The sequence below is a fragment of the Thalassospira sp. MCCC 1A02491 genome (genome assembly GCF_001613785.1).
Taxonomy (GTDB): Bacteria; Pseudomonadota; Alphaproteobacteria; order Rhodospirillales; family Thalassospiraceae; genus Thalassospira; species Thalassospira povalilytica.
In genome coordinates, this window is record NZ_LPVX01000023.1 from 57,009 (window position 1) to 114,679 (window position 57,671).

Here is a 57,671-nt window from a genome sequence, read left to right on the forward strand (position 1 = left end):
TTGATGTGATCAAGGGCTACTGGCGTGACAGAAATCGGTGACGGTAAAGCCATGGTATTCTCCCAAATTCCGGAAAACGTGGCGGTTGGGACGCTGCTTATTCAGCAGCGTCAGCCGCACCGTTTTTGGATTTGTAGTCGCTGATGGCTGCCTTGATGGCATCTTCAGCGAGGATTGAGCAGTGAACCTTGACCGGCGGAAGCGCCAGTTCTTCGGCAATCTGCGAGTTTTTGATCGAACCGGCTTCATCAAGCGACTTGCCCTTGACCCATTCGGTGATCAGCGAGCTCGACGCAATCGCCGAACCGCAACCAAAGGTCTTGAACTTTGCGTCTTCGATGATGCCTTCCGGGGTGACCTTGATCTGCAGCTTCATGACGTCGCCGCAAGCCGGTGCACCAACAAGGCCGGTACCAACAGACAGTTCGTTCTTGTCCATGGAACCAACGTTGCGCGGGTTTTCGTAATGGTCGATCAGCTTTTCACTATAAGCCATGATTTCTCTCCAATCTTCTTGTGGTCTCTCGCGAGACAATGACGTTTATTCAGGCGCTTCTTAGTGCTCAGCCCATTCGATCGACTTGAGGTCGATACCTTCCTGGGCCATTTCCCAAAGCGGGCTCATCTCGCGGAGACGCTCGACCGCAGTGCAGATCGCATCAACAGCGGTATCGAGTTCTTCCTTGGTGGTGTAACGGCCGATGCCGATACGAAGCGAGGTATGTGCAAGTTCTTCGTCAACGCCAAGCGCACGCAGAACATAGGACGGCTCAAGCGATGCAGAGGTACATGCCGAACCCGACGAAACCGCAATGTTCTTGATGTCCATCAGAAGGCTTTCGCCTTCGACATAGGCAAAGGAAACATTGAGGTTGCCACAAACGCGTTCTTTTTCGTCGCCATTCAGATAAATGTCGGCAAGACGATCACGGAAACGCTGCAAGGTGTAATCACGCAGTTCAGCGATACGGGCGTTTTCTTCGGCCATTTCGTTGGACAGAATGTCACATGCCTTGCCAAGACCCACGATCAGCGGGGTCGGAAGCGTACCCGAACGCATGCCGCGTTCCTGACCACCACCTGTGATCTGGGCGATAACGCGAACGCGCGGACGACGGCGGACGAACAGCGCGCCGATGCCTTTCGGGCCATAGATCTTGTGACCGGAAATCGACATCAGATCGATATTCATGTCTTCAACATCAAGATCGATCTTGCCAACGGCCTGTGCGCAATCGGTGTGGAAGAACACTTTGCGTTCACGGCAGATGGTACCGATTTCTTTCAGCGGCTGAATGACACCGATTTCGTTGTTCACGCCCATGACGGAAACAAGTGCGGTTTCATCGGTGATCGCAGCCTTGAGTTCTTCAAGGTCGATCAGGCCGTTTTCCTTAACGCCAAGATAGGTCACTTTGTAACCTTCCTGCTCAAGGTGACGGGCACTGTCGAGCACGCATTTATGCTCGGTCACGACCGTGATCAGATGCGGCTTTTTCTTGCCATAGAACTTCATCACACCTTTGAGTGCGAGGTTGTTCGATTCAGTCGCACCAGAGGTAAAGATGATTTCCTTGGCCGATGCGCCAATGATCTTGGCAACCTGGGCACGGGCGACTTCAACGGCATCTTCGGCTTCCCAGCCAAAGCTGTGGTTGCGGGAATGCGGGTTACCGAACTTCTCGGTGAAATACGGCAGCATCGCTTCGACGACACGCGGGTCGGTCGGCGTCGTGGCCTGGTAGTCCAGATAGATCGGCTTTGCTTTAAGCTCGTTCATATTTAAGGCTTCCTCACTCACTCTCTTGTCAGGCAGCGTGACGCGCTTTCTTACGCGCTGCATTGCCCCTCATCCGGCTCCAAACACGGATAAATGTATCAATATCTTCGTCGGTGGTTTCCAGTCCCAGACTGACCCTGATGGCCGATCCGGCATCGGAAACCCCCATTTCCTTAAGCACGTGGCTTTCACGTACCTTGCCTGACGAGCAGGCTGATCCCGAACTGATGGCCACACCTGCCAGATCCAGCGCCATAACCTGGGTTTCCCCCGGCATTCCCGGCAAGATCAGGCAACTTGTATTCACCAGTCGCTCCGTTCCCTTACCAGCGATCAGAAGCTCAGGCGCCTCTGATGCCAATTCCGTTTCAAGGCGGTCGCGCAAGGCCGCGACATTCGCCATATTCGCCAACTGGGCCCCTGCCCGTTCGGCCGCGGCACCAAAGCCCGCAATGCCCAGAACGTTTTCGGTGCCGCCACGGCGGTATTTTTCCTGTCCACCGCCCCGGATCTGCGGCACCAGCATTACGCCGGGCGCGATCGCCAAAGCGCCAATTCCTTTGGGTCCGCCGATCTTATGGGCCGAAACCGACACCATATCAACCAGCAAGCGCCCCATATCCACCGGCAGACGGCCCAATGCCTGAATGGCATCACAATGGACCTTTGCCCCGTATTCACGCGCCAGCAGCGCCACTTTGGCCACCGGCTGGATCACGCCGGTTTCATTATTGGCCAGCATGACCGATACCAGAACCTTCTGCCCGGCAGCCGATGCTTCCTTCAGCATCGCTTCAAGCGCATCAAGGTCCACCACACCATTGCCATCAACCGGAATGCGTTTTGCATCCACGCGTCCCTCTATGACAGAGGGATGTTCGATGGCACTGGTAAAGACGGTGACGTCTTCAAGTCCGTTCAGCGCCAGGTTGTTGGCCTCGGTCCCGCCGCTGGTGAAAATGATCCGTTCGGAATCACCGCCCACCAGATCCGCGATGGTGCGCCGGGCATGATCGACGATCTTGCGCGCGGCACGTCCGCTGGCATGAACCGATGACGGATTACCTGCAACATCCATCGCAGCGATCATGGCCTGCCGTGCCTCGGGGCACAGCGGCGCGCTTGCGTTGTAGTCGAGATAAACCTGGTCGGCCATCAGTTTGTAATCATCCTTATTCGCATCTGCTCTCGATATAGAGGAGCATTTACTGTGCCGCAACCTGTGACGGCTCTTCTATTTGAGTTGTTTTGCCCGGGAAGACCCGAAGCGATCCGCTGACATTGCGATCCACAACATCTGCAAGGCTTACCGATGCAAGATACAGATAAATCTGGTTGCCCAGTTCTTCCCACAATTCATGGGTCTGACAGCGGCCCTTGTTGGCCTTGCAGCCCTTGGGCGATCCGGACTTGCAACGGGTTGCGCGGATCGGTTCGTCAACGGCCAGAATGACATCGGCCACACGGGTTTCATCGGCCGTTCTGGCCAAAAGATAACCACCACCCGGGCCGCGCACGGAACGGACAAGCCCGCCTTTGCGCAATTTGCCAAACAGCTGTTCAAGATAGGACAGCGAAATTTCCTGACGGTCCGCAATATCGGCAAGTGCGACCGGTCGGTCCTTGCTGCTTTCAGCGAGATCGACCATCGCCATAACGGCATAGCGGCCTTTGGTACTCAGCTTCACGGTGCGTCCTCCTGCCTTGCTGCCTGGGTTCGGGGTTACCCGGACCTGACAGCGGGCTTTTCTTTCGACTTTGCGCGATAGGCGCCAATTATTCCGACGATGCGACGATGCGCGGTTTTTCCGGCGTCACATCACCACCCGATGTTCCCGCTGCGCCGGTTTTTTCGGCTTCGAGTGCCGTTACCTGATTGCGCAGCGACTGTACCTCGCGGCCAAGCTCTTCAAGGGCGCGCGCCACCGGATCGGGCAGATCACCAAGCGGCGTACCATAGGCACAGAAACGATCATCGGCCTCGCGGCGAACGATCTTGGCGGGGATACCCACCACAGTTGCCCCTTCGGGCACTTCGGAAAGCACAACAGCATTGCCGCCGACACGGGCATTCTTGCGCACGGTGAATGGTCCAAGGATCTGTGCCCCGGACCCGACAATCACACCATCTTCAAGTGTCGGATGGCGTTTCAGGCCGCGCTGCCCGTCGCTATTCACACTGGGCGACGTCCCGCCAAGGGTTACCCCCTGATACAGGGTTACGTCATCCCCGATCTCGGCGGTTTCGCCAATCACGACACCCATGCCGTGATCAATGAAGAACCGCTTGCCGATGGTCGCACCCGGATGGATTTCAATCCCGGTCAGCCAGCGCATGATCTGCGAAAGAAAACGCGCCGTGATGCGGAAACCGCGCTGCCAAAGCCAGTGTGTGCCACGATATCCCATGATCGCATGAAACGCCGGATAACAGAGCGCGATCTCCCAGCGGGAGCGTGCCGCGGGGTCGCGGGCAATCATCGCGTCAATTTCCTGACGAATTAGCTTGAACATGGGGCGGTCCACTGTGTAATTAGTACCTTCGATTCCCGGCAGCCACGCCTACGCCCGGCCTCGCGACACTCGCAAGATCGGGTTTTGTCGGCACCATCGGGTTAGCCGGAATATAGGATAACCGAGTAACTTGGTCAAGTATTTGCCCAAAGCAATTTATGCGCAAAGACGAAAAAACTTACAAAAAGACTCGGATATTTTTGTTACACACTTCATTCCATTCGTGGACAGGAGCAGTCTGATCCATGCCTGAGGTCATTTTTAACGGCCCCGAAGGTCGCCTTGAAGGTCGCTATCACCATAACGGCGCTGACGATTCGCCCATCGCACTTATCCTGCATCCGAACCCGCAGCAGGGTGGCACAATGAATAACAAATTGTGCTTTAACATGTTCAACATGTTCAAGGATCGCGGATATTCCGTCATGCGGTTCAACTTCCGCGGCGTCGGACGTTCGCAGGGCGTTTACGATCAGGGCATCGGTGAACTCTCGGATGCGGCATCTGCGCTTGACTGGATGCAGACCTATAATGCCAATGCGCGCGCAACCTGGGTTGCCGGCTATTCGTTCGGTTCGTGGATCGGCATGCAGCTTTTGATGCGCCGCCCGGAAATTGACGGCTTTATTTCGGTGGCAGCCCCGGCAAGTGAATATGACTTCACCTTCCTGGCCCCCTGCCCGTCATCGGGCATCCTGATCCACGGATCACAGGATACCAACATTCCGGTTGCCTCGGTCAACAAGCTTGCCGACAAGCTCAATGCCCAGAAAGGCATCGAAGTCGACATGTGCACGATTGACGGTGCCGATCACTATTTTGCCAAACAGCAAGATGACGTGATCAAGCATTCGATCGCCTATCTCGACAAGCGCGGCGCATAACTGCCCGCCAGCATGTCTGACGATCACGAAATCAAGGCCGCCTGATCAGGCGGCCTTTTTCGTTGGATAAAGCTTCCCGCCACAGCACGGCGCAGGCACCCCGGTCGTCCCCGGAAAACTGAGCGGCAAGCCGCGCAAGTGACGCACGGCAAGATAGCCAAAGCATTCCGCCTCGACCGCATCACCATCCCACTCAAGCTCGTCGACCGAACGCACCGGCACGCCAAGACGACTTGCAAGCGTTTCCATCACATATTGATTATGCCGTCCGCCCCCACAGACAAACCAGCTTTTGGGCGCGACTGGCAAATGATTCACCCCCGCGACGATGGCCGCAACCGTGCAATTGGCAAGCGTTGCCGCACCGTCAGAAACATTCAGCCTTGCCTCGGCCACCAGACCGTCAATGCGCGCAGCCATGTCTTCGCGGTCCAGTGACTTTGGCGGCACACGGTCGAAATACGGGTCTTCAAGGAACTTGATTTCGACCATCGGGTCCGCCGTTCCGGACGCCGCCGTCGCGCCATTCAGATCAACCGGATTGCCGGTATGGCGCAACATCCAGTCATCAAGACGCGCATTGCCCGGCCCGCAATCAAAGGCCAGAAGATCCGCCCCATCCGCACCATCGCCAATCCAGGTGACATTGGACACGCCACCGATATTAAGCACCGCCACCGGCGTTTCAACCCCGGCACTTTTCATCAGAGCGGCATGATAGATCGGCGCAAGGGGCGCGCCTTCACCCCCCGCGGCAACATCGGCCAGACGGAAATCGGCGACCACCGGAATGCCGGTTTTCTCCGCCAGCATATGCGGCGTTCCGATCTGACGGGTCAGCCCCGATGCCGGTTCATGAAACACGGTCTGCCCGTGAAAGCCGATAATCCCGATATCGCCGGGCAACATACCCGCCTTGGCCAACAACATGTTAACGGCATCAACATGAACCTGCGTCAAATCATCTGCCACGACATGTTCGGAATTGGTGGCACTGCGATTGCCGAAACATTCACGCATCCGTTCGCGCAGTTCCGGCGCATAGGGCACAAAAACAGACTGATGGAGACGACGCACATCAATGCCATCGGTTTCAATCAGAGCCGCATCGACACCATCAAGTGACGTGCCGCTCATCATTCCGATTGCCGTGATCCAGTCTTGCGTCATGTCGTGCTCCGCATGGTATTTCCGGGTTGTTTGCGCAGGTTAACGCCAAATTCTGGTGAAATCGTTACCCGGATTGCAGATCTGCGCGCCGATGCGTTGCCCAGCGCATGTTTTCTGTGCTAGATCATCGCCTCCGCACTTTGGGCGGGTCGAATTTTCTATCACAACCAACATAGCGCAAAAACCATGACTGAACTGAAGTCTGATTTTCTCCGCGTCATGCATGACCGCGGTTACATCCACCAATGTACTGATCTTGAAGGCCTTGATGCCTATGCATCGGAAAATACGGTGGTGTGCTATGTGGGTTATGACTGCACCGCAGACAGCCTTCATGTCGGATCGCTTGTATCAATCATGATGCTGCGCTGGTTGCAAAAAACCGGTCACAAGCCGATTGTCCTGATGGGGGCCGGCACCACGCGCGTTGGCGATCCGACCGGCCGTGATGATGCGCGCCCGGTTCTGACCGACGAAGTCATCGCCACCAACATGGCGGGCATCAAGAAAGTCTTCCAGCAGTTCCTGACGTTTGGCGATGGCCCGACCGATGCGGTCATGGTCAACAATGCCGACTGGCTCGACAAGCTGAACTATATCGAATTCCTGCGTGATTTCGGTCGCCATTTCTCGGTCAACCGAATGCTGAGCTTTGACTCGGTCAAGCTGCGTCTGGAACGTGAACAGTCGCTGAGCTTCCTTGAATTCAACTATATGATCCTTCAGGCCTATGACTTTGTCGAACTGAACCGCAACTATGGCTGCATGTTGCAGATGGGTGGTTCGGATCAGTGGGGCAATATCGTCAATGGTGTTGAACTGGGGCGTCGCGTTGACGAGAAATCGCTGTTTGGTCTGACGACCCCGCTGATGACCACCGCATCGGGTGCGAAGATGGGCAAAACCGCGGCGGGTGCCGTATGGCTGAACGAAGAACGCCTGTCATCCTATGACTATTACCAGTTCTGGCGGAACACCGAAGATGCCGACGTCATCAAGTTCATGCGCCTGTTCACCGAGATGTCGCTTGAACAGATCGACGAATACGCAAAACTTGAAGGCTCGGAAATCAACGAAGCCAAGAAAGTTCTGGCATTCGAGGCCGTCAAACTTTGCCGCGGCGAAGAAGCAGCCCTTGCCGCTGCTGAAACCGCACGCAAAACCTTTGAAGAAGGTGTTCTGGCCGACGATCTTCCGACCGTGGAAGTCGCCAAGGCCGATCTTGATGCCGGCATCCCGGCCTTCGATCTGTTCCGTCGTGCCGATCTTGCCAAATCCGGTGGTGATGCACGCCGTCTGATCAAGGGCGGCGGTGCAAAGATCAATGACGAAAAAGTCAGTGACGAAAATGCCAACATCACCGCAGATGCAGTGAATGCCGATGGCGTGATCAAGGTGTCTGCTGGCAAGAAACGCCATGTCCTGATCAAGCCGGTCTGATCACAGATATCCGGTCAAAATTTTAAAAAGCCCCGTGCAATTTGCGCGGGGCTTTTTCTATGTGTTAGCGCTAACATAATCCCGTTTGCGGACCGATCAACTTGATTGGTCCGGGCCTTAGCCGGTCTGGACCTTAGCCGGGCTCGGCACCGGTGATCAGGTTGCGAAGCACGCCGGGCACAAATGTCGAAAGCGGATTGACCGTCACATCAGGTTCGCCAAGGTCGCCTTCGATGGTGTAGGTCGGCGCAAAGATGCCCCCGCCTTCTTCCCCCACCAGAAGATCGCCAAGGATCGGGATCACGCCAAGGGCCGAATTGATGGCATAGATCGGCACAATCGACCCGGCCAGACGAATTTCGGATTTTGCCAGATCAATCGATCCGTTCGCGGTAACACCAACCGCGGTGCCGTTGGCTGCGACCTTTGACAAGGTCAGCACATCATTCACATAGGTGAAATCGCCATTCAGTTCGGTGAAGGAAATGCCGTTTCCTTGCAAAACGTCACTGAGCCCCGAAAGAGAAGCTGCCCCCAGGACACGTGCGGCAATCGGTGCGTTGACGACACGGAAATCGCCGATCTTGACCGATCCGGTAAAGGGCTGGGCAAAGTCGCTTTCATCGACCGTGCCTTCGACCGTCATGTTCCCGCCCAGAAGGTTTTCATACATATCAAGCGCCCGCAGGAATTTGCCAGCATCTTCGGCCGTCAGACTGACCTTGCGGGTGGAAAAATCATCGCGGCTGACCTGTGCAAATATGGTGGCCCGGTCCGCCAGTGAACCATTCAAAACCAGCCGGTCCCATTCCTGTCCGACAACATGGATCGATCCTTTGACATCGCCAAACAGTTCGCCATTGGCCATCACCATCTGTTCGATATCGAGGAAGATCTCGGTCGTTCCGCCTTCGCGGCTGGCGCGTTGTCCGATGCCGCCACTGTTTGGTGCCTTGGCATCCTTTGGCTTGCCGGTATCTTCGGCGTCATCCGACAGGATCCAGGGGGTTGCGATCAGCTGACGGGCGGTGATTTCGATTTCGCGATTTTCATTATTCTGCCGGAAGGTGACCTTACCATCATTGAGCAGCGGCTCCGCCCCTTTAAGCAGGAAGCCGCCACCGGTCAGATTGACAATGACATTGCGTTTTTCCGACGGTTTGGTGTCGCTGCCTTCTGCGGGTTCAGGCGATGTTTCATCCTCGACAAACGGTCGCAAGTCAAACTGCGCCCCGCGCAAGTCCACCAGCATCCTGTCATCATTGGCAAGCCTGATCGTTCCCGAAAGACCGGTATTTTCACGAAAACGGGTATTGTCGATTTCAAAGGACCATTGATCGGCAATCGGGTTTTCACCGCGCCATTTGCCGGTGCCGGACGCCACCAGTGCCGGTGCCATCACCGCAAAGGATTTAAGCGTGCCACCACCTTCATAACGCACAGCCACATCAAAGCTTGCCTTGGCTTCGGCACCGGGTTGTTTGGTGTAGTTGACCCGTTCCATCGGAAGCGTGATGGCAACATCATTAAGCGCCACATCCCCCTTGATCTCGACCCGGTCATCCAGAACCCTGATTTCGACCTTGCCCTTGCCCATCCCGGCAAGATAGGGCGCAACATCAAGTTCCACATCGGGCATCACCGCCAGATCGAGATCGCCAGACAGGCTATAATGGCTGCGGATTTTGGCCGCGGTATCAAAACTTTCAACCCAGTTGATCGCGGTTTTGCCCTTGCCGATCAATGCCGTACCGGTCAGTTCCAGCCCCTTGGTGTTGACCTGAAGTTCGAAACTGCCGTTATTGACATCAAGTTCGCGGAACGCGTTGGTGATGCTGGCCTTTTGAATGCGCGATGCTGCCGCGACCTCGACATCGTCGAATGTCACATCGCGCAGCAACGGGAAATTCAGGCGCACGCGGGTCGCCTGTTCACCAGCAATCTGGGCCGGATCAATGCCAAGGCGGGTGGCAAAGCCAAGCGGCTGCGCTTCGATCAGTTCAAGCGCCTTGCGCGCACTGCCATTGGCGACCACTTCGATTTCGGCAAGCGGAACCGGTTCGTCTAGCTTGGTGAACAGGATGCTGGCATCCGTTACAGTCAGCCCGTCTGCCTGTCCGCGATCAACATAGATATTGAAACTGGTTTCATCGAATTCGGCGCGGCCACCGGCATCATGCACATCGGGCATATCCCCCAGATAATGCACCGTGACACCGGACATCGTCATCTGTCCGCCCAGCGCATCAAGTACCACGTCGCCGGCGTCATCCTGATGAAGTTCGGTATGCAGGGTGGCCTGATGAACAATGCCGTCCGACAGGTTGGTCACAACCCAGATACGGGCATCTTCGCCAACCGATTCCGGCCAAAGCCGATCCAGATCATCTGTGGCCACATCGGTTGCCTTGGCATCCAGACTAAGTTGCCATTTGCCAAACGGATCAAGCACGACACCGGTAACCGATGCCGTGGCATCCCCGACATTAAGCGTCACGTCATCAACACTGAACCGGCCCGGTACATAGCTTGTGACGATCTTGCCGTCATTGACCCGATAGGTCGCGCGGATTTCGGATGGCAGTGAAATCACCCCGCTTCCGACTTCCAGATCGGTCGCAGCAGAAACCAGCTTTCCACTGACATCATATTTGGCACGGATTACCCCCGAAACCGGAACATAGGCATCGCGCATCGGTTCAAAGATGTCAGAGATGCTGACCAGATCGGAAAGCTCCACCTCGCCGATGCGGGCTTCGAGATCGATTTCACCGCTGCTTGTGCTGTAATCGCCGGTCACATTGACCCGGGTCGACAAGGCACCAGCACTGACCTGCAAGGAGGCTTCGGCCCCGATGCCAAGCGGCTTGCGCGACAACAGAATTTCCGCCTGCGGCGCAGCCCAGACGATGCCAAGCTGTTCATCGCGCACCTGCAGGTCGGCATTTACAATCCCGAAACTTTCGAAATAGGCCGCAGCCGGAAAATCGGTGCGTTCGCCAGACAGGATCGAGACCACATCGCGCAGGATTTCGCTGCCTGATCTTTCAATCGGCGCGGTTGCCACATCGGTTTCATCATCGGATGTTTGCGGTGCGGACTGTATTTCGGTGGTTTCGGGAAGAACCGGCTGCGCATCGTCACTTTCGGGCAAATCGATCGTGACCGACGCCCCCCGCCCGCTGTCATAAACCGGGTCTTGCGGTTCGACGGATGTGTCTTCGTCCGGTCCGGCAAGTGGTGCTGTCCCATCGGGGTTTTCGGCGACATAGCCGATATCGATCTGACCATTGGCACGACGTTCCAGGCGAATGCGCGGCCCGATCAGGTTCAATTCACGAAGTGCCAGAACCCCTTCAAACAGGGCCTTGCTGGAAAACACCACGTCTGCTTCGGGAATATGGAGCAGTTCACGATCATCCCCGCCAATGATCACGACATCGCGCAAGCCGACATCAAATTTTTCGGCCCATCCGCGCCAGCGCAAAACGACATCGCCAACCGACAGCCGGTTTTCACCCATCGACTTGTTAAGATGATCAACGATATAGGGGGTAATGCGGTGCAGGGACACAGGTTCCTGAGACAGTCGCCAGATGGTGACTGCTGCAAATACGCCAACAAACAGCACGACCGCCGACAAAATCAGCGCCAGCCATCCAGCAAAGCTTTTAACGAGGCGCACCCTTATTTATCCTGTTTTCCTGATATCATATGTCGCAATAGCACCACTGCACACGTTCTGGCCGGTGTTTCCGTTCTGCAAGACGAAACAGATATCACCGGAACTGCCAGTATTGATCTAATCCCTTTTTGTCCGATCGCAGAAAAGCTACATAGAGACAGTCACCCGTATGATCGGGGTTGCAATCTCCTTGCCAAGAGCATGCAATCAGGCACAAGTTTGTGCATAGCCCGGTTCGTTACCTTTTCGCAATACAAGGAAAGCAAAAAGTGTCTCTTTCCTGGATTTCACAGGACCTGCCCCAACCCTTTGATGCCGAACGTGTTGCCAATGCGTTTGAACGATGGAACGCCCTTGGCGATCGCCCGGCATTTGAAAGTCTGGCATCCAAAATTGGCGATATTGCGTCCGATCCCCAAAGCAAGGCGGTTTTGGCGGCCCTGTTTGGTAACAGCCCCTATCTGACCAATTTGTGCCTGCGCGATCCCGACATTGTGTGCGAAGTATTCGAAAGCGGCCTTGATCATGCCTTTGTCACCGCACTGGATCCGGTGCAGCAAAGTGCGGATGCCCGTGATCTTGATCAGGCGACAACAATGTCCACGGTGCGCAAGGCAAAACGCCGGGCCGCACTGGTGATTGCGATGGCCGATATCTGCAAGGCCTGGCCGCTTGATAAAGTCACATCCGCGATCAGCGAAACCGCGGAAACCACGCTTGATTTCACAATGGCCCATTGCCTGTGTGCGATGGCGCGCCAGCGCAAATATGACCTGCCCAATCCCCAGAACCCGCTTGAAGGATCGGGGATATTTGCGATCGGCATGGGAAAACTGGGTGCGGGTGAACTGAACTATTCATCCGATATCGACCTGATCTTCCTGTATGATCAGGATATTGTCACCTATCTTGATGAGGATCGCCTGCAACAGGATCTGGTGCGCATGGTGCGTGACATCACACGCGTGATGGAAGAACGCACCGGGGACGGCTATGTGTTTCGAACCGATTTGCGCCTGCGTCCCGATCCGGCATCGACCCCGCCGATCCTGTCGATGATTGCAGCTGAAACCTATTATGAAACGGTGGGGCAGAACTGGGAACGTGCGGCCATGATCAAGGCCCGCATTGTTGGCGGCGACCGGGCGGCCGGCAACGAGTTTCTGGAAATCCTGCGACCGTTCGTATGGCGCAAACATCTCGATTTCCTTGCCATTCAGGACATCCATTCGATCAAGCGCCAGATCAATGCCCATAAGGGCGGCAGCAAGATCAACATTCCCGGCCATAACATCAAGCTTGGCCGCGGCGGCATTCGCGAGATCGAATTTTTCGCCCAGACACAGCAACTGATCTGGGGCGGGCGCGAAGTTGCGCTACGTGGCAAGGCGACATGTGACACATTGCGCGCCCTGACCAAATTCGGACAGGTATCCGAGGAAGTCCGCGATGAAATGCTGGCGGCCTATGAATTCCTGCGCACGGTCGAACACCGGCTTCAGATGATCAATGATCAGCAGACCCAGACCCTTCCTGATACGGATGACGGTCTGCGCGCCCTTGCGACATTCCTTGGCTATGCGACGCTTGATGCGTTCAAGGATCATCTGCTGCTTCATCTGCGCAATGTTGAAAACAACTATGCCGAACTGTTTGAAGATGACACGCCGCTGACCGGGGACAGCACGACCGGCAATCTGGTCTTTACCGGCACCGAAGACGATCCCGACACGCTTGCCAATCTGCGTGAAATGGGGTTTGAGAATGCCGAAAATGTATCGGTTACGGTGCGCGGCTGGCATCACGGGCGTTATCGCGCCACCCGGTCACGCCGGGCGCGTGAAATTCTGACCGAATTGATGCCGACCCTTTTGGGGGCACTGTCGAAAACCACCAACCCGGATATGGCATTCCGGGCCTTTGACGAGTTCCTGAAAGGTCTTCCGGCCGGGGTTCAGCTGTTCTCGCTGTTTACCGCGCACCCGGAACTGCTTGAACTTTTGGCCCAAATCGCCGGAACCGCCCCGCGTATGGCCAAATATATCGGGCGCAACGCGTCGGTTCTCGATTTCGTTCTGATGTCGGGCTTCCATGAAGAATTACCCGATGCCGACAGCATGCTGGCAGAACTTGATGCGCGTCTGTCGCGCGAAGACATGGTCGAAGACTGGCTGGATGTGGCGCGACGCTGGGCCAATGACCAGAAATTCCAGATTGACGTTCAGACCATCCAGAACCGCCAAACCCCGCACGAGGCCGGTCGTGCACTGGCCGATGTGGCAGATGTTGCCATTCGCGCCCTGTTCCCGCGCATTGCCGATGATTTCGCCGCCAAGCACGGTACCTTTGCCGATGGCGGGCTTGCGGTATTTGCACTTGGCAAACATGGTGGGCAGGAACTGTCCCCGGGGTCGGACCTTGATATGGTGTTCATCTATGATGTGCCCGAAGAAGCCGAAGAGTCCGATGGGGAAAAACCGCTGTCACCCGGGCATTATTTCATCCGGTTAAGCCAGCGTTACATCAACGCCCTTTCCGCCCCCACCGCCGAAGGTGTTCTGTTTGAAACCGACCTTCGCCTGCGGCCCAGCGGGTCAAAAGGCCCGCTGGCCACCCATTTCAAAAGCTTCGAAGCCTATCAGAACAATGAAGCCTGGACGTGGGAGCACATGGCGCTTACGCGGTTGCGCCCGGTTTATGGGCCGCAATCGCTGTGTGACAAGGTGATTGCCACCACAACGGCCGTTCTGCGCAAGGAACGTGACCCCGATCAGCTGGTGCGCGCGGTCTATGACATGCGCAACCGCATGGAAGCCGGCAAAGGCGACAATCACCCCTGGGCGATCAAGATGCGGCGCGGCGGGCTGGTTGATCTGGAATTCATCGCGCAATATTTGCAACTGCGCCACGCCCATGACCATGCCGACATTCTGTCGCCAACCACACGCGATGTGTTCAAACGGCTTGGCACGGCCGGCATTCTTGAAAATGAAGAGGCAGAATTTTTGGCCAATGCCGGGTCGTTCTGGCTGGCGCTTCAGGCAATGCTGCGCCTGACGACCGAAGGGCCGTTTGATCCTGCACGGGCCAGCACCGACCTGCAACAGATGCTGGCACGGGCCGGAAAATGTGACGATTTCGCAAGCCTTCAGGACAAAATAGAAACCACGGCAACCCGGATCAAAACGATCTATGACCGGATCATCGCCGATCCGGCCGAAAAGGTCAGCCCGCCCGAAACCACACAATAGCCGGATCGAAATGATCCGGCTGGCCTTGCCATCCTTATAAAGGATTGTATTTTCAGTGCGGAACGGATCGCACAGCGACACAGACAGACAAAGGATGGAACATGACACTTGAAGTAGGTGACAAGGCCCCGGATTTCGAATTGCCAACCGATGGTGGCAACAGCATCAAGCTGTCCGATCTGGCAGGCAAACCGGTGGTGATCTATTTCTATCCCAAGGACATGACACCGGGCTGCACCACGGAATCCTGTGAATTTCGTGATGCCGAGCCGGACTTCAGCGCCGTCGATGCCCAGATCATCGGCATTTCCAAGGACAGTGTCAGCCGCCATGACAAGTTCAAGGCCAAACATGACCTGAACTTCATTCTGGCATCGGATGAAAACGGCACCGTGTGCGAAGATTTCGGCGTCTGGAAAGAAAAAAGCATGTATGGCAAAAAATTCATGGGCATTGAACGGTCCACCTTTGTCATTGATGGCAGCGGCGTCATTCGCAATGCCTGGCGCAAGGTAAAGGTCAAAGGCCACGTGGCAGAGGTTCTCGAGGCCGTTCGCGCCCTTTGATCAAAAAAATGACACTCGTAGCAGACCCATTGGTCCCGTTACCCCGCAAGGCCCGGCAACTGATTGCCGGGCCTTTGTTTTTTGGCCTTCGCCGACTTTAAAATTTAACCCGCCAAACTGCCAAAACGGCCATTCCAACACATTGATTTTGTTGCCTTGGGTTACATGTCAGGATAACAATTTACATATGGGAGTTTGGGTGAAGGTGCTTTTCACCTGTTCAGAGAAAACAAACCGGCACGCCGGCAAAGCAGGTATTGCTATGAACAAAAATGTTGTTGATCTCGACGATCAGATGCTTGCGGATTTTCGCGATGAGGCACATGACATCATCAGTGCGATTGATGTCCATCTGCAAAATGCGCGTGGCAAAAGCGATCCCGCACACCTGACCTCTATCCAGCGCGAAGTTTTCAACTTGCGTTACAAGGGCAAATCGGTTGCGGCACCACTGATCAATCTGACCAGTCATCGTCTGGCCGATTACGTCACCACCTGCAAGGAACTGAATGAAGGTTCCATCGAAGATATCCAGGCCTTTGTCGACAAGATCCAAAGCCTGCTTGAAGGTGACATGACCGCCGGCGGCACCGATACCGCGGAATTTGTCCGTGAATTGCCGTCCAAACGTGCCCCTGACATTGATCCGAACTGGCTTAAAAAGGCCAATGTCGAAGCATTGCTGGTGATCCCGCAGCGCTCCATGGCGACCATTCTTGAACGCGAACTCGCCGCATGCGGTTATCGCAGTTCCGTGACGCAGACCTCGTTCGAGGCCATCGAACTTGCCGTTCGCACCCGCCCCGACTTCATCATTGTTGCCAAAACCATTGATGAGCTGAGCGGTGTTGATCTGGCCAATGCGTTGCAGGCCATGCCAAAAACCCGCGCCATCCCGACGGCTGTTCTGACGTCCGATGCACCGAACCACCCGTCCTTGCAGGATCTTCCGTGTCGCACGGCAATCATCCGCAAGGGCAATGCATTTGGTGAAGATCTGGCCGAGGCCCTGGCACGGTTCAACATCACCTGATAACGACATATCCGTAGGCAGCACATTAACTGTCACGATGTATCACAAGGGCGGCGCGCGAATTTGCAGGCCGCCCTTTTGTTTGGCCATTGACCATATCCCCGGCAGATGGCAGACAAAGCCGATCTGAAAATCATTCTGAAAACCGGGCCGTCATGACCAAGCTTACCCTTGCCGAAGCAGCCAAACGTGCGCTTTTGACCGAAGATGCGACCGAAAAAGCCGATGTAACGGCCGAACTCGCCGCGATGTGGCGCAATGGCGAGATTACCGAGGTCGGGGCAACCGACCTGCCCGATCGTCCCGGTCGCCCGGCCAAGCCGGAACTTCTGGCACCAAACAAAATGCCCAAGCGCAAAAAAGGCAGTGTCCAGGGCCGCATCGGGCTTTTGCATGCCCTGGCCCATATCGAGCTTAATGCCATCGATCTGGCCTGGGATCTTTGCGTGCGCTTTCCCGAAGCCGACATGCCGCGTGATTTCCACGATGCCTGGGTACAGGTCGCCGATGACGAAGCCCGGCATTTCAAAATGATCAACAAGCGTCTTGGTGAAATGGGTGCGACCTATGGTGATTTGCCCGCCCATGACGGCCTGTGGCAAACATCGATGGATACGGCCTATGACATCCTGCCACGTCTGGCCGTGGTGCCGATGGTGTTTGAGGCGCGCGGGCTTGACGCAACGCCGCCCACCATTGAACGTCTTTTGGCGCATGGGGATACGGAAAGTGCCCGTATCCTTAAAATCATCGCCCATGATGAAATTGCCCATGTTGCTGCGGGGCGCAAATATTATGAATATGTCTGCGATCAGCGTGGCCTGCCCTATTACACCACCTGGCATGACATGCTGCGCAAACATTTCCGCGGACCTCTCAAACCGCCATTCAATGACGAAGCCCGTTACGAGGCGGGCATGCCGCCGGATTATTATCAGGACTATGTTCTGGAACTGCCGGGCGAGGCAGACGATCTTTAGGCCCGATGTCGCGAACTGGGATTTTTAAAATTTGACCCAGCGCAAAGCGTGCATAAGCAATCAGGTTTAGCCTTTTTCCGAGAATGAGACAGCCGCACCGGTGCGGCACATATTCCATTCCGTCAGGAGGCACGACCATGCCACGCACTATGAAGGCCGCCGTCGTTCGCGCGTTCGGCAAACCGCTTTCCATCGAAGAAGTGACCGTTCCGAAAGTCACGCCGGGAAAAATCCTTGTGAAAATCGAGGCATCGGGTGTCTGTCACACCGATCTTCATGCCGCCGAGGGTGACTGGCCGGTCAAGCCTAATCCGCCCTTTATCCCCGGCCATGAAGGTGTCGGCATCGTTGCCGAAGTTGGCGAAGGGGTTACGTCCGTCAAGGAAGGCGATCGGGTTGGCGTGCCGTGGCTGCATTCGGCCTGCGGACATTGCCATCACTGCATTACCGGGTGGGAAACCCTGTGCGGCGAGCAGCTTAATACCGGTTATTCAGTCAATGGCGGCTTTGCGGAATATGTTCTGGCTGATCCGGACTATGTCGGGCATCTGCCCAAGCCGCTTGAATTTGGCAATGCCGCCCCGGTTCTGTGTGCCGGTGTGACCGTCTATAAGGGGTTGAAGGAAACCGAATGCAAACCCGGTGAAACGGTTGTGATTTCGGGGATTGGCGGGCTTGGTCACATGGCCGTGCAATATGCCAAGGCCATGGGCATGAAAGTCATTGCGGTGGATATTGCCGATGACAAACTGAAACTCGCCCGTGATCTTGGTGCGGATTGGACCCTGAATGCATCCGAGATCGATGTGGTATCGGAAGTCCAGAAACAGATGGGCGGTGCCAACGGTGTTCTGGTGACCGCTGTTTCACGCGCCGCCTTCAAACAGGGTGTCGGCATGCTGGGTCGTGGTGGCACCATGTCGCTGGTTGGTCTTCCGCCGGGAACGTTCGAACTTGATATCTTTGATACGGTTCTGTCGCGCAAAACCATTCGCGGTTCGATCGTCGGCACCCGTGCCGACCTTCAGGAAGCGCTGGAATTTGCAGGCGACGGCAAGGTGCATTCGCACTTTACGACCGAGCCGATGGAAAACATCAATTCGATCTTTGACCGCATGCGCGATGGCAAGATTGATGGCCGTATCGTGATGTCGATCTGATCAATCTTGATATCCCGAGATGCAAAAGGCTGCCATCTGGCAGCCTTTTGTTTTCAATGTCACGCGGCACGCGCCAGCATGGCGGCCTCGTGATCAAGCAGCCATTTCTTGCGATCAAGCCCCCCGGCATAGCCGGTCAGTGTGCCGTTTGATCCGATCACGCGATGACATGGCACAATGATCGACACCGGGTTCAGCGCATTGGCGCGTGCCACCGCGCGCACGGCCTTGGCATTGCCAAGCTGATCGGCCAACCCGCGATAGGATATGCTTTTGCCACTTGGGATCGTGATCAGGGCATCCCAGACCGATTTCTGAAAATCCGTACCGATCATGTTGATGGCATCAACCGGAAGCGGCACCACATCACCATTGAAATAGGCATCAAGCCAGTCGATCACCGATTTTGGGGTGGCAGTGCGATCTTCGACCCAGTCGAGTTTTTCGAACCGCCGGGTCTGGATGGTTTTCAGACGATCATCATTGTTTTCGAAATCGAGATGCACAAGCTTGCCGTCAACGGTCGCCAGAGACAATTGGCCAATCGGACTGGCATAGCGGGTTACATAGATTGTCGTTGTCATCATCCTTCTCCTTCGAGTGCGGACCACAGATATTGCGCGGCATAGGCCCGCCATGGGCGCCAGCTTTCAGACAGGGTATCAAGTGCCTTGGCCTTGTCCGGTCCGCCGCCCATCGCCGATGCCTTAAGGATGCCAAGATCCGCCGCCGGAAAGGCATCCGGATCGCCAAGCCCACGCAGCCCGAAATAATTAAGCGTCCAGGGGCCGATACCCTTTATCCCCGTCAAATCGGCAATCAGGGTTTCGCCCGATTTCTGATCGGATGCGCGATCCGCAAACAGTTCAATGACATCGGCCAATGTTTGCGCACGACGGGTGGTAAGTCCGATGGATATCAGCTCCTGACCGACAAGCTGTGGCGCATCGGGAAACAGATGCTTCACCCCGGTTCCGGCAACAAGATCGCCCGGCAATTCGGCACCGAACCGTGCGACAAGACGGCCCGCCAAAGTGCGCGCCGCGGCAACCGAGACCTGTTGACCAAGAACGGCCCGCATCGCCAGTTCGAACCGGTCCCAGCATCCCGGAACGCGCAGCCCCGGGCGCTTTTCAATCAGGGGGGCAAGCAGCATGTCTTCGGCAAACTGTGCCGTGATTGATGGCACATCGGCATCCAGATCGAACAGGCGTCTGACCCGTGCGCCGATTTCAAGCACCGCTTCGCGGGCGGGCCCCCGCAGGATCACATCCACCCCGCTTTGATCCGGACTGAAATGACAGATCATAAGCCCGACCTGATCGCCCATGGCAAAGCCGCGCGCATAAATGCGATCCCGAACGGCTTCCAGCCCCGGAATGGCGCGGGCCCGGAAGAATGCCAGAAGATATTCGGCATCAAACGGCTGACGGGCACGCAATCGCAAAATCAGATCGTCATTGCGCGGCGCAAACGGATCATCATCGCCCCTGTCATCGGAACGGGCCTGCGATGATTTAAGTTTGATCCCCCGGCGAAAGGCCGTCGGGGCCTGTCCATAGGCCTGCTTCATGGCATCATTGAACCGCCGCAAACTGCCATATCCGGCAATATCAGCAATTTCAATCATGGTCAGGTTGCTATCAACAATCAGCTGGCGCGCCCGCAAAAGGCGTCTGGCCTTGGCATGTTCCTGTGGCGTTACACCGGTATGTTCCTTGAATATCCGGCGCAAATGCCGGTCCCCGACCCCAAGCCGGTCGGCCAGATCGGCAATCGATCCAGTTTCAAGCACGCCCTGATCAATCAGGCGCACGGCACGGGCCACCGTCGCGTGGACACCGGCACTGGCCGGACTTCCCGGCGCTGCTTCGGGCCGGCATCGCAGGCACGGACGGAACCCGTGGGCAATTGCGGCCTCGGCACTGGGATAGAATTCCACATTGGCACGCTTTGGCGTGACCGCGGGGCAGATCGGGCGACAAAAAATCCCGGTGGTCAGAACCGCGGTATAAAACCGTCCGTCAAACCGGCGATCACGGGTTTTGAGTGCCTGATAGCATATATCGTTATTGAGCTGTTCCATGCCCGGCAGTGTATCAGAACCGGCAATCAAAACTCGCCAGATTCGGACTCAGACGTCAAATCCCCCGATACCGTCAGTTCAACGGGATGTCATTGTCGGATTTGCCATTCTGATACTGGGCAGACAAGCGGTCATATTCATGGGAAAGCGCCTTGGCCCGGGCGATATAATCCGCCCGCTGATTTTCAGGAAGATCGGCAATCATGCCCATGATCGAATGGCTTTCCCAAAAGGCATTCGATTTGTTGTATTTGCCGTCCTTCAGGGTGAAGACTTCCTGCATGATTTTCAGATCATGGGGAATGGCAAAGGCATCGCGGGAATCTTCGTAAGAAAAGAAATAATAAAAATTGTCAAAACCCGCCCAGGTGATGGCGGACAAACACATCGAACAGGGTTCGTGGGTCGACAGGAAAATCAGATCCGAAGTCGCCGGGCGCTGATCTGCGGGGATTTCATAGAACCGTTTAAGACAATGCACCTCGCCATGCCATAGCGGGTTTTCGGTTTCATTGTTGGTTTCGGCAATCACCAGCGCCAAATCGGCCTTGCGCAGGATCGCCGCCCCGAAAAGCTTGTTGCCATCAGCAACCCCCATCCGGGTCTTGGGCAGAATGTCGTTTTCCAGAACAGAAAACAGCTTGTCGAGAATGTGCTGATCCGGGGTGATGTCTGACATGTTGGCGGTCCCTGATGAACTGGCGTGTTGTTTCAACCATTTCACCGGTTCAGGACCGCCATGCCAACTGTTTTTAAGCACTCCGGGCGCAAAACAGTGATGCGCCCCACATGACAATCAGATGCCACGCAAGATCCCGTCATTATCGGGGACCTGGCGACGTTCAGGGGGAACAGGAACATAAAAATCACGGTTCAAAAGGGTTGTGACCGCGATCAATGTCGGGGATTTCGTGTCACGTACCTTGGTGATCAGGGCATGATCCACCGGTTTCATTTCACGAATTTTGACAACCTCGAAAACCGGACCGTTGGGAGTAGCAAGTTTGAACTGGTCGCCGACTGCGACCGGACCAAGGGACTGTTGGGCCATTTGGGACTTCACCTGACAATAGATGTTTGCTCTGAGCAAGCCTGCCAGTGACCAGTCGATGTCTGGAATTTTGTTTATAGGCGGCAGGTCTCGCTTGGCCACACCATGGCAAAGCTATTCGGCAATTCTGTGACAGAAATTGGATTTTTGGGGGCAAACCGCCTTTTTCCGCCGCCTGGCACCCTGCCCGATTGCAGCGACTTGGGGTCCGAATCAAAACACCCCGCCGGGAAATTGGCGGGGTGTTTTGTAATTTCAACCGGTTAAGGGCAACCGATCAATCGATATCTTCGATCTCGCCAGCCGAACCGGTAACCTTGGCGGCAAGGGCGGCTGCCATAAAGGCATCAAGATCGCCGTTCAGAACGCCCTGCGTATCGGATGTTTCGGTACCTGTGCGCAGGTCCTTGATCATCTGATAGGGCTGAAGAACATAGGAGCGGATCTGATGGCCCCAACCGATATCGGTTTTGCTGTCTTCGACGGCCTGTGCTTCGGCTTCGCGTTTTTGCAGCTCTGCCTCATAAAGACGGGCTTTGAGCATCTTCATCGCGGTGTCGCGGTTTTTGTGCTGAGAACGGTCGTTCTGGCACTGTGCGACAATACCGGTCGGAATATGGGTAATACGAACCGCAGAATCGGTACGGTTAACGTGCTGACCACCGGCACCCGATGCGCGATAGGTATCAACACGAAGATCCTTATCGAGGATTTCGATATTGATATCGTCATCAATCACCGGATAGACCCAGACCGACGAGAAGCTGGTATGGCGGCGTGCCGAACTGTCATAGGGCGAAATACGCACCAGACGATGCACGCCCACTTCGTTCTTGAGCCAGCCATAGGCATTGTGACCGGTGATCTTGTACGTCACCGATTTGATGCCGGCTTCCTCGCCCGCGCTTTCTTCGAGCATCTCAAGCTTGTAGCCCTTGGACTCTGCCCACCGGTAATACATGCGCGCCATCATCGATGCCCAATCCTGTGCCTCGGTACCACCGGCACCGGCATGGATTTCAAGATAGGCGTCATTGGCGTCTGCCTCACCCGAAAGCAGGCTTTCGAGTTCACGCTGGGATGCGATTTCACGAATGGCACGCAGACCTTCCTCGGCCTCGGCAACCGTTTCGGCATCGCCTTCGGCTTCGCCAAGCTCGATCAGTTCTATATTGTCTTCGAGCTCCTGGGCGAGCTTTTTATAGCCATTGATGGCATCATCAAGCTGGGTACGTTCACGCATGACTTTCTGCGCATTGGCGGCGTTGTCCCAAAGGGTCGGGTCTTCGGCCAGTGCGTTCAGTTCGTCGAGGCGTCTAAGAGCGTTATCCCAGTCAAAGATGCCTCCTCAGCAGTGCCATCGACTGCTTGATTTCATCGACCAATGCCTGTGCTTCGGCGCGCATTGATGTCTCCGTTATTCATCAGAAATTTGTTGGGCCCCAGACCGGTTTGGACAAACCGGCTGCGGCAAACTCGGCGCAGCTTATAGCAGTTTTTGCCGCGGTTGAAACCCCTGCAACCATGCAAAAACCCGGCAAGATTTCCCTGCCGGATTTTAGATGTCTTCATTCAGGCCAGATCGACCGGTCAGCAAATCCGTCAGTAAATGCCGCCCGGTCCTGAAACCGCGCCATTGCCACTGTCAGAACCGCCAACACCGCTGTAGCCGCCATCAATGACATTGTCATTCGATGCCGGAATGGTCCCGGGTTTGAAAGCTTCCCAGATCACGTCCTGATCACCCGGACGGGCCGGAATGCCGGTACGGGCTTCGACGCGGACCATGCGAATGCCCGGCGGGGTACGGAACGGAATGGCTTTGGTGCCTTCGAGGGCACCGCGCATGAATTCCTTCCAGATCGGGGCTGCGGCACTGGCACCCTGTTCCTTGTCACCAAGGGAACGGTTGTCATCAAAGCCGACATAAACACCGACCGCAAGGTCAGGCGAGAACCCGACAAACCACGCATCGCGTGAATCGTTGGTCGTGCCGGTTTTACCAGCCAGCGGATAACCAAGTTCGGCAATCGTGCGGCCCGTGCCACGCGACACCACGCCTTCCATGATATGGACCATCTGGAACGCGCTTGCCGGGTCGGTCAGCTGTTCACGGGTATCGGGAAGATCAGGCGGCATCTGATTGCGGAAGGCAACGTCCTGGCACTGGGCGCAATCGCGTTCGTCCCGGCGATAGATCACATTGCCCCGACGGTCCTGAATACGGTCAATCAGGGTCGGTGTAATTTTCTTGCCACCATTGACCAGTTCGGCATAGGCCGCGGTCAGGCGCATCACAGTCGTTTCCGCCGCACCAAGCGACATGGACAGAACTTCGGGCAGATCATCGACAATACCGAACCGTTCGGCATAATCGGCAACAATCGGCATCCCGATGGTCTGGGCAAGACGCACGGTCATCAGGTTACGCGACTTTTCAATCCCCAGACGCATGGTCGAAGGACCATAGAAATTGCCGCTATAGTTACCCGGTTTCCACTTGCCAAGTCCCGGCCCCTGATCGATCACGAAAGGCGCATCAAGCACCAGGGTCGAAGGGGTAAAGCCCTGATCAAGGGCGGCAAGATAGACAAACGGCTTGAAGGCCGAGCCCGGCTGACGACGGGCCTGGGTTGCGCGGTTGAATTTCGACAGATCGTGCGAAAAGCCGCCCGACATTGCAAGAACGCGACCGGTATGCGGGTCCATCGCCACCAGGCCCCCGTTGGCATTGGGGATCTGGCGCAGGCCATAGGTGTTTGGCGGCAGTTTTTCGCCATCAAGTTCAGCGAAATGTTTGACGTAAACAACATCACCGGGCTTGAGAACATCAGACGGACGATTGACCACCGGGCCCAAAGTCTGACCTTTTTGCCAGGGCCGTGCCCATGTCAGGAAGCGCAACGGAATGCGGCCCTGCTCGCCCGATTTAAGGCCAAGGGTCGCCTCATTGGCATCGGTGCCAAGCACAACCGCGACATCCCAGGGAATATCGCCCGGGGTTTCGACTTCGCGCAATTTCTGCTGCCAATTGTCATTCAGATCGATCTGGGTGATCGGCCCGCGCCAGCCATGACGACGGTCATAGGCAACGAGCCCGTCAAACAGGGCCTTGTCGGCAACACTTTGCAAGCGCGGATCAACGGTCGATCGCACCGAAAGACCACCGTCATAGAGCATGCCTTCGCCGTAACGATCAACAAGCTGGCGACGGACTTCCTCGGCAAAGAAATCAGCCTGATAGGTATCCACCGATTCACGGGATTTTCCTTCAAGCGGCGCAGACCATGCGGCCTGTGCTTCGGCCTCTGTGATGTATTTTTCTTCAAGCATCCGGCCGATGACCCAGTTACGACGTGCCTTTGCCTCGTCATGGTTGCGGACCGGATGGTAATTCGAAGGCGCCTTTGGCAAGGCAGCAAGATAGGCTGCTTCTTCGATATTAAGCTCATCAAGCGACTTGTCGAAATAGCGCAGCGACGCCGCCGCAACACCATACGCCCCGCTGCCCAGATAAATCTCGTTCAGATACAGCTCAAGGATATGTTCCTTGGAAAATGCCCGTTCGATACGGAAAGACAGGATCGCTTCCTTGATCTTGCGTTCATAGGACACTTCGTTGGTCAGAAGAAAGTTCTTGGCGACCTGCTGGGTGATGGTCGATGCGCCAACCGGGCGACGACCGGTGCCGATATTGACAACGTTGGTAACCGCGGCACGCAAAACAGACGCGAAATCAATCCCGGGATGGGAGAAGAAGTTCTTGTCCTCGGCCGCGACAAAGGCATCAATCACCTTGTGCGGGATGGCGGTGATCGGCACAAAGACACGTTTTTCGCGTGCATATTCTGCAATCAGCGCACCGTCAGATGCATGAACACGTGTCATGACCTCCGGCTCGTAATCTTCAAGCTGGGTGTAATCGGGCAGGTCCTGACCAAAATGCCAGAAAATCGCCAGAACGCCGGCGCCGCCTGCGATCCCCATCAGAAACAGAAAGCCGAAAATACTAAGTAAAATGCGCATATAAGCAGGTCTTTTTTCGTTTTGTTGGCCTGAGGTTGCGCATATTCATGCACAATCATCAGAAATGCAATGTCCCAACGGATAACCGTTTCCCGCAGGGCGATCCCCGCACTAACCACTATTATAGCGGCAAAAAAGTGACGAGGTTGTGACAGCTCTCACTTAAGGGAACTTTTAGTTTAGCAAAACCTGCATATGACTGACCATCTGCCCGCTTAAAAAATGTCGATGCCGGCAAACGGAGCAGACCGGAAGCGTTCAGGGAATGCAGTTCCCGTGAACATCGCTGCTAGAATTTGTGCTTTTCGAAATAGATATCAATTGCCCGCAAGACGGCCTCGGCAATCTTTTTGCGATGGGCCGGGCTTTGCAGCAGCTTGGCATCGGTCGCATTGGACAGATAACCCATTTCAAATAGGGCCGACGGGATGTCAGGCGCCTTCAGAACGGCAAATCCGGCAAAGCGGTGTGTTCTGCGTTGCAGTTCGATGCTTTTGGACAGCTGGCTGACCATGTTGGCGGCAAGCGTTGCCGACAGGTTCATGGTTTCGCGCTGGGCCAGATCGATCAGGATGCTTTGCACCAGCGAATTTTCATCGGAAAGATCAATACCGGCAATCACGTCGGCCTTGTTTTCCTTTGACGCCAGGGCGGCGGCTTCTTTGTCCGATGCGTTTTCAGACAGAGTATAAACCGAGCCACCGCGATGTTTGGGATTGGCAATTGAATCCGCATGCAGTGATATGAACAGATCGGCACCGTTTTTGCGGGCGATTTCAACGCGCTGGCGCAGTTTCAGGAAGACATCCTTGTCACGTGTCAACAGCACGCGATAGCGCCCCGATGCCGTCAGGGTATCGGCAAGCTGCCGGGCCGCGGCCAGTGTCAGGTCCTTTTCATAGACATTGCCAACCCCGATTGCGCCCGGATCAACACCGCCATGACCGGCATCAATCGCAATAAGCGGCTTTTCATCGCCACCACGACCGGATTTGACCGCCACATCCACACTTTGTTCTGTAGCGCTGGTATCATTGCGGCTGCGTGCGGAATAGGCTTCCATGCTTTCGCGTGACGCGGTCAGGAAGGCGTCGCGTTTTGCCGGTTTCAGATCGACAACCAAACGGTTGGGTTTGCCGCCTGATGACGGCAATGCGAAAATTTTGGACACCAGTGACGGTTCGGCAACATCAAGAACGACACGGAACGTACCGGGTTTGAACAGGCCATAGCGCAATCCCGAAATAAGCCCGCCCCCCGATGTCACCTTGCCGGGCGGGGCGCTCCAATCGATTTCGGGCATGTCAATGATGATGCGATAGGGATCGGGCAGCAGGAAATAGGTAAATTCGACATCGCGATCAAGATCGATGACAAAGCGGGTATAATCCGGATAAACGCCCAGACGCGCCCCCAGAACCTTTGCCGCCTGTGCATTGGCAGTCGATGTTACAAGCTGGACTGAAAACAGCAGCAAAAACAATGCGATCGCAAGTCTTGCGAGTTTTTGAAAACCCGAAGACAACGAAGCAGATCGCACATGGGAATATGTGTTTGCATGCGGTGAATTCATCTGTCGTGCTTGTGCCTGGTTACCCTGCCAAAGGTGAGATAGTCGCTTATAGCAATGCGTTGGTTAACGGGCAATTGACCAAAGCAAGAAGTTCCAAAGACGCGTTTTGCCGCCTTTGTCCCATCCCGTTAAATCGCCAACCGGGCAAAAACATCGCGTTTTCATGGATTTGCCCGCATTTAATCGCCAAAGGCGAAACTGCGCGGAATTCTTCGCCTTTTGACGGATCACTGTCAGAAAGTCGTCATATGATGCAACAAAACTGTTTGTCGCAGGCGAATAAACCGGATATGTTGCACCCGAGATTCCTATGCTTTGTGGTATGAAACTTAAACGCCACCAGGCTGAGGACGCGACTAGACCAGTTCTTACGGTCGGTGTCTCGGTGACGCGGCAATTCCCGCTCCCGATAGAGCCCTCCTGAAAAAGGCTGCCTTGGCGCGCTCGAAAATACGCAACCTATTTTTGTTTCAACATCAAAACCAGGTCCGAACCGGAAGAGCAGCCGACACGCGATGAACCAGAGACATACAGGACATATCGCGACCCTATTGGACGGCGCCTCCGGTCACGCCGGTTTGTTTGCATATCAGCGCAGCAATGCGCGTAGCATTGAACTGGCGGGGCCTCCAGGAACAGGTTCCGAATGGTTAAACGCATGCTTATCGATGCAACGCACGCGGAAGAAAGCCGCGTCGTTGTTATTAATGGAAATCGCCTAGAAGAATACGACGTCGAGACATCGACCAAAAAACAGATCAAGGGTAACATCTATCTCGCCAAAGTGACGCGAGTAGAACCGTCGTTGCAGGCGGCCTTTGTTGACTATGGCGGAAACCGCCACGGTTTTCTTGCCTTCAGTGAAATCCATTCCGACTATTACCAGATCCCGGTTGCCGACCGCGAAGCCCTGAGCCAGGGTGGCGCACAGGTCAAGGACGCCGAAATTGTCGAAGACAATATTGGCGAAACCGACGACAGCCCGAAAAAAGAAAAGAAATCGACCCGTTCGCGTTCGCGCCGCAAACCGCGCGCAAAGGACAAGGACGAAACCCAGGACGCATCAGAATCAGATGCGACTGATGGGGAAACCGTGGTTGATGCCGATGCAGCCAATCCGACGGATGGCGCATCTGAGGGCTTGGTTTCTTCTGATGAAGAAGAAACCAAGCCGCGCCGCCGTCGCACGCGCAACCGTCGCAAAAAATCCGACGATGCCGACGCACAGGCAAGCGATGCGTCTTCTGACGAAGCAGCATCGGGTGATGCCAATGCAGACGCCGATGGCGGTTCTGATGACGACAATTCCCCGTCGGGTGGCAATGCTGCCATGTCGGCGGACGTCGCAGAACTGAGCGTTGATGTCGACGCCGACGGTGACGACAACGAAGAAGACGCACCGTCTGCTGATGCCGGCACCGAAGAAGAAGAGATCGAAGATCTTGGCGGTGACGACACCGACGAATTCGTTGAGTCGCACAGCCGTCAGCTTCAGAAACGCTACAAAATTCAGGAAGTCATCAAACGCCGCCAGATCATTCTGGTCCAGGTCGTCAAGGAAGAGCGCGGCAACAAGGGTGCTGCCCTGTCGACCTTCCTGTCGCTGGCTGGCCGTTATTGCGTTCTGATGCCCAACACCCCGCGTGGTGGCGGCATTTCGCGCAAGATCACCAATGCCAAGGACCGCAAGCGTCTGAAATCGATTCTGGCCGAGCTGGAGATTCCGGACGGCATGGCCGTGATCGTTCGTACCGCCGGTGCCGAACGGACCAAGGCCGAGATCAAGCGCGACTTCGACTATCTGATGCGTCTGTGGGATCGTATTCGCGAAACCACCCTTCAGAGCCAGGCACCTTGCCTGATCTACGAAGAAGCCGACTTGATCAAACGTTCGATCCGCGACCTTTATGCGCGTGATGTGGATGAAGTTCTGGTCGAAGGCGACGACGGTTACCGGGTCGCCAAAGACTTCATGAAAATGCTGATGCCGTCGCATGCCAAGCGTGTGCAGCCCTATAAGGATCAAGGCGTGCCGCTGTTCCATCGTTTCCAGGTGGAAAGCCAGCTTGATGCGATGCTCAATCCGGTCGTACAGCTTAAATCCGGTGGCTATATCGTCATCAACCCGACCGAAGCACTGGTCGCGATTGACGTGAACTCCGGCCGTTCGACCCGCGAACGCAATATCGAAGAAACCGCTTACAAGACCAACCTTGAAGCGGCCGAAGAACTGGCACGCCAGTTGCGCCTGCGTGACCTTGCCGGTCTGATTGTTGTCGACTTTATCGACATGGAAGACCACCGCAACCAGGCATCGGTTGAGCGCAAGCTGAAAGAAGCCATGCGCAATGACCGTGCGCGCCTTCAGATCGGCCGTATCAGCCCGTTTGGTCTGCTTGAAATGTCGCGTCAGCGCCTGCGTCCGTCGCTTGTTGAAAGCGCGTTCGAGGTTTGCTCGCACTGTCGTGGTGTCGGCCTTGTCCGTTCGATCGAAAGTGCAGCCCTGCATCTGCTGCGCGTGATCGAAGAAGAAGGCATGCGTCGCCGGTCCGGGGCGCTTACCGTTCATGTCGCAAGCGAAGTCGCGCTTTATATCCTGAACCGCAAACGTGATTCGCTGGCCGAAATCGAACAGCGTTACGGCTTTACCGTCATGATCTTTGGCGATGACAGCCTGATTTCGCCCGATCACCGCATTGAACGCACCCGTGCGAAAAAAGGTGACGAACAGGAAGAAGCTGCACCGGTTCTCAATACCGACAGTGTTTCCCTGACGGCGATTGAAAGCCCGGTTGAAGCCGACGACGAAGAAGAAGAAACCGTCCGCGGTGATGATGACGATCAGGGTGGCAAACGCCGCCGCCGTCGTCGCCGCCGTCGTGGTCGTAACGATGATCGTGATGATCGTACCGAAAACCAGCAGGACGCCGCAGACAGCGACGCCGAAGATGCTGATGGTTCGGATCGCAACGGATCTGATGATGATGACGAAGACAGCAACCGCAAACGCCGCCGTCGCGGCAAGCGTGGGGGGCGTCGCCGGTCGCGTCGTCAGGACTTTGACGGTAACCGTACCCGGTCGCCCAATGATGATCCGGCCCTGACGGCAGCACGCCGCAACCGTGATCACGAAGCACCGGACGGTTCCGAAGAAAACACCGTGATCGACGCCGAAAGCGAAGGTCAGGATGCTGACAGCTTTGATCAGGAAGGTGTCCGCGCCGGTCGTACCCGCAGCACCACCGCCCCGGCCCCGGCCCGTCCGCGCCGCGATCGTAACGACAACCGTCGTAACCGTCGTGACCGCAACAGCCGTCCGGAACGTGGCGAAGGTAGCAACGAGCGCGGCGATGTCAAAAACATCCCGATCCAGTCCGGCCCGGCACCCGAAGCGGTTGCTGAAAGCAAACCGGACGTCGCAGCGGCCCCGGCCAGCGCACCGGCAGAAGTAACCGCACCGGCCCCGAAAGCCGAGGCCCCCAAGGTAGAAGCCCCGGCTGAAAAGCCGGCAGCACCGAAGCCGGTCGAACCGGCCAAAACCGAGGCACCGGCTCCTGCGCCCGCCCCGGCCCCGGTCCCGGCCCCGGCGGCTGAACCGGCCAAGGACGAAAAGCCGAAGCCGAAAAAACGCGGCTGGTGGAGCCTTGGTCGCTAAGACCCTAGCTACAGACAAATAAAAAGGGCTGCCCGTCGGGCAGCCCTTTTTCGTTACAGGCGTTAAGCGGTTAACGTTTCCAGTTCTGCAACGCCTTGACCGCACCGATCATGGTTGCTTCGCTATGTGCGAACGAAAAACGCACATAGCCCTTGCCACGCATCCGGTCGAAATCGGTGCCCGGTGTGGTGGCAACGCCGGTTTCTTCGAGCATCTGGCGACAAAATGCTTCGCTGTCTTTGGTCAGTTCGCGCACATCGGCATAAAGATAGAACGCACCATCCGCCGGGGCGAATTTGGTGAAACCGGCCTTGGGCAGACCATCAAGCAGGATTGCACGGTTGCGCGCATAGGCCGCGATATTGGCCTGAAGTTCGTCTTCGCAATCAAAGGCCGCGACCGCCGCGATCTGTGACAACGCAGGGGCCGAGATAAACAGGTTCTGCTGCAAGCATTCGACTGCCCGCATCAGATCGGGCGGGACAATCGCCCAGCCCAGACGCCAGCCGGTCATGGAAAAGTATTTCGAGAAACTGTTGATGATGATCGCCTCATCCCCAAATTCAAGGGCGGTACATTCGGCGACATCGCCAAATGAAATGCCCTGATAAATCTCGTCACTGATCAGGCGAATGCCATTTTCACGGCAATAGGTTGCCAATTCGCGATAGGTTTCAACATCAATCATGCTGCCTGCCGGGTTGGACGGGCTGGCAACGATCAGGCCATCAACCGGCTCATCCAGATCACGCAGCATCTGCACGGTCGGCTGGTAATGCGTTTCCGGTCCTGCGGGCAGGTTGACGGTATCAATGCCAAGCGCGCTTAGGATGTTGTGATAGGCCGGATAGCCCGGTGCGGCCATCGCCACCCGATCCCCAGCATCAAACGCCGCAAGGAAGGCCAGAACAAAGATTGATGACGATCCGCTGGCAACGCATACACGCGATGGATCAACCGACACGCCGAATTTGGTTTTGTAATGCCCGGCGATGGCTTCGCGCAGGGGATCAATGCCCATCGCATTGGTGTAACCGATCAGATCGGCATCAAGTGCCCTGGCGGCAGCTTCGCGTACCTTGCGTGGTGCGGGTGTGCCGGGCTGGCCGACTTCAAGATGGTAAACAGCTTTTCCTTCGGTTTCGCGCGCATTGGCGGCACGCATCACATCCATAACAATAAAGGGCGAAATTGCCCCGCGCTGTGATTGTTTCAAAGCCATTATGTGGGGTCCTGGATATTGATCAAAAGCAACAGGGCAGGATGACCCTGCCCTGTGGAAATGGTGTGGTTATCGCACGCCCGCCATGCCGCCGCCGGCAGGATCGGCAACAAACTGGCAGCTTTCGGGATGGGGTGGCACCCCTTCAAGACAACGAATGACATTGACCGACGATGTGCCACTGGAATTCAGCGCAACACCCGATGCAGCACCGGCACCGATCAGGTCTTCTGCCATGGTGGCAATCTGCTTGGTTGCACCGGCAGGCGTCCCGGTTCCGGCAATGCCGTAATAATATTCCCAGACAAAGGGGTTCACCATCAAAGCCGGCCCCATCAGCGGCGTTGCCGCCTGTGCCGCATCACCGGCAGCAAGGTTCAAGCCAAAGGCATCGGCACCAAGTCCGGCACCAAACGGGGTGTTCATAGTGGTCATGCAGGCCACGGCATTGGCCGCGCGGTCAACAACGACAAAGCCGCTGCGACCCGACATCGGCTGTCCGGCCATGTTTCCGGCATCAATATCGGCAAGATAGCGATTAAGGATATCGGCCACATCACTGCCACCTGAAATCACCGCCGGTGCCGTCGCCGCACGTGGCGGATAGGCCAGATACAGGATTTCGTTACCGTGTTTGACCTCGGTCGCCGATTTCCATTCCGGGCGATAGTTGCGCAAATCATCAGCCGTCAGCGTACCACCGGCATTCTGGACCGCGGCGGCAATATCGGCACCAAGCGCCCCGTTATAAAAATCCCCCGGCCCCTTGACCCGAAGCGACGTCAGCAGGGCTGCAAGGTTCACAGACCGGATGCGATCACCAACTTCGAGCAATTTACCATTCGGCATAAAGGTTTCGCGCAAGGCCGGGCTTGCTTCGATGCGATCGCGATTGGCTTCGATGTCATTGACCAGCGACCGTGAAACCGGCACGCCAAGGCGGGCATATTGTTCCGCCGCACTCAAAAGCGACGCCCATTGCAAACGCCCGAAACGCGCACTAAGCGCATAAAGACCGCGCGGCACGGCCGGGATGGTCGTTGCGGTCTGGCCTGCGCTGGTGCGCGTGCCCGGACGGGGCCAGAAATCAAGAACTTCGACTTTTTTGGCTTCGCGTTCATGCACAACGCACACCCCGCCACCGCCGATCCCGGCGACCGACGGTTTGGTCACGGTCATGGTCGCGTAAAGCGCAACAGAGGCATCCGCCGCCGTCCCGCCAGCCGACAGAACATCCCGTGCAACCCGGACGGCGCGCGGCTCATCTGCGACCACACCACCGAAATATCCGGTCACTGCCCCTATTTGACCAAGATTTTCTGTATTAGTACTACTGCAGGCAGCAAGACCGGCAGTCATTGCGATTGCGAACGCGATCCGCCATGATGGCTTGCGCGTCGGCATTGAACCGACATCAGTCGAACGAAAATATGGAACGCACATTTTGCTCAGACGCATTATTACTCTCACTGCCATTTTCCTTGTTGCCCTGCCTAGCACGGTTTTGGCGCAGGGTCGTTCTTTTATCCGCGATACCGAGATCGAGGAAACCCTTCGTCTCTATGCTACGCCAATCTTCAAAGCGGCGGGGCTCGATCCGAATGGTGTGTCCATTTATATCGTTTCTGACAACAGCTTGAACGCATTTGTTGCCGGTGGCCAAAAGCTTTTTATCAATACTGGGCTGTTGTTAAAAGCAGAGACTCCCGAACAGGTTATCGGGGTGATGGCTCACGAAACCGGTCACATTACCGGCGGGCACCTTTCGCGCGTACATGATCAGTTGCGTAACGCATCGGCAATTTCAATCCTTTCGACCATTGCGGGCGTTGCTGCCGGTGTGGCCGCAGGCCGGTCTGATGTCGGTACCGCAGCGATTCTGGGCGGGCAGAATATCGCCACCCGAAACTTTTTGGCATATTCGCGAACCCAGGAAAGCAGTGCTGATCAGGCCGGTGTCAAATATCTGACGGCGGCGGGTATTTCCGCGCGCGGCATGATGGAATTCATGGAAACGCTTGAAGGTCAGGAATTGCTGAGTACGGCAAGCCAGGACCCCTATATGCGAAGCCACCCGCTGACCACGGAACGTGTCGAGTTTCTCGAAAACTATGTTGCGAATTCAACGCTGAAAGACGCCAAGGTCAGTGACGATCTGTATGAACGTCATGCACGAATGCGCGCCAAGCTTTATGCCTTCACCAATCAAAAGCAAAATACGTTGCGCACCTATCCCGAAAGCGACACCAGCGTCGCCGGGCAATATGCGCGTGCCATTGCCTATTACCAGAATTCCGAACTGGCCCCTGCCCTTGAGATCATCGAAAACCTGATCGCGGTTGAACCGAACAACCCGTATTTCGAAGAACTTAAAGGTCAGGTTCTGCTGGAATTTGGCAAGGCACAAGAAGCCATTGCCCCGCTTGAAAAATCAACAGAACTGTCAAACGGTGCGCCTTTGATCCGTCTGTTGCTGGCGCATGCGATGATTGAAACCGGCGATAACAGTTATCTCGAAGCTGCCAAAACCAACCTGATGGGCGTGTTGTCACGTGAACGCGGCAATGCATCGGCATGGCGTTTCCGCGCCATTGTCGAAAACCGTCTTGGCAATGAAGGCGAAGCATCCCTGTCACAGGCTGAATACAGTCTTCTGACCGGCGACCGTCAGGCAGCAAGCTATCACGCCGTTCAGGCCGACCGTAAACTCGACAAGGGATCGGCCGCCTGGTTGCGTGCACAGGATATCTTGCAGGCCACCAATCCGGACGGAAAACCCGGCAAGGACGCACCGAAGTGATCGGGCCTTGGCCGCATTTCGCGCCAATGTCCGCAATCTTCAAAACATTTCCGGTTCTCAAACGCTTTTTGGGCGTTTGGGTACTGGTGATGGCAACAAGCCAGATCACGGCCTGTGCCCTTCCGGGGGCCGGGGTTGATGTCGGTGGTGATCTGAAACTTCTATATGCGCCCTTTTCGCTTGATCATCCGCCGCGCTACTGGACCGTTGATCAGAAACCCTACGCAAGCCAGGATTTGAGCCGGACATCGGCGTCAGCGTCAGATCTGCCATTACAATGGTCTGACAAGGATGGCCGGATTGCGCTGGCAGCCCGTCCGGGGCTTGGATCGTTTGAATTCGGACGCCGGACCAATGTTATTGTTCTGGCCTCGCCATATCTGTCGTTTGACTGGCAATTCAACAGCACGGCCCAGATTGGCGACATTGAATTGGAACTCGGATTTCGCCGACAAAGCCAGGGAAGCTGGCGGGAAGGTGATCTTGGATCGGGCAAACCGGCAATTGACCAGCTTGTCCGCATTCCCGTCGGACAGCCATCAGTTCAATATGGTGAATGGCAGCGCGAATATTTTGATCTTTCGACCCTTTATCGCCGGTACTGGCCAGAAGCCAGAAGCGACGAGGTGCGCCTTGTCTGGATCGGGATTGTTCCGGGTCGCGACCATAAACCTCCTGTGAGTGGGATCACCTATCTAACGCATATTTTACTTTCCCGTTAGCGGCCTGATCCCGTATCACAGAACCAACTCTTAACCGTCAGGCCATAAGCGGCCACAGTCACAGAAGGACACCCGATGAATTCCAAGATTGTAAAACGCTTCCTTGGCTGCAGCGCGATTGCCACGACCATGCTGTTTGGTGCTTCGCTTGCGCAGGCCGATGAAACGCTGAGCGATGGACAAAAAGCCGCCGTCGAAAGCCTGATTGAAGACTATCTTTTGAAAAATCCGGATGTGCTGTTGCGCGCCATCCAGAATGTTCAGGTCTGGCAGGCCACCGAAAAGGCCCGTCAGCAGGCAGAAGCCATCACCCCGGTCTGGGATGCGCTGGTGGCTGACAGCTCGGTTCCGTCTTTGGGCCCGGTTGATGCCCCGGTCACTGTAATCGAGTTTTTTGACTATCATTGCGGCTATTGCAAGCGTGCCTTTGATGGCGTGATGGATATCGCCAAGGAACATGACGGCAAAGTCCGGACCATCTTTGTTGAATTCCCGATCCTGCGTGAAGAAAGTGCCACGGCCGCACGCGCCGCACTGGCCGCCGACAAGCAGGGCAAATATATGGAAATCCACGAAGCCTTCATGGCCAACCGTGGCCTTCTTGATGACACCCGCATTGACGAGCTTGCCGCATCTGCCGGTGTCGATGTTGCCAAAATGCGCGAAGACATGCAGTCGCCCGAAATCGGCGGCATGATCGCCCAATATGCGGCAATGGCCCGCACCGTTGGCATCAGCGGAACGCCCGCCTTTATCATCAATGGCACCATGGTATCGGGCGCGGATATGGATCGTGTCAATGCGCTGGTGAAAACCGGGCTTGAAGAAGCATCCTGATTTTTCGCCCCCTGCGCCATTGTGACAACATTTGCAGTCACACCGTTGCGCAGTCCGAACAAAACGACAAAGGCCCGTTTCGATTTCGAAACGGGCCTTTGTTTTACGCAAACAGCATTCAGATCAGATGATCCCCGCCAGCGGGGATGACGGATCTGCATATTTCTTTTTGGGCATGCGACCAGCCAGGAAGGATTCGCGTCCGGCAATGATGGCATGCTTCATCGCGCGCGCCATGCGGATCGGGTCCTTGGCCCCGGCAATTGCGGTATTCATCAGAACCCCGTCACAGCCAAGCTCCATGGCAACGGCCGCATCCGATGCCGTCCCGACGCCAGCATCAACCAGGACCGGCACATTGGCATTTTCCTTGATCAGGGCGATATTGACGGGGTTAAGGATCCCCATGCCCGACCCGATCAGCGATCCCAGCGGCATGATGGCGCAGCAGCCCATATCTTCAAGCATCTTCGCCTGGATGGGATCGTCGCTGCAATAAACCATGACATCAAAGCCATCCTTGATCAGGGCTTCGGCCGCCTTAAGCGTTTCGGGCATGTTGGGATAAAGCGTTGCCTGATCACCCAGCACTTCAAGCTTTACCAGATTCCAGCCGCCTGCTTCACGCGCCAGACGCAGGGTGCGCACCGCATCATCGGCGGTAAAGCAACCCGCTGTATTGGGCAGATAGGTATATTTCTTCGGATCGACATAATCGACCAGCATCGGCTGGTTGGGATCGGTCAGATTGACACGGCGTACGGCAACCGTGACGATTTCGGCACCTGATGCCTCAATTGCGATTTTGGTTTCCTCGAAATCCTTGTATTTGCCGGTGCCTACCAGCAAACGCGACGAGAATTTTTTACCGGCAACGACAAAACCGTCATCATCAGCGGCCGCCAGATCGGCTTCCCCCGAACCGCCACCGATGAAGTGGACGATCTCAAGCTTGTCACCATCGGCAAGAGCCGTTTGCCCATAGGCTGTTTTGGGCACGATTTCGAGATTTCGCTCAACCGCGACCTTGGTTGCGGCAATGCCCAACTGGCCCAGCAGTTCTTCTACATTTGCGGCATTCTCGATAGTCCGGTCTTCACCGTTGATCGTCAGAAGCATCTTTTTCGTTCAATCCCTGTGGTATCAAAATCTTCATGATTGCCGCGCAGTATGCGCAGCTGCCCTGCCCGAGGCAAGCTGTCTTGTGATGAGCAGAGCCGGTTATGACCAGTTATGGACAAAGTCCGGCTTTGTCCATGCAGACATCCGATGCCCCGGAAGTCGTCGCAACGACGTTCGATAATGACAAAGCAGCGATGCAATGCTGCATTGCCGATGCTTATTGCAACGTTGCGTCAGACTTTGGTCGTGTTATAAACGCAGCACCAAAAGTTGGGCGTATGGTCGGAAAACGGCCCTTGAAACGCCTGAATGGATGTCTGGGATAAGATGACATTGCACGTGATCAAGGATCGATGTGAAGTCAATGACACGGCTGTTTGCCTTCGGGCCATCTGCCATGAAGACAACAACAAAGGTGAACTGGTTGACTGGTTTCAGGAAACCCGACAAGAAGATTCTGGCATTCTTTGCGATGCTGGGGCATATACGCACACATCGGTTGCGATCCTCGATGCGATTGGGGCATCAGATTTGCCGATGATCGAGGTCCATCTGTCCAATATTCAAAAGCGGGACGCCATAAGACTTTTGTCAAACGTCTCAAACGCTGCAAACGGTATGATCTATGGCTTTGGCGACCAGAGTTATAACCACGCCCTGGATGCCATGCGCGGATTGATCCACACACCATCATAAAAGATATCGAAATGAGCAAGTTCAACATCGACAATGACGCCATTCGCCAGCTCGCAGAGCTGCTGGACGACACCAATCTGACCGAAATTGAAGTTGCCGCTGGTGACAACCGCATTCGTGTTGCCCGCCAGGGCACCATGGTTGCAGCAGCCCCTGCTGCACCGGTTGCTGCCGCTGCTGCGGCGCCGTCTGATGCGGCATCCCATCCGGGCGCAGTGAAATCACCGATGGTCGGTGTTGTTTACTTTGCACCGGAACCGGGTGCGGCTCCGTTCATCTCGGTCGGGTCGACCGTTGCCGAAGGTCAGACCCTGATGCTGATCGAAGCAATGAAGACCTTCAACCCGATCCGTGCGCCGAAATCGGGCAAAGTGACCCAGATTCTTGCGACCGACGGCCATCCGGTCGAATATGACGAACCGCTGATCATTATTGAATAAGCCGGGGTAAGAACCGCATGTTCGACAAAATCCTGATTGCCAACCGCGGCGAAATCGCGCTTCGTATTCAGCGCGCCTGCCGTGAAATGGGCATCAAAACTGTCGCGGTGCATTCCACCGCCGATGCGGACGCCATGCATGTGCGTCTGGCCGACGAATCGGTCTGCATCGGCCCGGCAGCATCCAAAGACAGCTATCTGAATATTCCGGCCATCCTGTCGGCAGCTGAAATCACCGGCGCCGAAGCCATCCATCCGGGATATGGCTTCCTGTCGGAAAATGCCGATTTCGCAGCCATGGTCGAAGAACACGGCTTTGTCTTTATCGGCCCGACCGCGGAACATATCCGCATGATGGGCGATAAGATCACCGCAAAGCAAACGGCCGAAAAACTTGGCATTCCGTGCGTTCCGGGGTCCGATGGCGAAATCGCCACCGTTGACGAAGCCCGCAAATGCGCCAAGGAAATCGGTTATCCGGTCCTGATCAAGGCATCGGGTGGCGGCGGCGGTCGCGGCATGAAAGTCGTTGAACGCGAAGAAGACCTTGCCGAAGCATTTTCCATGACCCGTAAGGAAGCATTGCAGAACTTCGGCAATGCTGCGGTTTATATGGAAAAATATCTGGGCAAGCCGCGCCACATCGAATTGCAGGTCATCGGTGACAGCCATGGCAACGCCGTTCACCTGTTTGAACGTGATTGCTCCTTGCAGCGTCGTCACCAGAAGGTTCTTGAAGAAGCACCGTCTCCGACCCTGACGCCGGAAGAACGCGAACGCATCGGTTCGACCGTTGCCAATGCCATGATCGGCATGGGCTATCGCAATGCCGGCACGATCGAGTTCCTGTATGAAAATGGCGAGTTCTATTTCATTGAAATGAACACCCGTCTTCAGGTGGAACATCCGGTCACGGAAATGATTTCCGGTGTTGACCTTGTGCGTGAACAGATCCGCGTTGCTGCGGGCCTGGAACTGTCATTTAAACAGGAAGACCTTGAAATTCATGGTCATGCCATTGAATGCCGTATCAACGCAGAAGATCCCAAGACCTTTGTCCCGTCGCCGGGCAAGATCAAGGAATATCATGCACCGGGCGGCCTTGGCGTGCGCGTCGATAGCGGTATCTATACCGGCTATTCGATCCCGCCCTATTACGACAGCATGATTGCCAAGCTGATCGTACATGGCCGTGATCGTGAAGAATGCATGATGCGCCTGCGCCGTGCGCTGGCCGAATATGCGATTGGCGGTATCAAAACCACCATTCCGCTGCACCAGACGCTTCTGGCGAACCCGGACATCCAGAAAGGGGATTATGACATCCACTGGCTGGAAAAGTTCATGGGTATGAAGAAAACTCTGTGATCGATCCGGATACAGACATCAAACGGGAACCTTCGGGTTCCCGTTTTTTTATGGCGCGATTTCAGATCACCCGGCATTAAATAATTAATCTTGCGCCGATAAACTTGACCATGGATCCCGTCATGTTTGATATGACACCTTGTCTGAAATGACGGCGTTCTCATATGTATTTTGACGTCAGATAGACAGGACAAAAACAATTATCACTGCGATCATGTCGAACCAGCTGACCCCTGATCTGTTGATCCGCGCCTATTCCGTCGGTCTGTTTCCCATGGCTGAAAGTCATGATGATCCAACCCTTTACTGGATCGACCCGGAATGGCGGGGTGTATTGCCGCTTGAGGGCTTCCACGTCCCGCGCAGCCTGAAAAAGGCCGTGCGCAAAGGCATCTATAAAATCCATGTCGACCGCGCCTTTCCCGACGTTATCCGTGCATGTGCCGAACAGACCGATACCCGCGACGATACCTGGATCAATGACAATATCCTTGAAGCCTATTGCGCGCTTCACAAGATGGGCTGTGCCCATTCGATCGAGGCCTGGAAAGATGGCGAACTGGTCGGCGGGCTTTATGGCGTCAGCCTTGGCAAGGCATTCTTTGGCGAAAGCATGTTTTCGCGTGCCACCAATGCATCAAAGGTCGCACTGGTTCATCTGGTTGCCCTGATGCGCCAGGGGGGATTCAGCCTTCTGGATACGCAGTTTGTGAATGACCATCTCAAACAGTTTGGCGTTCTGGAAATCCCGCGCGAACGATATCGCAATGAACTGGCCAAGGCATTGGCCGGACGCGCAAATCTTCCGTTCGAGGTCGAACCGGAATTTCTTGAACAAACGCTTTCGGGCGGCGATAGTTAGGGGCAGAACCCAGCGGTTCCGGATTTACCCGCCCACCACGCCACCGAACGAGCCATCAGATGAATATCCGCCTCGCAACCGATCAGGACATCCCCGCCATTCTTGATATCGTCGCCCCGACATTACGGTCCGGGGAAACCTATGCCATCGACAGTGATCTGAGCGACGATGACGTCATCAAATACTGGATGGCCCCGGACAAGGTGACGCTGGTCGCCGAAGAAGACGGCAATGTTGTTGGCACCTATTACATCCGGCAAAATCAGGGTGGCGGCGGATCGCATGTCTGTAATTGCGGCTATATGACATCCCCGAAGGCCAGCGGCCGCGGCATTGCGCGCCGCATGTGCGAGGATTCGCTTGTCCGCGCCAAGGAGCTTGGCTATCGCGCCATGCAATTCAATTTCGTCATCGCCAGCAATGCGGCGGCTGTTCATTTATGGCCGAAACTCGGCTTTGAAATTGTCGGTCGCCTGCCCGGTGCCTTCATGCACCCGACCCTTGGCGAAACCGATGCATTGGTGATGTATCGCAAACTCTAGAGCCTTTTCTGTTCAGATTGAAATTGCTCCGGGGTATTTTTGCCCCAAGACAGAAAAAGGGCGGGCACCATATGGCACCCGCCCCTTTTTGTTTGAAAGCTGATTGATGCCCGATCAGAACCTGATCAGAACAGGAAACGCACGCGCAGCGTACCGTCGATGGCAGCAAGTTCCTTGCGCACGCCGGCACCCGGTTTGATTTCCTCGTCAACTTCGACGACGACATATCCAACGCCGCCTTCAGAACGCAGATACTGGCCGCTGATATTGATGCCACGCGATGCAAAGACATCGTTGATTTTCAGCAGCACGCCCGGAACGTTGCGGTGAATGTGCAGGAACCGGGTGTGGGAACGATCCTTGACCGGAAGCGATACTTCCGGGAAGTTGACCGCGCCAAGGGTCGAACCGTTATCGGAATACGTGATCAGCTTGTCGGCCACTTCGATCCCGATATTTTCCTGTGCTTCTTGGGTGGAACCACCGATATGCGGGGTCAGGATGACGTTATCCATACCACGCAGCGGGCTTTCGAATTCTTCATCCTTGCCAGCCGGTTCAACCGGGAACACGTCAAGTGCTGCACCTGCCAGATGACCGCTTTCAAGAGCAGCCGCCAGATCTTCGATCACGATCACGTTGCCACGTGCCGCATTGATCAGGTGCGCGCCCTTTTTCATTTTGGCGATCTCAGTCGCCGTGATCATGTTTTTGGTCTGCTCATTGGCCGGAACATGAAGCGACACCACATCGGATTTCGCCAGCAGTTCGTCCATCGATGCACAGGCGGTCGCATTGCCCATGGCAAGCTTGTTGATCACGTCAAAATAAATGACGTTCATGCCAAGTGATTCGGCCAGAACCGACAGCTGCGACCCGATATGGCCATAGCCGATAATACCAAGCGTCTTGCCGCGGGCTTCGAACGATCCCTTGGCGTTTTTAAGCCAGCCACCATTATGAGCCGCCGCATTGCGCTGCGGGATGCCACGCAGCAGCATGATGATCTGGCCCAGAACGAGTTCTGCCACCGAACGGGTGTTCGAATACGGCGCATTGAAGACCGGAATACCGCGCATCGCAGCAGCGGTCAGGTCAACCTGGTTGGTGCCGATACAGAAACAGCCGATCGAGGTCAGCTTGGAGGCGGAATCGATGATTTCTTCGGTCAGTTTGGTGCGGGAACGGATGCCCAGGAAGTGCGCATCGGAGACGACGGACTTCAGTTCGTCCGCGTCGAGCGCAGCAGGGTAATGGTCGACATTAGAGTAGCCGGCCTCTTTGAACATCTTTACAGCGTTTTCATGGATACCTTCGAGCAGGACGATCTTGATCTTGTCCTTCTCCAACGAAAGTTTGCTGTTCACGGCGCACCATCCTTTTCTTCGCGAGGGCGACACGGGATAATCCCCGAGCCGTTTATCAGGCCGTTCCATAACGGCCCGTGGACCAATGAAATAGGGCCTTGAAGCGCGTCCGTCAAAGGCTTTCCCTTGCGTAAATGTGCATTGCCCCTATCTTCTGAACGCATATACCGGCTAATGCGTACAAAAACAAAGACCCGCACGGGTCACCAACCGCATGACAGCCTGATCAGGGGATAAAGAATTGCCTGCCGAAATCAAAACCGTCACCGATATCCACACCATCGGCCAAGCCCAGTGGGATAAATGTGCCGGTACGGACAATCCGTTTGTCAGCTTTGCCTTCTTGTCGGCGATGGAAGACAGCGCATCGACAAATGCGCAAACCGGCTGGCAGCCGTTTCATCTGGTATTGAATGATGAAGCAGGCCAGGCGATCGGCATTGTGCCGCTTTATGTCAAAGCCCATTCTTACGGCGAATATGTGTTCGACTGGAGCTGGGCCGAGGCCTATGAACGGGCGGGCGGAAAATATTATCCCAAACTGCAATCAGCCGTGCCGTTTTCCCCGGTTCCGGGCCCCAGATTGCTGGTAGCCAATGACCATCCCGATCCGGATTCCGTACGCCGCATCCTGATTGACGGGTTGGCAATGCTGCCCGAAAAGCTTGGCATGGCGACACTGCATGTGACGTTTTGTCACGATGATGAAAGCCGCCTGATGGAAGATGCCGGTTTCCTGCGACGCAGCGGCATCCAGTATCACTGGCATAATCGCGACTATCAGAATTTTGACGATTTTCTGGCCGCACTGAATTCGCGCAAACGCAAGAACCTGCGCAAGGAACGCAAGCAGGTTCTTGAAGCCGGATACCGGTTTGAATCACTCCGCGGTGATGACCTTAAACCCCATCACTGGGACCGGTTTTACCATTTCTATCGCGATACATCCGATCGCAAATGGGGACAGGCCTATCTGACCCGGACGTTTTTTGATCTTCTGCATGAAAGAGTGCGCGACCGCACGGTTCTGGTGGCGGCTTTTCGCGATGATGAAATGGTTGCCGGTGCGCTTAACCTGATTGGCAACGATACGCTTTATGGCCGCAACTGGGGCACGATCGACCGCACGCCGCTTCTGCATTTCGAAACCTGCTATTATCAGGCAATCGATATCGCCATTGCCCATGGCCTTAAAACGGTCGAGGCCGGCGCACAGGGTGAACATAAAATCCAGCGCGGCTACGAGCCGGTCATAACCCACTCGGCACATCTGATTGCCGATCCGGGGCTTCGGCGCGCTGTCGAGCAATTCCTAAGACAGGAACAAACCCATATTGCGCAGGACCGGGACTATATCCTTGCCGAACACAGCCCCTATCGCAAGGTTCAGGCCCCCGACTAAATCACGCCGGCTAATTCACGCCGACTAATTCGCCCTGATAAAATCGCGCTTCCCAAATCACGCGGACCAAATCCCCGCGGGCAGAAGCAGCCGGCCAAAACAGCATCGCCAAAACAAAAAGGCGCAAGGTTCCCCTTGCGCCTTTTGAATGATCATTTTCAAGCAGGCCTAGACAGTCCGGACGTCATCCAGGAAGCCGTTGACATGTGTGCGTAACTCATCGTTAGCAGCGGCAAGTTTGCCAACACTGTCGAGCTGTCCGTTCGACAAATCACCGCTTTCCGTGGTCGCCACTGCAACGCTTTTAACCGCGTTGGAAATGGCGATATTGCCGTTTGCAGCGCCTTCGACACTGCGCGAGATTTCCTCGGTCGCGGCCCCCTGCTCTTCGACGGCACTGGCGACAACCGACATCAGTTCGTCGATTTTCTGGATCGTGTCGGCAAATCCGCGCACGGCTTCGGCCGCGGCACCGGACTCACTTTGCATTTCAACGATCTTTGCCGTGATTTGCTCGGTCGCCTTGACGGTCTGGGATGCCAGATTTTTGACTTCGCCCGCCACAACGGCAAAGCCTTTGCCCGCCTCGCCCGCGCGCGCCGATTCAATCGTTGCGTTCAGGGCCAGAAGGTTGGTCTGATCGGCGATGTCACTGATCAGATTGACGACTTCGCCAACACTTTGGGCGGCTTCGTTGAGTTTTTCCACCCGTTCATTGGTCCGTTCGGTCTCACCGACCGCAATCTGGGTGATTTCGGTAACCCGGGCAATCTGCGACGAGATTTCCGAAATCGACGCCGAAAGCTGTGCGGTTGCCGATGCCACCGTTTCGATATTGGTGGATGATTCTTCGGCCTGTTCGGCCACGTTCTGGGCATCCTGATTGGCCCGAACCGCATGTGACGTCAGGATTTCGGATGCAGAACGGACTTCATCAAGGGCCGCATTCACCGAACTCAGGACATCCTGGATTTTTTCGTCAAATCCTTTGGTCAGGACACCCATTTTCTTGGTGCGGGCGACCTGGCGTTCGGCTTCGACTTTTTCCTGTTCGGCCATGCGGGCACGTTCGCGGGCATTCTCCTTGAAGACTTCAAGCGACTTGGCCATTGCACCGACCTCGTCATTGCGCTTCATATCAAGCGTTTCGATATCGAGGTTGCCCGATGCAAGACTGCCCATGGCTTCGGTCATTTTGCGGATTGGCGTTGCAATCATCCGCGACAGCGTCCCACCGAACAAGGCGGCCATCGCAATCAGCAGCACAACACCGACACCCAGTGTAACCTGGAAAATCTGCATGGCCTGATCGACCTTGCTTTCGACATCAAGCACAAGCTGGTCAATCGCCTTGGCCAGATCACCGGCAATCATGCTGACGCGATCGGACAGTTCACGCGGTTCACCCGATGCTTCGATCGCGCGAGCATGGTTCACCGTCAGATAGTGACGCATCAGCTTCGCCTGTTCGCCGGCAATCTCTTCCCAGCGGTCAATTGCGCCATCCATTTCCTCGATCAAGGTCGCGATATCGGCATTGATCGAGCTATACCCCTTAAGCACGTCGGTGCGGGTGTCGATTTCCTCAAGCGACTTCTGATAGCTGAGCAACCCTTCGCGGTCGCCAGTGGTCAGGAAATAGATCAGTTCCTGGCGGGCCATCAGATAGGCGCGGTCAAGGTTGCGATAATCGCGTTCAAAGGTTGAAAGATAATCGCGCTGTTCATTGGCGTTTTTGACCTGCATGGTCGCAAACATGCCCGCGGCGGCAACCATCAGGATCACGGCAATCATGATCGCAAAACAGGTTGTCAGTTTGGCGGGGATGGAAAGATCCTTAAAGAAATTCATGGCGTTTCTCCCTACTGACTGCCGCGCCGCACGAGTTCATTCAAATTGACCTCAATGGTCACAGCGCCAATCGCCTGCTGGTTTTCGTCGCTCATGGTCATGTTGAGCTGGGAACGCCAGGAATCAGACTCTTCGTTATATTCTGCTTCGTCGATAAAGACGGCGTTGGGCCCCTTGGGGAAAGTATTCTGGAACTTGCCCTCGTCGCCCTGCCAGAAGTCCGACGTGATCGAACTCTGTCCGACATTCAAGCCCACCGCATCCATGACGAAAATTTCGGCATAAAGACCGCCGGAACGGGCCTGCACCTGGGTCAGATAACTGGAAAGCGGATTGGTAAGAATGGCCGCCACAAGGGGCTGATCATCGGCTTCGCGTTCGGCGCGCCATTGTTTGTCCGCGGCGTCAATCTGATCCTGCGTCATGTCTTTTCGCAGACGGTTCTGGGAATTGATCGACAAAGCCACGACCGGGTTGGCCAACCATCCCCGGATATCCTTGATAAGCGCATCTGTAATCAGATCATTCGGATTGCCTGGCAGCTCTGCCTTGGCCATGGCAGCCTGCGGCACAGCAAATATCGCTGCCGCAAGTATCCCTGTCAGGACCATACTTCTCGTAGACTTCATCGGTTTCCCTCCCACAGCTTTGTTTGCAGCCAAGAAAGCACTAACTAAAAGTATAGGTATTTATACCAAAGGAAAAGCATCCATACAACTTTTTGTTAGAAACAAGGCATTAGCGGAAGCGCACGGGTAGACTTCCACACGATTCAATATGTGGATTGCGGGCACATCGACAAGAGTACCAGTTACAAGCTTTTGAAATCCGGGAAAGAAAAAAGCGGCGGAAAAACCGCCGCTGAGTTTGGTTGGGACACGAGCAAACTGCAGAAGATTACGTTGTTCCAGGCGCGAAACGCGCCCCTGCAAAGAACAACTGTCCGACATGACATAAGCAGGAAGCGTGCCAACTTTTTAAATCCGTGAAAAATCGCAATTTTTAGGGATTTTTCATCGAAACCGAACCTGACCATCTCAACAGGTTCAAATGATCTTTGCATTTCAAAATGCAAAGATTGCAAAATGCAACAATCAATCTTTGCATTTTGCAAATTGCAATTCCAAAACACGCAACAGGTCTGACTTTCACCGGGCAATCAGCGGCGGCGCTTTTTCTTCTGCGCCCCGAAATTCAGCAAGGCTGGTGCTTTTTCGATGATTTCTTCAAGAATGGATTTGGCCGTTTCCAGATCATCGCGCGCGGATTCATCAAGCTGACTGATATAGCGCGGATCAGAGATCATGCGCTCTGCCTCGTATAAAGTGCGCAGCTCGCTCTGAAACATTTCGCGCGCACCAAGCGGCAGGTTTTCCTTGGCACTCATGACAAAGAAGAACTTCAAACTGGTCTTGATCACCAAACGCAGCATCAGGACCTGAAGCTTATGAAACTGGCCTTCCAGTTCTTCTTTTTTCGGATGCGACTCAAGCTTGTTCATCCGCTCTTTGATCACCAGCGACAAAGCCTTGAAGTTATCGACCTCCTCGCGGAAGGGTCGATACCCGGTAACATCCATCTTGTCGGTGGTTTTTTCCAGATTGTCGGCCAACGCAATCAGCTTGCGCGCACGCAATTCCAGCCGGGAAAGGAATTCCTCGACCTCTGTTCGATATTTTCTTTGTGCAGCCTGGCTCATCGTGTTCTGGCGTTCTTATTTTAAAATTGTGCCCGGGAAACAACATCCCGGGCACAATTTAACCGCCAATGATTAACAACACACCAAGTCCGGGTGTCGTTTTACCCTTCAACCATTTCCGGGTTCTTTTTGACGTGTTTCTTGTCATCGCCATCTTCCGGATAGCGGAAGATGACCGCATCGTCTTCAATATCGACAAGCACGGCCCCGCCTTTGGAAAGCTTGCCAAACAGAAGCTCCTCGGCCAGCGGCTTTTTGACATGCTCCTGAATCACACGACCCAACGGACGCGCACCAAAGGCAACGTCATAGCCACGTTCTGCCAGCCAGCTTCTTGCGGCTTCGGTAAGTTCGATCGACACATTCCGATCCGCAAGCTGGACTTCAAGCTGCAAGATGAACTTGTCGACCACCATCTTGACCACTTCGGGCTGCAGATTGGCGAACGGAATAACCGCATCCAGACGGTTACGGAATTCCGGGGAGAAGGTGCGCTTGATCGCCTCTTCATCTTCGCCGATCCGCATTTCGCGCTTGAAGCCGATGGGCGGCTTGGCCATGTCCGATGCACCGGCATTGGTGGTCATGACCAGAACCACATTGCGGAAATCAACGGTTTTGCCGTTATTGTCCGTCAGCTTGCCGTGATCCATGACCTGAAGCAGGATGTTGAACAGGTCCGGGTGAGCCTTTTCAATTTCATCAAGCAGAACCACCGCATGCGGGTGCTGATCAACAGCATCGGTCAGAAGACCGCCCTGATCAAACCCGACATAGCCCGGCGGCGCACCGATCAGGCGCGACACGCTGTGTCGTTCCATATATTCCGACATGTCAAAGCGGATGAATTCAATCCCCATGACGGTTGCCAGCTGTTTGGTGACCTCGGTCTTGCCAACCCCGGTCGGACCGGAGAAAAGATAGCTGCCAATCGGTTTTTCAGGTTCGCGCAAGCCCGCACGCGCAAGCTTGATCGCACTTGCCACCGCCTCGATCGCCTTATCCTGACCAAAGACAACGGTTTTCAGATCACGTTCAAGATTTGCCAATGCCTTGCGGTCATCGGTCGAAACCGATTTTGGCGGGATGCGGGCAATTTTCGCGACGATTTCTTCGACGTCGCGCTTGCCCACCGTGCGCTTGCGCTTGCTTGGTGCCATCAACATCCGCGATGCACCGACTTCGTCAATCACGTCAATCGCACTATCAGGACGCTTGCGGTCATTGATATAGCGCGATGCCAGTTCCACCGCCGAACGCAGGGCTTCGTTGGTGTATTTGACCTTGTGATGATCCTCGTAATAGGGCTTCAGCCCCTTGAGGATCTTGACGGTATCTTCTTCGGACGGTTCTTCGACATCGATTTTCTGGAAACGACGAACAAGGGCGCGGTCCTTTTCAAAATGACCACGGAATTCCTTGTAGGTCGTCGAGCCGATGCAGCGCAGCGAACCGCTGGCCAATGCCGGCTTGAGCAGGTTGGACGCATCCATTGCCCCACCCGATGTTGCCCCGGCACCGATCACAGTGTGGATTTCGTCGATGAACAGGACCGCACCTTCGTATTCTTCGAGTTCCTTGACGACCGCTTTCAGGCGCTCCTCAAAGTCCCCGCGATAGCGGGTCCCGGCCAGCAACGCGCCCATATCAAGGGCAAAGATCGTGGCATCCGCCAGAACTTCGGGCACGTCACCATCATTGATACGACGCGCCAGCCCTTCGGCGATGGCGGTTTTGCCAACACCCGGGTCGCCCACATAAAGCGGGTTGTTTTTGGTACGACGACACAGTACCTGGATAGTGCGCTCGATCTCGCTTTGGCGACCGATCAACGGGTCAATCTTGCCCTTCTGGGCTTTGACATTCAGGTTGACGCAATACGCCTTAAGAGCCTCACCCTCGGCCGGGCTGCTGTCGTCACCTTCTGGCGGCATACCGGCAACCGGCTCTTCATCCGCACCGCGCGGGATGCGACGTTCATTAAGCTCGGACGCCTTGGCAATGCCGTGGGAAATGTAATTCACCGCATCAAGACGGGTCATATCCTGAAGCTGCAGGTAATAAACCGCGTGCGATTCCCGTTCCGAGAACAAGGCGACCAGCACGTTTGCACCGGTTACTTCCTCGCGCCCGGATGACTGGACATGGATGGCTGCCCGCTGGATAACGCGCTGGAACCCGGCAGTCGGTTTCGGGTCGATCAACCGGGCGCTGATCAGGCCGGAAAGTTCGCTGTCTGCGAATTCCAGAAGGTCTGAGCGCAAGCGATCAATATCGACCCGGCATGCCTTGAGCACGGCGAGCGCATCCTGATCTTCGGTCAGAGACAGAAGAAGATGTTCTAGAGTGGCATATTCGTGGCGGCGCTCCGACGCATATGCGAGCGCACGATGCAGGCTTTCTTCAAGATTGCGCGATAGCATATGTCACTCCTTCTCTAAGGTACACTGCAGCGGATGCTGATTCTGGCGGGCCAGATCCATGACCTGGTTAACCTTGGTCTCCGCAATTTCGTACGTAAACACACCACATACCCCAACGCCCTTGCGGTGAACCTGAAGCATGATTTCGGTGGCCTCTTCCCGGCCTTTCTCGAAAAACCGTTCCAACACGTGCACGACGAACTCCATCGGAGTGTAATCGTCGTTCAGCAACAGCACCTTGTACATGGACGGCTTTTTCGTCTTGGGCCGTGTCTTTGTTACGATCCCCGTGTTTGGCAGATCAGTGCCGTCATTATCCTGTTCAGTCATCGTCTACTTACCGGAACCCTTATTTCCTGCATGAACTTCATGATAGGTCATTGCCAGGCTCTTTCAAAGGCCGCAGCTTAAAATCGTGTCACTAAATTATCGTCTATCTTCAATTCATTTAGGCTGAGAATGACACGCTGCAAGATCACCCGATAAACTTCATGCAAACCCGGCTGTCGGCACGGCCCGAAAATGGCGACAAATCACGCAAGCCCAAAAGAAAACGGGCATGACGCGATGTCATGCCCGCCTTGATCTTCATTGCAGAATACGGAAACCCGAACGTTTTGGGATCATTTCATCACGGCATTTGCTGCTTTTGACATCGCGGTGATGCTGTCGGTCATGGCTGCAAACATGATTTCCTGAACCTTTTCGGTTTCGGCAACGCTGCTATCGACATAACGCTTGAGGATTTTTGCCTGCAAATCCTGAATATCAGACAGGCTTTCGGCCTTGGCCAGGGCGTCGATATCGGCTTGTGATGCTTCGATTTCACGCTGCATCCATCCGGCAAGCTCCGTTCCGATGCCCCCGGTCTTTTCAAACAGGGTCATGGACGCCTGCAATGCCTCGCCAATATTTTTCTGCTGTGCTTCGATGATCTCTTCGCACTGGGCCGCCATGCGCGATCCCGCACCGGAAAACACGTCCGACTGACCGGTCATGGTATCGAAAAGCTTGCTGAATGCTTCGTTAGCAACAGAAATGCTTTCCTCGATCGCATCGCTTCCTGCGGTCATGATGGCATCCATTTCTGGCGCCTTCCACAGGGCGAGATAACTTTCCATAGCATCCTGATCCATGAACATCGCACCAAAACCGAACACATCATCATTTTTCGCTGATGGCGCAGGCGTTGCTGCGGCTTTGGCGGTATCGGTCGATGCTGCCACGATTTGGGGGGCTGATGGTTTTGCAACAGGCTTGCTGGCAGGCTTTGCCGCGACCGCGGCAGCGGTCTTTTTGGGGGCTGCTGCTTTTTTCGGGGCTGCGGAGGAAGTGGCTTTTTTGGCTGCTGGCGCAGACTTGCTTGTCGTACTCACGGTACTCGCCCTTTCAGTATCAGAAGAGGTAACTGGCGCGCTTGACTGTTCGGGGGTCTTGGCAACCGATCGCGGTTTTGCCTCTGCCCCGGGTTTTGTTGACGCGGATGGGGATGGCGCAGCGGATGAAGCAGACTTTTTCGGCTTCTTCACAGCAGCCGACGCCGACTTTTTCGACGCCGGGGATGCCACCGGCTTGGTCTGTTTAGGGACCTCACTCTGTTTTGAGGATGGAGTCGCCGGTTGTGCCGCCGTATTTTTCGCCACCGGCGCTTTTGCAGGCTCTGCGGCTTTTTCCGAACCGGATGTTGCGGCTTCGGATGGCGGTTTTGTTGCCTCTGCCACCGGCTTTTCCGGGGTCGCGGCGGGGGACGCAAGCGAGGAATCCGATGCCGTGCTTGCAATCACGTCTGATTTTGAAACAGCAGGCTTTTCGTCAGCCTGCTTTGCGGCCGCTTCGATTTCAGATGACGTCATCACGACACGCTTTACGGCGCCCTCAGACGCTACCGCCGACTTTGAAACAGATGTGGATTTTTTGGCGTTGCCCGACGCAGCAGGTGCCGCCTTGGCAGCAGCCGAGACCTTTTTGCCAGATCTCGCAGAGGTCTTTTGTTTTGAAACAGCCATTGCTTCTAACCTCGTTCTTGCCGGGGCAGATACCCCAAATTCATGTTGCATTGCAACATAACCCTAGATGGAATTACCTACAAAGGTCAAGAACAGTTTGGTGACAAAACCGCGACGCAAAGCACAGCCGCCCTGATAAAATCAGTTCATCACACCCGCCCGGCGAATTGCAGTCGGCCAAAAGCACAAACCAAACAAGCATCTAACAGCTTGCACTGCGCGCACTTGTCCCACCGGGCGCACCAAAAAATAACGGGGACGTTTTCCCAAACATCCCCGTCATCGTGATCGCATTCTGAATTTTATGGTTTAGCGCAGCATGTTTCCGCGCACCGTCCGATAAAATGTCCCGGACTCGTTATTTTGAATGGTTTGAACCTGGGCAGCAGATTGAGACCGCGCATTTTCCTGTGCCGGCGGTTCCGGCAATTTGCGGTCGATGCTTGAAAGCTCGGTCAAAACTTCCGGGAACTGGAGTGCACGCAGATCGTCAACACCCGACATCCATGTCGCAAGCGTCACATATCCCGATGAACATCCAATCGCGACCCAGTAATAGTCATCAGAATAAAGCCGGATACCGTCGCGATCTTTCTGGGTGCCGAATCCGTCCTGTTGCAAGGCATCGGTGATCGCGATGTAATCATCACGCCCGATCACATCGGTTGCGTGTTCCCCGCCGAACGCACCAAGGGGCGCGTTGATTTCGACATTGATTTCCTTGACCTGTGCCGGGCCGAAAACGCGGGTTGTCAGGTCAAATTGCTGATTACCGGCATGTGGATCAAGCTCGAAGACGCGCACTTCGTCGTAATAATCCGCATTATAGATGATGCGAATCCGCCCTTCTGCATCGCCAGCAGAACATGCTGTGCGCAGGTCATCGGCGTTCAGATAGGAAAACCAGGCTGACTTTCTGACCAGCGGATTGCTGATGTCGCTGTTTTGCGTATAGGAGCAACCAGCAAGCCCGATTGCAGCAACCGACAAAACAGCCAAACTGTTCAAACCGGCGCGACGCATACCTATCTTATTGAGAAATGGGGCGATTAATTTAACCATTCGATCCTCGATTTTTTGCCGATCAGGAGATATAAAAGTGACGTTCGCGCAGAAAGATGGTCACAGAATGGCCGCGTTTAGAAAAGCCGAAAAATTGACGCTCTTAAACATTTGTTTAAGGCTGGGATGCGAAACTGGTCTTATTTAGTTCTTGGGGACTACCGAAAGCCGAGCCCGAATAATGCGTTTAACGACCCCTTCCGGGCCAAATGCGTTGGCCAAGACACCGCTTGTGACACGCAACAGTTTCTTGCGTGCCTGTTTGGCTGCGTTTTTGTGTCTGACAGCAATCATGCTTTCCGCGACCCTTGTCCCGAACAAGGCCATCGCACGAACCTATACCGCCATGGTCATCGATGGTGACACTGGTGATGTGCTTCATGAATACCGTGCAGACCATAAAGTGTACCCTGCGTCACTGACCAAGATCATGACGCTTTATATGCTTTTTGACGCGCTTGATAATGGCAAGGTATCGCTTTCAACCCCGATGAGAGTGTCTAAACGCGCCTGGGGCCAGGCCCCGTCGAAGCTTGGTCTTCAACCTGGCGAGACCATTACGGTCAAGGACGCGATCCTCGCACTGGTAACAAAATCGGCCAATGACGTCGCCGTGGTTGTGGCAGAACATCTTGGCGGTACCGAAATCAAATTTGCCCAGATGATGACCGCCGAGGCCCGCCGCCTGGGCATGAAGCGCACGACATTTCGCAATGCATCGGGCCTTCCCAATCGCGGGCAGATGACAACAGCACGCGACATGATCACGCTTGCCGTTGCACTTCGTAAGAATTTCGGCAGCTATTATCATTATTTCTCGACCCAGAAGTTCCGTTTTGGCAACCGTACCTATGGAAACCACAACAACCTTCTGGCGTCCTATTACGGGACAGACGGGATCAAGACCGGCTACATCAACGCATCGGGCTTTAACCTTGTGGCATCGGTCAACCGGAACGGAAAACGGTTGATTGGCGTGGTGTTTGGCGGCCGCACGGCCCGCACCCGTGATGACCAGATGAAAAAGCTGCTGGATCGCGCCTATGTCGAACTGACCAAGGAAGGCGAAATTCGCGTTCCCCGGCCCCGCATCAGCCCGGAAGACAAAATTCTGCCTGCCGATGCACAGTTGCTGATGGCAAAGCGTGAAACATTGCGCGAAGTCGAAGAACCGGGCCGGATTGATACCCAAACCGTTGTGACCCGTCTGAAACCGGAAACCAATAGCGGCTGGGCAATCCAGGTTGGTGCCTTCAGTGATCAGCGCCGTGCCCAGGAAGCCGTTCTTGCAGCCGCCCGTACCGCGCCAGATGTCCTGCGCCTGACCCGCGCTGCGGTTGAGCAACAGGCCAGTGGCACCGGCGTTGTCTATCGTGCGCGTCTTCTCGGTTTTGATGGCGAGAATGAAGCACGGGCAGCCTGTGCGGCCCTGCGTCGTGAAAACCTTGCCTGTATCCCGGTCAATTCCGGTGACGCGGGCTAAGCTCCGACCAAATCCCTGATACGAAAAAAGGCTGTCAGATTTACCTGACAGCCTTTTTCTTTTGGATCGCAGTCCCGAACATTCAGATCAGGGCTTGATCGCATATTTGGTTGGATCAGAAACCTAGTGCCCGGCACCCGACGCAAAGAAATCATCCGATTTCAGTCCGCTTTTTACCAGCTGATCGGTGACCTGTGCCTTAAGCCGTGCGAGACCGGCATCATCACCGGCTTCACAGCGCGCAACAATTGCCGGCTGGGTGTTGGACGCCCGCAGCAACCACCAGCCGTCGTCGGTGCTGACACGAACACCGTCGATACCACTGACTTCGGCACCGGTTTCGGCCAGGCGTGCACGTACTTCTTCGATCAGGGCAAATTTGCGATCATCGGGGCATTCAATACGTGTTTCGGGCGTATTGACCGCAACCGGCATTGCTTCACGCCATTCCGCCAGGCTTTTGCCGCTTTGGACCAGAATGCGATACAGACGCACGGCGGCATAAGTTGCATCATCATAGCCGTAATAGCGTTCGGCAAAGAAGATATGCCCGCTCATTTCACCGGCGATCGGTGCTTTTGCCTCGATCATCTTTGTCTTGATCAATGAATGACCGGTTTTCCACATGATGGCATTGCCGCCAAGGCGGTTGACCTCGTCAAACAGGGTCTGGCTGGCTTTGACATCGGCAATGATCGCCGCACCGGGTTTGCGTTCCAGCACATCAGCCGCATAGATCTGCAACAGCTGATCGCCCCATAGAACATTGCCTTTGCCATCAATCACGCCGATCCGGTCACCGTCACCATCAAAGGCGACCCCCCAGTCCGCGTTATGCTTGGCAACGGCGGCCTTCAGATCAACCAGATTGGCTTCGACTGTCGGGTCCGGATGGTGATTGGGGAAAGTACCATCGACCTCGTCAAACAGCAGATGATGGGTTCCCGGCAATTGTGCGGTCAATTTGCGCACAACATCACCAGCAGCACCATTGCCGCAATCCCAGACGATCGTCATCGGGTTGGGTACATCACAATCAAGTTCTGCCAAAAGACGCGTAACAAAACGGTCTTCGACGTCGATGTCACTTACCGTACCCTGCCCGGTTTCGAAATCACCGGCCGCGGCGATTTTGCCCAGCTCCTGGATGGCGTCACCAAAAACCGACTTCCCGGCATTGAGCATCTTGAACCCGTTATAGTTTGACGGGTTGTGAGACCCGGTCACCATGATGCCTGCATCGGTTTTTTCATCGTAAACCGTAAAATACAGCATCGGGGTCGGACCGCGACCGATACGCACAACATCGCATCCGGTCGAAAGCAGCCCTTCTGTCAGGGCCTCGGCAAGTTCGGGGGAACTCAACCGTCCATCCCGTCCCAGGGCGACGCGCTTGCCACCGGAACGGCGCACCATGGTCCCAAAGGCCTTACCCAATGCATGTGCATCGGCAGCATGAAGGGTCTGTCCGACCACACCACGCACGTCGTATTCACGCAAAACGGAACTGTCAAACTTGTATCCGGCGGAATTCGTCATAGCTTGGATTAGCCTCCAACAGTTGCACGTCCGACACAGGAATAGCTGAAACCGTTTTCTGCCATTTCGGTCGGATCATAAACATTTCGAAGATCGACAACGATCGGGCGCGCAAGCGCATCCTTGATACGATCAAGGTCCATACCGCGGAATTCGTTCCACTCGGTCAGGACAACCATCGCGTCTGCGCCGTCGATCGCGTCATAAGCACCATCGCAATATTCGATCCCGTCCAGAAGCTTCTGCGCTTCTTCCATTGCTTCGGGATCGAATGCCTTGATCCTGGCACCAGCAGCCGTCAGCGCCGGGATGATATCAAGGCTCGGCGCGTCACGCATGTCATCGGTATTGGGCTTGAACGCCAGACCAAGGATGCCAATCGTTTTGCCCTCAACCGAACCGCCACATGCTGAAATCACACGATCTGCCATCGATTTTTTGCGTTTCGCATTCACATCGACCACAGTTTCAATAATGCGCAGCGGACTGCCATGTTCCTGGGCGGTACGCACCAGCGCCAGCGTATCTTTCGGGAAGCAGGACCCGCCATAGCCCGGACCAGGATGCAGGAACTTCTTGCCGATACGGCCATCCAGACCGATGCCACGCGCAACGTCATGCACATCTGCACCAACTTTTTCACACAGATCGGCGATCTCGTTGATGAAGGTGATCTTGGCTGCCAGGAAGGTGTTGGCGGCATATTTGATCATTTCCGATGTTTCACGCGTGGTGAAAACAATCGGCGTTTCAATCAGATACAGCGGACGATAAAGATCGGACATGACTTCGCGGGCCCGCTCGTCACTTGTACCGATGACAACGCGGTCCGGACGCATGAAATCGCCAATCGCCGAGCCTTCACGCAGGAATTCCGGGTTGGAAACCACGGCAAAATCAGCATCCGGGCGTTTTTCCCGGATAATACGTTCCACTTCACGTCCGGTCCCGACCGGCACCGTCGATTTGGTAACGATCACGGTAAAGCCGTCCATTGCCTCGGCGATTTCTTCGGCCGCGGCATAAACATAGCTCAGATCGGCATGTCCATCACCACGACGGGTCGGAGTCCCGACGGCAATGAACACCGCATCAGCATCCTTCACACCTTCTTTAAGATCGGTGGTAAAAGTCAGGCGCCCTGCATTTACGTTATTTTCGACCAGAACATCCAGACCGGGCTCGTAGATTGGCATGATACCGTCTTCAAGACGGGCGATTTTTTCGATGTCTTTGTCGACACAAACCACGTCTGTACCGAACTCGGAGAAACAGGCACCGGAAACAAGTCCAACATATCCGGTCCCGATCATTGCTACGCGCATGGATGTTTATTCCCAATTTAGAATGAACTGACCGAAACAGTTATTACCCG

The 57,671-nt window shown here is 55.3% G+C and carries 47 protein-coding genes (1 of these 47 only partly in view); 19 read left to right on the top strand and 28 right to left on the bottom strand.

The window, feature by feature from the left end; genetic code table 11:
* From AUQ42_RS07850 to cysE, 6 genes are all read right to left on the bottom strand, one after another.
* Positions 1–53 carry the beginning of an iron-sulfur cluster assembly accessory protein gene (locus AUQ42_RS07850; protein ID WP_068518526.1) on the bottom strand. The gene continues 289 nt to the left of window position 1, outside the view, so only the first 53 of its 342 coding nucleotides appear in the window; its start codon is at positions 51–53; the stop codon falls past the left edge of the window.
* A 44-nt stretch (positions 54–97) separates the two neighbouring features.
* Positions 98–496, bottom strand: a complete 399-nt coding sequence (gene iscU / locus AUQ42_RS07855) for a Fe-S cluster assembly scaffold IscU (protein ID WP_068518527.1) — start codon at positions 494–496, stop codon at positions 98–100.
* 60 nt (positions 497–556) lie between these two features.
* Positions 557–1,780, bottom strand: coding sequence for an IscS subfamily cysteine desulfurase (locus AUQ42_RS07860; RefSeq protein WP_068518528.1), 1,224 nt, complete (start codon positions 1,778–1,780; stop codon positions 557–559).
* Between the two features lie 28 nt (positions 1,781–1,808).
* Positions 1,809–2,936, bottom strand: coding sequence for a cysteine desulfurase family protein (locus AUQ42_RS07865; RefSeq protein ID WP_068518529.1), 1,128 nt, complete (start codon positions 2,934–2,936; stop codon positions 1,809–1,811).
* Between the two features lie 49 nt (positions 2,937–2,985).
* Positions 2,986–3,468, bottom strand: coding sequence for an Rrf2 family transcriptional regulator (locus AUQ42_RS07870; protein ID WP_068518530.1), 483 nt, complete (start codon positions 3,466–3,468; stop codon positions 2,986–2,988).
* An 88-nt stretch (positions 3,469–3,556) separates the two neighbouring features.
* On the bottom strand, positions 3,557–4,294 hold the full coding sequence (gene cysE, locus AUQ42_RS07875; RefSeq protein WP_082817785.1) for a serine O-acetyltransferase: 738 nt from the start codon (positions 4,292–4,294) through the stop codon (positions 3,557–3,559).
* Between the two features lie 245 nt (positions 4,295–4,539).
* Here cysE and AUQ42_RS07880 point away from each other — a divergent pair, with 245 nt between their 5' ends.
* Entirely contained in the window at positions 4,540–5,178 is a 639-nt protein-coding gene (locus AUQ42_RS07880) for an alpha/beta hydrolase (protein WP_068518531.1), read from the top strand.
* A gap of 45 nt (positions 5,179–5,223) precedes the next feature.
* Here the strand turns inward: AUQ42_RS07880 and AUQ42_RS07885 are convergent, their stop codons facing one another.
* Positions 5,224–6,348: an anhydro-N-acetylmuramic acid kinase gene (locus AUQ42_RS07885; protein ID WP_068518532.1), complete on the bottom strand. Its 1,125-nt coding sequence runs from the start codon at positions 6,346–6,348 to the stop codon at positions 5,224–5,226.
* Between the two features lie 186 nt (positions 6,349–6,534).
* Between AUQ42_RS07885 and tyrS the strand changes: the two genes are divergently transcribed.
* Complete coding sequence (tyrS, locus tag AUQ42_RS07890; RefSeq protein WP_068518533.1) at positions 6,535–7,788, top strand: tyrosine--tRNA ligase; 1,254 nt, start codon at positions 6,535–6,537, stop codon at positions 7,786–7,788.
* A gap of 133 nt (positions 7,789–7,921) precedes the next feature.
* Here the strand turns inward: tyrS and AUQ42_RS07895 are convergent, their stop codons facing one another.
* Positions 7,922–11,473, bottom strand: coding sequence for an AsmA-like C-terminal domain-containing protein (locus tag AUQ42_RS07895; RefSeq protein ID WP_068518534.1), 3,552 nt, complete (start codon positions 11,471–11,473; stop codon positions 7,922–7,924).
* 269 nt (positions 11,474–11,742) lie between these two features.
* Here AUQ42_RS07895 and AUQ42_RS07900 point away from each other — a divergent pair, with 269 nt between their 5' ends.
* From AUQ42_RS07900 to adhP, 5 genes are all read left to right on the top strand, one after another.
* The gene (locus AUQ42_RS07900; protein ID WP_068518535.1) at positions 11,743–14,724 is read left to right on the top strand and encodes a bifunctional [glutamine synthetase] adenylyltransferase/[glutamine synthetase]-adenylyl-L-tyrosine phosphorylase; all 2,982 of its coding nucleotides are present in this window, start codon (positions 11,743–11,745) and stop codon (positions 14,722–14,724) included.
* 101 nt (positions 14,725–14,825) lie between these two features.
* Positions 14,826–15,290 (top strand): thioredoxin-dependent thiol peroxidase, encoded by a 465-nt coding sequence (gene bcp, locus AUQ42_RS07905; protein WP_068518536.1) that lies wholly within the window; start codon positions 14,826–14,828, stop codon positions 15,288–15,290.
* Positions 15,291–15,552: 262 nt separating this feature from the next.
* Entirely contained in the window at positions 15,553–16,323 is a 771-nt protein-coding gene (locus tag AUQ42_RS07910) for a response regulator (protein WP_068518537.1), read from the top strand.
* A 155-nt stretch (positions 16,324–16,478) separates the two neighbouring features.
* Positions 16,479–17,303 carry a ferritin-like domain-containing protein gene (locus tag AUQ42_RS07915; protein ID WP_068518538.1) on the top strand — a complete coding sequence of 275 codons (825 nt, stop codon included), beginning with the start codon at positions 16,479–16,481 and terminating at the stop codon, positions 17,301–17,303.
* 137 nt (positions 17,304–17,440) lie between these two features.
* The gene (gene adhP, locus AUQ42_RS07920; RefSeq protein WP_068518539.1) at positions 17,441–18,463 is read left to right on the top strand and encodes an alcohol dehydrogenase AdhP; all 1,023 of its coding nucleotides are present in this window, start codon (positions 17,441–17,443) and stop codon (positions 18,461–18,463) included.
* A 59-nt stretch (positions 18,464–18,522) separates the two neighbouring features.
* On the opposite strand, the gene AUQ42_RS07925 is transcribed toward adhP, so the two are convergent.
* The 7 genes from AUQ42_RS07925 to AUQ42_RS07960 all read right to left on the bottom strand — a co-directional run bounded on the left by AUQ42_RS07925 (position 18,523) and on the right by AUQ42_RS07960 (position 27,103).
* Complete coding sequence (locus tag AUQ42_RS07925) at positions 18,523–19,047, bottom strand: methylated-DNA--[protein]-cysteine S-methyltransferase (RefSeq protein WP_068518730.1); 525 nt, start codon at positions 19,045–19,047, stop codon at positions 18,523–18,525.
* Positions 19,047–20,549 (bottom strand): DNA-3-methyladenine glycosylase 2 family protein, encoded by a 1,503-nt coding sequence (locus AUQ42_RS07930; protein ID WP_068518731.1) that lies wholly within the window; start codon positions 20,547–20,549, stop codon positions 19,047–19,049. Before AUQ42_RS07930 ends, AUQ42_RS07925 begins: the two co-directional genes overlap by 1 nt.
* 73 nt (positions 20,550–20,622) lie before the next feature.
* Complete coding sequence (locus tag AUQ42_RS07935; protein ID WP_068518540.1) at positions 20,623–21,228, bottom strand: nucleoside deaminase; 606 nt, start codon at positions 21,226–21,228, stop codon at positions 20,623–20,625.
* A gap of 117 nt (positions 21,229–21,345) precedes the next feature.
* Entirely contained in the window at positions 21,346–21,600 is a 255-nt protein-coding gene (locus AUQ42_RS07940; protein WP_068518541.1) for a hypothetical protein, read from the bottom strand.
* Between the two features lie 277 nt (positions 21,601–21,877).
* A protein-coding gene (prfB, locus tag AUQ42_RS07945) for a peptide chain release factor 2 (protein WP_114113619.1) occupies positions 21,878–23,006 on the bottom strand; the annotation gives its coding sequence in 2 pieces (ribosomal slippage) (positions 21,878–22,936 and positions 22,938–23,006; 1,128 coding nt in all).
* A 196-nt stretch (positions 23,007–23,202) separates the two neighbouring features.
* Complete coding sequence (locus AUQ42_RS07955) at positions 23,203–25,626, bottom strand: penicillin-binding protein 1A (protein ID WP_068518544.1); 2,424 nt, start codon at positions 25,624–25,626, stop codon at positions 23,203–23,205.
* 289 nt (positions 25,627–25,915) lie between these two features.
* Positions 25,916–27,103 carry an N-acetylmuramoyl-L-alanine amidase gene (locus AUQ42_RS07960; RefSeq protein WP_228196551.1) on the bottom strand — a complete coding sequence of 396 codons (1,188 nt, stop codon included), beginning with the start codon at positions 27,101–27,103 and terminating at the stop codon, positions 25,916–25,918.
* Positions 27,104–27,845: 742 nt separating this feature from the next.
* Between AUQ42_RS07960 and AUQ42_RS07965 the strand changes: the two genes are divergently transcribed.
* Positions 27,846–30,854 carry a ribonuclease E/G gene (locus tag AUQ42_RS07965; RefSeq protein WP_068518545.1) on the top strand — a complete coding sequence of 1,003 codons (3,009 nt, stop codon included), beginning with the start codon at positions 27,846–27,848 and terminating at the stop codon, positions 30,852–30,854.
* A 70-nt stretch (positions 30,855–30,924) separates the two neighbouring features.
* On the opposite strand, the gene AUQ42_RS07970 is transcribed toward AUQ42_RS07965, so the two are convergent.
* Entirely contained in the window at positions 30,925–32,076 is a 1,152-nt protein-coding gene (locus AUQ42_RS07970; RefSeq protein WP_068518546.1) for a pyridoxal phosphate-dependent aminotransferase, read from the bottom strand.
* Positions 32,077–32,145: 69 nt separating this feature from the next.
* On the bottom strand, positions 32,146–33,372 hold the full coding sequence (locus tag AUQ42_RS07975) for a gamma-glutamyltransferase (RefSeq protein WP_231856709.1): 1,227 nt from the start codon (positions 33,370–33,372) through the stop codon (positions 32,146–32,148).
* A gap of 148 nt (positions 33,373–33,520) precedes the next feature.
* Between AUQ42_RS07975 and AUQ42_RS07980 the strand changes: the two genes are divergently transcribed.
* The 3 genes from AUQ42_RS07980 to AUQ42_RS07990 all read left to right on the top strand — a co-directional run bounded on the left by AUQ42_RS07980 (position 33,521) and on the right by AUQ42_RS07990 (position 36,435).
* Positions 33,521–34,876, top strand: coding sequence for a M48 family metalloprotease (locus AUQ42_RS07980; RefSeq protein WP_068518548.1), 1,356 nt, complete (start codon positions 33,521–33,523; stop codon positions 34,874–34,876).
* Between the two features lie 26 nt (positions 34,877–34,902).
* Complete coding sequence (locus AUQ42_RS07985) at positions 34,903–35,598, top strand: hypothetical protein (RefSeq protein ID WP_068518733.1); 696 nt, start codon at positions 34,903–34,905, stop codon at positions 35,596–35,598.
* A 75-nt stretch (positions 35,599–35,673) separates the two neighbouring features.
* A complete protein-coding gene (locus AUQ42_RS07990) occupies positions 35,674–36,435 on the top strand; it encodes a DsbA family protein (protein ID WP_068518549.1) in 762 nt (253 codons plus the stop codon).
* A 123-nt stretch (positions 36,436–36,558) separates the two neighbouring features.
* Here the strand turns inward: AUQ42_RS07990 and thiS are convergent, their stop codons facing one another.
* Positions 36,559–37,554 carry a sulfur carrier protein ThiS gene (thiS, locus tag AUQ42_RS07995; protein WP_068518550.1) on the bottom strand — a complete coding sequence of 332 codons (996 nt, stop codon included), beginning with the start codon at positions 37,552–37,554 and terminating at the stop codon, positions 36,559–36,561.
* Positions 37,555–37,866: 312 nt separating this feature from the next.
* On the opposite strand from thiS, the gene AUQ42_RS08005 reads away from it, so the two are divergent.
* The 5 genes from AUQ42_RS08005 to AUQ42_RS08025 all read left to right on the top strand — a co-directional run bounded on the left by AUQ42_RS08005 (position 37,867) and on the right by AUQ42_RS08025 (position 41,464).
* On the top strand, positions 37,867–38,253 hold the full coding sequence (locus AUQ42_RS08005; RefSeq protein ID WP_068518552.1) for a type II 3-dehydroquinate dehydratase: 387 nt from the start codon (positions 37,867–37,869) through the stop codon (positions 38,251–38,253).
* Positions 38,254–38,264: 11 nt separating this feature from the next.
* The gene (locus AUQ42_RS08010; protein WP_068518553.1) at positions 38,265–38,693 is read left to right on the top strand and encodes an acetyl-CoA carboxylase biotin carboxyl carrier protein subunit; all 429 of its coding nucleotides are present in this window, start codon (positions 38,265–38,267) and stop codon (positions 38,691–38,693) included.
* Positions 38,694–38,710: 17 nt separating this feature from the next.
* The gene (gene accC, locus AUQ42_RS08015; protein ID WP_068518554.1) at positions 38,711–40,060 is read left to right on the top strand and encodes an acetyl-CoA carboxylase biotin carboxylase subunit; all 1,350 of its coding nucleotides are present in this window, start codon (positions 38,711–38,713) and stop codon (positions 40,058–40,060) included.
* 214 nt (positions 40,061–40,274) lie between these two features.
* Complete coding sequence (gene aat, locus AUQ42_RS08020; RefSeq protein ID WP_068518555.1) at positions 40,275–40,922, top strand: leucyl/phenylalanyl-tRNA--protein transferase; 648 nt, start codon at positions 40,275–40,277, stop codon at positions 40,920–40,922.
* 59 nt (positions 40,923–40,981) lie between these two features.
* Entirely contained in the window at positions 40,982–41,464 is a 483-nt protein-coding gene (locus AUQ42_RS08025) for a GNAT family N-acetyltransferase (protein WP_068518556.1), read from the top strand.
* 125 nt (positions 41,465–41,589) lie between these two features.
* On the opposite strand, the gene serA is transcribed toward AUQ42_RS08025, so the two are convergent.
* A complete protein-coding gene (gene serA / locus AUQ42_RS08030; protein ID WP_318271676.1) occupies positions 41,590–42,900 on the bottom strand; it encodes a phosphoglycerate dehydrogenase in 1,311 nt (436 codons plus the stop codon).
* 172 nt (positions 42,901–43,072) lie between these two features.
* Here serA and AUQ42_RS08035 point away from each other — a divergent pair, with 172 nt between their 5' ends.
* Positions 43,073–44,233, top strand: coding sequence for a GNAT family N-acetyltransferase (locus tag AUQ42_RS08035; RefSeq protein WP_068518558.1), 1,161 nt, complete (start codon positions 43,073–43,075; stop codon positions 44,231–44,233).
* A gap of 168 nt (positions 44,234–44,401) precedes the next feature.
* Here AUQ42_RS08035 and AUQ42_RS08040 read toward each other — a convergent pair whose 3' ends face one another.
* The 6 genes from AUQ42_RS08040 to AUQ42_RS15905 form a co-directional block, all read right to left on the bottom strand.
* Entirely contained in the window at positions 44,402–46,084 is a 1,683-nt protein-coding gene (locus tag AUQ42_RS08040) for a methyl-accepting chemotaxis protein (protein ID WP_068518559.1), read from the bottom strand.
* 11 nt (positions 46,085–46,095) lie between these two features.
* Positions 46,096–46,713, bottom strand: a complete 618-nt coding sequence (locus AUQ42_RS08045; RefSeq protein WP_068518560.1) for a hypothetical protein — start codon at positions 46,711–46,713, stop codon at positions 46,096–46,098.
* A 530-nt stretch (positions 46,714–47,243) separates the two neighbouring features.
* Entirely contained in the window at positions 47,244–47,783 is a 540-nt protein-coding gene (locus AUQ42_RS08055) for a hypothetical protein (protein ID WP_068518562.1), read from the bottom strand.
* Between the two features lie 101 nt (positions 47,784–47,884).
* Positions 47,885–50,206, bottom strand: coding sequence for an ATP-dependent Clp protease ATP-binding subunit ClpA (gene clpA, locus AUQ42_RS08060; protein ID WP_068518563.1), 2,322 nt, complete (start codon positions 50,204–50,206; stop codon positions 47,885–47,887).
* A gap of 3 nt (positions 50,207–50,209) precedes the next feature.
* The gene (gene clpS / locus AUQ42_RS08065; RefSeq protein ID WP_008890601.1) at positions 50,210–50,536 is read right to left on the bottom strand and encodes an ATP-dependent Clp protease adapter ClpS; all 327 of its coding nucleotides are present in this window, start codon (positions 50,534–50,536) and stop codon (positions 50,210–50,212) included.
* 293 nt (positions 50,537–50,829) lie between these two features.
* On the bottom strand, positions 50,830–51,342 hold the full coding sequence (locus AUQ42_RS15905; RefSeq protein ID WP_197460806.1) for a phasin family protein: 513 nt from the start codon (positions 51,340–51,342) through the stop codon (positions 50,830–50,832).
* Here AUQ42_RS15905 and AUQ42_RS15910 point away from each other — a divergent pair.
* On the top strand, positions 51,341–52,273 hold the full coding sequence (locus AUQ42_RS15910) for a hypothetical protein (protein WP_197460807.1): 933 nt from the start codon (positions 51,341–51,343) through the stop codon (positions 52,271–52,273). The two genes, AUQ42_RS15905 and AUQ42_RS15910, sit on opposite strands and share 2 nt — an antisense overlap.
* 248 nt (positions 52,274–52,521) lie before the next feature.
* Here AUQ42_RS15910 and AUQ42_RS08080 read toward each other — a convergent pair whose 3' ends face one another.
* Positions 52,522–53,235 (bottom strand): hypothetical protein, encoded by a 714-nt coding sequence (locus AUQ42_RS08080; RefSeq protein WP_068518566.1) that lies wholly within the window; start codon positions 53,233–53,235, stop codon positions 52,522–52,524.
* Between the two features lie 331 nt (positions 53,236–53,566).
* Here AUQ42_RS08080 and AUQ42_RS08085 point away from each other — a divergent pair, with 331 nt between their 5' ends.
* The gene (locus tag AUQ42_RS08085) at positions 53,567–54,757 is read left to right on the top strand and encodes a D-alanyl-D-alanine carboxypeptidase family protein (protein ID WP_231856710.1); all 1,191 of its coding nucleotides are present in this window, start codon (positions 53,567–53,569) and stop codon (positions 54,755–54,757) included.
* A 123-nt stretch (positions 54,758–54,880) separates the two neighbouring features.
* Here AUQ42_RS08085 and pgmG read toward each other — a convergent pair whose 3' ends face one another.
* A complete protein-coding gene (gene pgmG, locus AUQ42_RS08090; RefSeq protein WP_068518568.1) occupies positions 54,881–56,296 on the bottom strand; it encodes a phosphoglucomutase/phosphomannomutase PgmG in 1,416 nt (471 codons plus the stop codon).
* 8 nt (positions 56,297–56,304) lie between these two features.
* Positions 56,305–57,621: a UDP-glucose/GDP-mannose dehydrogenase family protein gene (locus tag AUQ42_RS08095; RefSeq protein ID WP_068518569.1), complete on the bottom strand. Its 1,317-nt coding sequence runs from the start codon at positions 57,619–57,621 to the stop codon at positions 56,305–56,307.
* Between the last annotated feature and the right edge of the window lie 50 nt (positions 57,622–57,671).

Coding starts and splice junctions, on each gene's coding strand:
- accC (WP_068518554.1), top strand. CDS start 38,711: ATGTTCGACAAAATCCTGATTGCCAACCGCGGCGAAATCGCGCTTCGT.
- AUQ42_RS07990 (WP_068518549.1), top strand. CDS start 35,674: ATGAATTCCAAGATTGTAAAACGCTTCCTTGGCTGCAGCGCGATTGCC.
- AUQ42_RS08025 (WP_068518556.1), top strand. CDS start 40,982: ATGAATATCCGCCTCGCAACCGATCAGGACATCCCCGCCATTCTTGAT.
- cysE (WP_082817785.1), bottom strand. CDS start 4,294: ATGTTCAAGCTAATTCGTCAGGAAATTGACGCGATGATTGCCCGCGAC.
- AUQ42_RS07925 (WP_068518730.1), bottom strand. CDS start 19,047: ATGACAACGACAATCTATGTAACCCGCTATGCCAGTCCGATTGGCCAA.
- AUQ42_RS07965 (WP_068518545.1), top strand. CDS start 27,846: ATGGTTAAACGCATGCTTATCGATGCAACGCACGCGGAAGAAAGCCGC.
- AUQ42_RS07955 (WP_068518544.1), bottom strand. CDS start 25,626: ATGCGCATTTTACTTAGTATTTTCGGCTTTCTGTTTCTGATGGGGATC.
- AUQ42_RS08080 (WP_068518566.1), bottom strand. CDS start 53,235: ATGCGTCGCGCCGGTTTGAACAGTTTGGCTGTTTTGTCGGTTGCTGCA.
- iscU (WP_068518527.1), bottom strand. CDS start 496: ATGGCTTATAGTGAAAAGCTGATCGACCATTACGAAAACCCGCGCAAC.
- adhP (WP_068518539.1), top strand. CDS start 17,441: ATGCCACGCACTATGAAGGCCGCCGTCGTTCGCGCGTTCGGCAAACCG.
- AUQ42_RS07935 (WP_068518540.1), bottom strand. CDS start 21,228: ATGTCAGACATCACCCCGGATCAGCACATTCTCGACAAGCTGTTTTCT.
- AUQ42_RS07970 (WP_068518546.1), bottom strand. CDS start 32,076: ATGGCTTTGAAACAATCACAGCGCGGGGCAATTTCGCCCTTTATTGTT.
- AUQ42_RS07910 (WP_068518537.1), top strand. CDS start 15,553: ATGAACAAAAATGTTGTTGATCTCGACGATCAGATGCTTGCGGATTTT.
- AUQ42_RS15905 (WP_197460806.1), bottom strand. CDS start 51,342: ATGGATCAGGATGCTATGGAAAGTTATCTCGCCCTGTGGAAGGCGCCA.
- AUQ42_RS08040 (WP_068518559.1), bottom strand. CDS start 46,084: ATGAATTTCTTTAAGGATCTTTCCATCCCCGCCAAACTGACAACCTGT.
- clpS (WP_008890601.1), bottom strand. CDS start 50,536: ATGACTGAACAGGATAATGACGGCACTGATCTGCCAAACACGGGGATC.
- AUQ42_RS15910 (WP_197460807.1), top strand. CDS start 51,341: ATGAACATCGCACCAAAACCGAACACATCATCATTTTTCGCTGATGGC.
- clpA (WP_068518563.1), bottom strand. CDS start 50,206: ATGCTATCGCGCAATCTTGAAGAAAGCCTGCATCGTGCGCTCGCATAT.
- AUQ42_RS08055 (WP_068518562.1), bottom strand. CDS start 47,783: ATGAGCCAGGCTGCACAAAGAAAATATCGAACAGAGGTCGAGGAATTC.
- AUQ42_RS07860 (WP_068518528.1), bottom strand. CDS start 1,780: ATGAACGAGCTTAAAGCAAAGCCGATCTATCTGGACTACCAGGCCACG.
- serA (WP_318271676.1), bottom strand. CDS start 42,900: ATGGAACGGCCTGATAAACGGCTCGGGGATTATCCCGTGTCGCCCTCG.
- AUQ42_RS07930 (WP_068518731.1), bottom strand. CDS start 20,549: ATGGAACAGCTCAATAACGATATATGCTATCAGGCACTCAAAACCCGT.
- AUQ42_RS08095 (WP_068518569.1), bottom strand. CDS start 57,621: ATGCGCGTAGCAATGATCGGGACCGGATATGTTGGACTTGTTTCCGGT.
- tyrS (WP_068518533.1), top strand. CDS start 6,535: ATGACTGAACTGAAGTCTGATTTTCTCCGCGTCATGCATGACCGCGGT.
- AUQ42_RS07880 (WP_068518531.1), top strand. CDS start 4,540: ATGCCTGAGGTCATTTTTAACGGCCCCGAAGGTCGCCTTGAAGGTCGC.
- aat (WP_068518555.1), top strand. CDS start 40,275: ATGTCGAACCAGCTGACCCCTGATCTGTTGATCCGCGCCTATTCCGTC.
- thiS (WP_068518550.1), bottom strand. CDS start 37,554: ATGCTTCTGACGATCAACGGTGAAGACCGGACTATCGAGAATGCCGCA.
- AUQ42_RS07940 (WP_068518541.1), bottom strand. CDS start 21,600: ATGGCCCAACAGTCCCTTGGTCCGGTCGCAGTCGGCGACCAGTTCAAA.
- AUQ42_RS08045 (WP_068518560.1), bottom strand. CDS start 46,713: ATGAAGTCTACGAGAAGTATGGTCCTGACAGGGATACTTGCGGCAGCG.
- pgmG (WP_068518568.1), bottom strand. CDS start 56,296: ATGACGAATTCCGCCGGATACAAGTTTGACAGTTCCGTTTTGCGTGAA.
- AUQ42_RS08010 (WP_068518553.1), top strand. CDS start 38,265: ATGAGCAAGTTCAACATCGACAATGACGCCATTCGCCAGCTCGCAGAG.
- AUQ42_RS08085 (WP_231856710.1), top strand. CDS start 53,567: ATGCTTTCCGCGACCCTTGTCCCGAACAAGGCCATCGCACGAACCTAT.
- AUQ42_RS08005 (WP_068518552.1), top strand. CDS start 37,867: ATGGATGTCTGGGATAAGATGACATTGCACGTGATCAAGGATCGATGT.
- AUQ42_RS07885 (WP_068518532.1), bottom strand. CDS start 6,348: ATGACGCAAGACTGGATCACGGCAATCGGAATGATGAGCGGCACGTCA.
- AUQ42_RS07915 (WP_068518538.1), top strand. CDS start 16,479: ATGACCAAGCTTACCCTTGCCGAAGCAGCCAAACGTGCGCTTTTGACC.
- AUQ42_RS07985 (WP_068518733.1), top strand. CDS start 34,903: ATGTCCGCAATCTTCAAAACATTTCCGGTTCTCAAACGCTTTTTGGGC.
- bcp (WP_068518536.1), top strand. CDS start 14,826: ATGACACTTGAAGTAGGTGACAAGGCCCCGGATTTCGAATTGCCAACC.
- AUQ42_RS07865 (WP_068518529.1), bottom strand. CDS start 2,936: ATGGCCGACCAGGTTTATCTCGACTACAACGCAAGCGCGCCGCTGTGC.